The following is a 56,277-nucleotide window of genomic DNA, read 5'->3' on the forward strand; positions in this document are numbered from 1 at the left end:
CCAAGGCCCTGCCGCAGAAATGGCAGGAGCAGGTGATCATCGAGATGGAGTAAGGGGCGAGTTGTCTAGCGCCTGAACCGGCCCTTTCGCGGGTAAACCCGCTCCCACAGGTGCCGTGCTGACCTTGAGGACAGCATCACTTCCTGTGGGAGCAGGTTTACCCGCGAAGAAGGCAACGCGGTATATGACTGGAGCCACCATGCAACACAACGTCATCCTGGTCCTGCTCGACGGCCTCAACCACCAGGTCGCGCACCATGCCATGGGCCACCTGCACGCCTACGTCGAGGCCGACCGCGCCGCGCTGTACCGGCTTGAATGCGAACTGCCGTCACTGTCGCGACCGCTGTACGAATGCATCCTCACCGGCGTGCCGCCGATCGACAGCGGCATCGTGCACAACAACGTCAACCGCCTGTCCAACCAGCGCAGCGTGTTCCACTACGCCCGCGAGGCTGGCCTGGGCACTGCCGCCGCGGCCTATCACTGGATGAGCGAGCTGTACAACCGCTCGCCCTTCGACCCGCTGCGCGACCGCCATACCCACGCGCCGAAGCTGCCGATCCAGCACGGCCTGTTCTACTACGCCGACCATTACCCCGATTCGCACCTGCTGGCCGACGCCGAGTACCTGCGCCGCCGCCACGCCCCGAACTTCCTGCTGGTGCACCCGATGAACATCGACGACGCCGGCCACCGCCACGGCCTGGACAGCAGCCAATACCGCAATGCCGCGCGCAGCGCCGACATCCTCCTGGCCGACTACCTGCCACGCTGGCTCGAGGAGGGCTACCAGGTGCTGGTCACCGCCGACCACGGCATGAACAACGACCGCTCGCACAACGGCCTGCTGGCCGAGGAGCGCGAGGTGCCGCTGTTCGTGTTCGGCGAGGCGTTCAGCCTCGATCCCGCGGCCAAGCCGTTGCAGACCGAACTGTGCGGCACGATCTGCGAACTGCTTGGCGCCGCCCACGACAAACCGGTCTGCCGGGAGCTGCTCAAGTGAATGCAAGCCATCGCGGCCGCTACCTGGCCCTGCTCTGCCTGCTGCCGTTCGCCGTGTTCTTCATCATCTTCCAGGTCGCGCCGCTGGCCTGGGTCGCCCTCAACAGCCTGCAGAGCGAGAGCGGCTGGGGCCTGGCCAATTTCAGCAAGATCTTCGCCTCGAAGTTCTACCTGCAGGCGCTGCAACGCAGCCTGGAGATCAGCTTCTGGTCGAGCCTGTTCGGCATCGTCATCGCCACCCTGGGCGCCTATTCGCTGCGCCGGGTCGACTCGAAGCTGCGCGACTTCGTCAGCGCCTTCGCCAACATGACCAGCAACTTCGCCGGCGTGCCCCTGGCGTTCGCCTTCATCATCCTGCTCGGCTTTAACGGTGCACTGACGCTGCTGCTCAAGCAGATGGGCCTGCTCGGCGACTTCAGCATCTACTCCAAGACCGGCCTGATCCTGGTGTACACCTACTTCCAGATCCCCCTGGGCGTGTTGCTGCTCTACCCGGCCTTCGACGCCCTGCGCGAGGACTGGCGCGAATCCGCCGCACTGCTCGGCGCCAGCCACTGGCAGTTCTGGCGGCATATCGGCCTGCCGGTGCTGACCCCGGCGCTGCTCGGCACCTTCGTCATCCTGCTGGCCAACGCCCTGGGCGCCTACGCCACCGTCTACGCCCTGACCACCGGCAACTTCAACGTGCTGCCGATCCGCATCGCCGGGCTGGTGGCCGGCGACATCAGCCTCGACCCGAACCTGGCCAGCGCCCTGGCGATGGTGCTGGTGGGCCTGATGACGGTGGTCACGGTGGTCCATCAATGGCTGCTCAAGAGGAGCTACCATGCGCGCTGAGAACAACGCCGGCGGACTCTACCACCGCGTGGTGGTGTATCTGCTGTTCCTCATCCTGCTACTGCCGCTGGCCGGCACCCTGCTCTACTCGCTGGCCACCAGCTGGTCGGCGACCCTGCTGCCCAGCGGGCTGACCTTCAAGTGGTACCTGGCGCTGTGGAGCGAGCCGCGCTTTCTCGCCGCCTTCGGCCAGTCATTGCTGGTGTGCGTGGGTGCGCTGGTGCTTTCGGTGGTGCTGATCCTGCCGCTCCTGTTCGTGGTGCACTACCACTTCCCGAAACTCGACGCGCTGATGAACGTGCTGATCCTGCTGCCCTTCGCGGTGCCGCCGGTGGTGTCGGCGGTGGGCCTGCTGCAGCTGTATGGCAGCGGGCCGCTGGCCATGGTCGGCACGCCGTGGATCCTGATCGGCTGCTACTTCACCATCGCCCTGCCGTTCATGTACCGGGCGATCACCAACAACCTGCAAGCCATCAACCTGCGCGACCTGATGGACGCCGCCCAGTTGCTTGGCGCCAGCCCTCTGAAGGCGGCGCTGCTGGTGGTGCTGCCGAACCTGCGCAAGGGCCTGATGGTGGCGCTGCTGCTGTCGTTCTCGTTCCTGTTCGGCGAGTTCGTGTTCGCCAACCTGCTGGTGGGCACCCGCTACGAGACCCTGCAGGTGTACCTGAACAACATGCGCAACAGCAGCGGCCACTTCAACAGCGCGCTGGTCATCTCCTACTTCGCCTTCGTGCTGGTGCTGACCTGGGTTGCCAACCGCCTGAACAAGGACAAGACCTGACATGAGCTTCGTCAGCGTACAGAAACTGCAAAAGAGCTACGCCGGCAGCCCGGTGTTCGAGAACATCGACTGCCAGATCGAGCGCGGCGAGTTCGTCACCCTGCTCGGCCCTTCGGGCTGCGGCAAGTCCACGCTGCTGCGCTGCATCGCCGGCCTGACCCCGGTGGACAGCGGGCGAATCCTCCTCGACAGCCAGGACATCGTGCCAGTGAGCCCGCAGAAGCGCGGCATCGGCATGGTGTTCCAGAGCTACGCGCTGTTCCCCAACATGACCGTGGAACAGAACGTCGCCTTCGGCCTGCGCATGCAGAAGGTCAAGGCCGACGAAAGCCAGGCGCGGGTGCGCGAAGTACTCGATCTGGTCGAACTCGGCAGCTTCGCCGGGCGCTACCCGCACCAGCTGTCCGGTGGCCAGTGCCAGCGTGTGGCCCTGGCCCGCTCGCTGGTCACCCGCCCGCGCCTGCTGCTGCTCGACGAACCGCTGTCGGCGCTGGATGCGCGCATCCGCAAGCACCTGCGCGAACAGATTCGCGCCATCCAGCGCGAGCTGGGGCTGACCACCATCTTCGTCACCCACGATCAGGAAGAGGCGCTGACCATGTCGGACCGCATCGTCCTGATGAACCAGGGCCGCATCGTCCAGAGCGGCGATGCCGAGACCCTCTACACCGCGCCCGTGGACCTGTTCGCCGCAGGCTTCATCGGCAATTACAATCTGCTCGACGCCGACAGCGCCAGCCGCCTGCTGCAACGCCCGGTCAACGGTCGCCTGGCGATCCGCCCGGAGTCCATCACCCTGGGCCTGAACGGCGAACTGGACGGCGAGATCCGCAGCCACTGCCTGCTGGGCAACGTCATCCGCTACCGGGTACGGGTGCGCGACGTCGAGCTGGTGGTGGACGTGCTCAACCGCTGCGCGGCCGACCTGCACGCGGACGGGCAGCGGGTATCCTTGTCGATCGACCCCACGGCGCTACGGGAAGTGGCCTAAGGAGATACAACGCATGGCACTGGCAATCTTCGATCTTGACGAAACCCTGATCCACGGCGACTGCGCGTCGCTGTGGAGCGAGCAGATGGCCCGGCTGGGTTGGGTCGACGGCAAGGCTTTCCTCAAGCGCGATCATGAGCTGATGGAAGCCTACGGCAAGGGCCACCTGGCGATGGAGGACTATATGGCCTTCAGCCTGGAGCCCATCGCCGGGCGCACCCTGGAAGAGGTGGAGCACCTGGTCGAGCCCTGGGTGGAGGATGTGATCGAGCCGATCATTTTCGGTGACGCCTGCCGCTGCATCGCCGAGCACCGCAAGCGCGGTGACCGGATCCTGATCATCTCGGCCAGCGGCACCCACCTGGTCGGGCCGATCGCGGCAAGGCTGGGGGTGGACGAATACCTGGCCATCGAGCTGGAGGCGGTCAACGGTGTCTATACCGGCAAGACCCACGGCGTGCTCACCTACCGCGAGGGCAAGATCACCCGCCTGCTGGAGTGGCTGGACCAGGAACAGGAGAACCTGGAGGGGGCGAGTTTCTACTCCGATTCGCGCAACGACCTGCCGCTGCTGCTGAAGGTCGATCACCCGCACGTGGTGAATCCGGACTCGGTGCTGCGCGAGCATGCGCAGACCAATGGCTGGCCGATTCTGAGCTGGTCTTGAGCGGCCTGGTCCGGTCAGACCTTGACAGAGACTGTGCGGGCCCTTTCGCGGGTAAACCCGCTCCCACAGGTATCGCGCAGTTTCAAGGCTGTGGTGATCTTGTGGGAGAACCTGGAGGGGGCGAGTTTCTACTCGGATTCGCGCAACGACCGGCCATTGCTGCTGAAGGTGGATCACCCGCACGTGGTGAACCCGGACGCGGTGCTGCGCGAGCATGCGCAGACCAATGGCTGGCCGATTCTGAGCTGGTCTTAAGCGGCCTGGTCCGGTCAGACATTAATAGGGACTGTGCCGGCCCTTTCGCGGGTAAACCCGCTCCCACAGGTAACGCGCAGTTTCAAGGCTGTGATGATCCTGTGGGAGCGGGTTTACCCGCGAAGAGGCCGGCACAGGCACCATTGATCCGCCACGCTTGCCTCTCCTGCCACAAATGTGCAGTATAGTGCGCACTGTGAGGACGGCCTCACGACGCTGTGCGTGAACATACCGGGGACGGCCCCATCATTGAATCGATGGAGACTCACCATGTCCTGGATCATCCTGTTCTTCGCCGGCCTGTTCGAAGTCGGCTGGGCTGTCGGCCTCAAGTACACCGACGGCTTCACCCGCCCCATGCCCACCATCCTCACCGTCGGCGCCATGGTCATCAGCCTTGGCCTGCTGGGCCTGGCCATGAAGGAGCTGCCGCTGGGCACCGCCTATGCCATCTGGACCGGCGTCGGCGCGGTCGGCACGGTGATCGCCGGGATCATCCTGTTCGGCGAATCCATGGCGCTGATCCGCCTGGCCAGTGTCGCCCTGATCATCACCGGCCTGGTCGGCCTGAAGGTCAGCGCCAGCTGACCTCCCTGCGTTTCCCTTAGCGAACGTCGCCGCGCAGCAGGCTCACCTGCTCGCGCAGCGCCTCGGGCTGCGCCGCCTCCACCGGGATGGCGGCGCCGGCCACCAGGGTCACCCGCGACCACAGGCGCTTGAAGAAGCCCTTGTTCGGGTCACGACTGAAGAAACTGCCCCACAGCCCCTGCAACGCCAGCGGAATCACCGGCACCGGCGTCTCCTGCAGGATGCGGTTCACCCCGCCCTTGAACACATCGATCTCACCGTCCGAACTCAGCTTGCCTTCGGGGAAGATGCACACCAGCTCGCCGTCGGCCAGGTACTGGGCGATACGGGCGAAGGCACGCTCGTAGGTGGCCTCGTCCTCGCCGCGCCCGGCGATGGGAATGGCGCCGGCGGTACGGAACACGAAGTTGAGCACCGGCAGGTTGTAGATCTTGTAGTACATGACGAAACGGATCGGCCGGCGGATCGCCCCACCGATCAGCAGCGCATCGACGAACGACACATGGTTGCACACCAGCAGCGCCGCGCCTTCATCGGGAATACGCTGCAGCTCGCGGTGCTCAACCCGGTACATCGAGTGGCTGAGCAGCCAGATCAGGAAGCGCATGGTGAATTCCGGCACGATGCGGAAGATGTAGGCGTTGACGGCGATATTGAGCAGCGACACCACCAGGAACAGCTGCGGGATGCTCAGCTTGGCCAGGCTCAACAGGGCGATGGTGATGATCGCCGAGACCACCATGAACAGCGCGTTGAGGATGTTGTTGGCGGCGATCACCCGGGCCCGCTGGTCTTCCGGGGTGCGCGCCTGGATCAGCGCGTACAGTGGCACGATGTAGAAACCGCCGAAGATGCCCAGGCCGACGATCGACAGCATGATCCACCAGGCCTGGCTCATGCCCAGCAACGCCAGCCAGTCATGGGGCACGACGCCGACCGGCACATCGCCCGAATGCCACCACCAGAGCAGGCCGAACAAAGTCAGGCCGAACGAGCCGAACGGCACCAGGCCGATCTCCACCTTGCTCCCGCTCAGGCGCTCGCACAGCAGCGAACCCACCGCGATGCCCACCGAGAACAGGGTCAGCACCAGGGTGACCACGGTCTCGTCGCCGTGCAGCCAGTCCTTGGCATAGGCCGGAATCTGCGTGAGGTAGATGGCGCCGACGAACCAGAACCACGAGTTGCCGACGATCGAGCGCGACACCGCCGGGGTCTGGCCAAGGCCAAGGCGCAGGGTCAGCCAGGACTGCTTGAAGATGTTCCAGTCCAGTTTCATTTGCGGCGCGGCGGCGGCGGCGCGGGGGATCCAGCGGCTGGCCAGGTAGCCCAGCACCGCAGTGCCCACCACCCCGGCGGCGGCCAGCACCGCGTACTGGCTGGAGGACATCAGCATCCCGGCGCCGATGGTGCCGGCCAGGATCGCCAGGAAGGTACCCATCTCCACCAGGCCGTTGCCGCCTACAAGCTCCTCCTCACGCAGGGCCTGGGGCAGGATCGAGTACTTCACCGGGCCGAACAGCGCCGAGTGGGTACCCATGGCGAACAGCGCCACCAGCATCAGTTCCAGGTGATGGGTGACGAAACCGGTCGCGCCGATGGCCATGATGACGATCTCGGCCAGCTTGATCGCACGGATCAGCCGGTCCTTGGCGAACTTCTCGCCGAACTGCCCGGCCAGCGCCGAGAACAGGAAGAACGGCAGGATGAACAGCAAGGCGCAGAGGTTGACCCAGATCGAGCGGTCGCCTTCCAGGCTCAGCTTGTAGAGGATCGCCAGGATCAGCGACTGCTTGAACAGGTTGTCGTTGAAGGCGCCCAGCGACTGGGTAATGAAGAACGGCAGGAAGCGCCGCTTGCCGAGCAGGGTGAATTGCGAGGGGTGACTCATCGTCCTTGTACCTGGTTGGGCTTTGTCATTGGAGGCACGTACAGCGTGATAAGCCACAAATCTGCACGGGAATGCCTGGTCATGGCAACCTTGCCGGCACGCTGGAAAGACAGCCAGGGTGATGGCAGACTGCCAGGCACCGAAAACAGCCGCCCATCCAGGGCACATGAACGAGACCAGGCGCACCGAATGCCTCTCTGCAGGACGCCCCCCCAGGAAATGGACATCGAAATACCATGAATGAAGACAAGCGGTTGGCGGCGATGATCGACACCGCCACCGAAGCCACGAAATCGGCGAAAAACACCGCCGATCTCCTGACTATCGTGGGCAAATTCGTTGACTACAAGGGCAAGCTGCGGTTCGAGTACAAAGCCGACTGGCAAGCGATCCAAGCCTTCACGGTCCTGGCGATCGTCGCCCTGGCGGCCAACTACCTGGGGCCCTGGGCAATCCTGACCTGGTTGGCCGAGGCCTGGGGTTTCACACCGTCGACCTGCGCCTGGATCATCGCGGGGCCAAGCATCCTTTTCGTCACCGGCACGCTTTCCTACATCGCTCGCGGCCGCCACCTGCTGCCCGAACTGTCCAGGGCACTGGCGCTGCGCTCGAGCAGGTTCGCCAACGGCCTAGGGGAAATCGGCACGTCCCCCGAACAGTTGCTGGTCCGGTTGCAGCAATCCTTCCGTGATTACGCGCGAGGCAATCACCGTCGCCAGATACAACTCGCGTTGAAAGGCACGTTCAAAGGCCCTCTGCACACCCTCACTTACCACTATGTCGACCTGGAATACGTCGACAGGCATACACAGACCTATACCGAGACAAACAGCAAGGGTGAAACCGTGACACGGTCCCGAAACGTCTACGACCAGTATCGGCGCTACAGCCTGGTGGTGGATTTCCCGTGGGTGCAAGGTATCGCCGTGCGCAGCGACAAACAGACCAAGATCGATCTCGACCACACCTACGAAACCACCTCAAGCGCCTTCAACAGCACACTCACTCTCAGCGGCACGAGTGCGATGGCCTGCGCCCGGTTCGCCAAGCCCGTCACGGTACTGCACCTGCTGAGCATGACCGCGCGCCTGCGCAACCCCAATCTGGAATTCGCCGCCGACGGCGCCGGGCTCTGCCTCAGCTTCGACGATGACAACCTCATCGACTTCGAGATGCCGGGTGACTTGAACAACCCAGGGGCCTTTTACAAGGCCATCGAAGCTGGCATCGACTTGCCCGCGCTGACTACCTTGCTGGAAGCGATCCACGTGCTCGCCGAGCAGCATGACGACAATTTCGAATCACCCACCCCAACCGCCATTCAGAGGGAAAACTGACAATGGATCTACCCGTCATCATCGGCATTAGCGTCGCCGTTCTGGGCCTGCTGGCCGTGATCAGCTATTACAACGCGATCATCGGCGGCCACAACCGTGCGCAACGGGCCTGGGCCGACGTGCTGACCTACGAGCGGCAGAAGAGCAAGGTACTCGACGGCTTGCAGCCGCATGTCAGCCACTATCAGGACTACGAACACAACCTGATGAGCGAGATCACGCGCCTGCGCAGCGCCATTGCCGAGCTGCCGAGCGCGGCCAACGGCACTTCGTTGGTCGCCGCCGAGAGCGCCACTCGCTCGCTGCTCAATGGCCTGCGCGTTGCCGTCGAAGCTTATCCTGACCTCAAGGCGTCCGAGGTGCTCGGCAACTTCATGCGGGAAATCACCGAACAACAGGAAAACGTCGGTGCGGCGATCGTCATCTTCAACGGCGAGGTGGAGCGCTTCAACAACAGCATCCAGATGTTACCGGGCTCGATGGTCAATGACATGCTGAACCGCAAGGCACCGATCGCCCCGTTCACCGACGCAGAGGCCTCAGGCAGCTTCAACTACACGCCCAATCTCTGAATCCCCGCCGTTACTGCCGGGCGATGCAAGGCGAGACGAACAGCTCGCCACGCCACGCCCCACGCAGGGTACGGCTGGCCACCAGCAGCCAGAGCAGCGCCAGCGCTACCACCAGTGCCTGGCCAAACACACTGAAGAAACCCAGCTCAAGCCAGGCCGCCAGCTTCAGGGTGGCCAGGCAATACACACCCAGCGGGAACGTGAACCCCCACCAGCCGAGGTTGAACGGCATGCCCTGGCGCATGTAGCGCAGGGTGATCAGCACCGCCGTAAGCAACCACCACAGCCCCGCGCCCCAGAGCACGATGCCGGCCACCAGCCCCAGCCCACGGGCCACCTCGCCGAGGCCACCCAGGCCATTGGCGGCGAACACCACCGGAGCATCGCCGCCGAGCACCAGCATGCCCAGCGCGCCGGTACCGATCGGGCCCAGCGCCAGCCAGCTGGAGGCGGCCATGTTCGCTGGCGGCAGTTTATGCAGGGCCATGCGCAGCATGAGGATGGTGAGGATGCTGAACGCCACCGGCAACGACACCGCCCACATCACATAGCTGGTGATCACCACCAGAAACTGCCGGTGCGCATCCACCAGGTGCGGCGCCAGCAACCCGCCACTGGCGGCGGCGACTTCCGCCGCCACCACCGGCAGCAGCCACACCGCGGTCATCTGGTCGATGCTGTGCTCCTGGCGGGTGAACATCAGGTAGGGAATGGCCACGCCGCACAGCAGCGCCAGGCCCACGTCCAGCCACCAGAGCATTTCCACCCACGGCACCACCGACTCGCCCCAGCGCGCCAAGCCGAACACCAGGGCGCCGTTGAGGATGGTGGCCAGGCCCATGGGGATGGTGCCAAAGAACATCGACACGGTGGAGTGGGCGAAGATCCGCCGCGCCTCATCGAAGAACATCACCCAGCGGGCGCCATACAAGACGCAGAACAGGGTGAACAGGCCAATGGTCAGCCACCACAGGCCCTCGGCAAGGGTGTCCAGCAGTGGCACCTGCACCTGGTGCAACGCCAGGGCCAGTACGCCGGTGCCCATGGTCGCGGCGAACCAGTTGGGGGTGAACTGGCGAATCACTTCACGGGGATGGGCCAGATGGCTCAACGGGCGCCACGAGGGGGCGCGGGTCTGGGTGCATGGCATGGGATGTCTCCTGGCCTTGTGTAAGGTGGATTTATCTTATGCCCTCGAAGAATATCTATATAACGGGTAATTTCTCTATCTGTTATCTGTTTTGCAGATATAGCTAAAGGCATAGGCTCTGGAATATGCTTGGCGCGGTTTTCCTGATGACAATAATGACAAGGACCTGTCGATGCTCACCGCCCTCAAGCGCTACCCCAACCCGGTACGCCTGCTCCTGCTCACCACCTTCACCCTGACCATGGCCCGGGCGATCACCCTGCCCTACCTGGTGGTCTACCTGGCCGACAATTTCCAGCTCTCGGTCGGCCGTATCGGCCTGGTGATCGGCGGCGCGCTGATCGTCGCCTCGCTGCTGAGCCTGTACGGTGGGCACCTGGTCGACACCGTGCGCAACCATACCCTGGTGATCGCCAGCCTGCTGGTGTTCGCCCTGGCCTTCGTCGGCGCCATCGCCAGTCGCTCGGCCGCCCTGTTCTTCCTCTGCCTGGTGGTGATCAACCTGGCCCTGGCGCTGGTCGACATCGCCGCCAAGGCCGCCTTCTGTGCCCTGTTGCCGGTGGAGCAGCGCGCCGAGGTGTTCGCCATCAAGTACACCCTGAGCAACATCGCCTATGCCGTGGGGCCGATGCTCGGCGTGGCCCTGATCGAGGTGGACGGCCACCTGCCCTTTGTGGTCTCGGCGCTGATCGGCCTCGCCATGTGCCTGGCTTACCAGCGCCTGGGCGTTCGCGACCTGCAGCCTCAGGACCGGCCGCAGCCCGGCGCCGGCTTCGGCCAGGTGGCGCTGGGCCTGCTGCGCGACCGGCGGCTGGTATGCTTCACCTTGGGCGGCGTGCTCAGCGCGGTGGTGTTCGGCCAGTTCACCGCCTACCTGTCGCAGTACCTGGTGGTGACCCGCAACCCCGCCGAGGCGGCGCGGCTGGTCGGCTACCTGGTGACCACCAACGCGGTGACGGTAATCGCCTTGCAGTACCTGATCGGCAAGCGCATCGACCGGCGCCGGCTGATGCCCTGGCTGATGGCCGGCATGGGCCTGTTCGTCGCCGGGCTGCTGGGTTTTTCCCTGGCCGGCACGGCGCTGGCCTGGTGCCTGGCGATGCTGGTGTTCACCCTGGGCGAGATCATCGTGATTCCGGCCGAGTACATGTTCATCGACCTCATCGCCCCGGAGCACCTGCGCGGCATCTATTACGGCGCACAGAACCTGGGCAACCTGGGCGCGGCACTGGGGCCGGTGCTGGTGGGCGTCGCGCTCGGGCACCTGGTGCCGGTGGCGGTGTTCTATCTGCTGATCGGGTCGGTGATACTGGCCGGTGTGTTCTACTGGCTGGGGACGCGCCGAGCTGAGTGATGCCATCGCGGGGCAAGTCGCATCGGCGCACCGCCGCTCCCACGCCCAAGGGCAGCTCGACATTCGTGGGAGCGGCGGTGCGCCGATGCGACTTGCCCCGCGATGGTCCCTGCGACGTCCTGCCACTGCGACCATGGTCGGCGCTGACGAACCGCGCCCTGCGTGCCAGACTGATTGATCGTGACCGCGTTTCATTTTTTGCTCCGGAGTTTGCATGTCGTTGTCCAGCGGGCTGATCGCCGTGGTCGCCCTGGCCTACATGGCCATCATGTTCGCCATCGCCTTCTATGGCGACCGCCGCAGCACGCCGTTGCCGCCGCGCCTGCGCGCCTGGGTTTACAGCCTGTCGCTGGCGGTGTACTGCACCAGCTGGACCTTCTTCGGCGCGGTCGGCCAGGCCGCCGAACAATTGTGGGCGTTCCTGCCCATCTACCTGGGTCCGGTGCTGCTGCTGATCTTCGCGCCCTGGGTGCTGCAGAAGATGGTGCTGATCAGCAAGCAGCAGAACATCACCTCGATCGCCGACTTCATCGCCGCCCGCTACGGCAAGTCGCAGACCCTGGCGGTGGTGGTGGCGCTGATCTGCCTGGTCGGCGTGCTGCCTTACATCGCCCTGCAGCTCAAGGGCATCGTGCTGGGGGTGAACCTGTTGATCGGCGCCAACGCCGATGCCACCGGCAGCCGGGTGCAGGACACCGCGCTGGTGGTGTCGCTGGTGCTGGCGCTGTTCGCCATCGTCTTCGGCACCCGCAGCCTGGACGTCACCGAGCACCACCGCGGCATGGTCCTGGCGATCGCCTTCGAGTCGCTGGTCAAGCTGCTGGCCTTCCTCGCCGTGGGCGCCTTCGTGGTGTTCAACCTGTATGACGGCTTCGACGACCTGTTCACCCAGGCCCGGCAGTCGGTGCACCTGAACGATTATTGGGAAGAAACCATCAACTGGCCGTCGATGGTGGTGCAGACCGCCGTGGCGATGATGGCGATCATCTGCCTGCCGCGGCAGTTCCACGTCACCGTGGTGGAGAACATCGAGCCCCAGGACATGCGCCTGGCGCGCTGGGTGTTCCCGCTGTACCTGGCCCTGGCCGCGCTGTTCGTGGTGCCCATCGCTCTGGCCGGGCAGATGCTGCTGCCGGGCACGGTGATCTCCGACTCGTTCGTGATCAGCCTGCCACTGGCCGAGGCCCACCCGAGCCTGGCCCTGCTGGCGTTCATCGGCGGCGCCTCGGCGGCCACAGGCATGGTCATCGTCGAGGCCGTGGCGCTGTCGACCATGGTCTCCAACGACATGCTGCTGCCCTGGCTGCTGCGACGCAACAACGCCGAGCGGCCTTTCGAGGTGTTCCGCCACTGGATGCTCTCGGTGCGCCGGGTGACCATCGTGGTCATCCTGCTGCTGGCCTACGTCAGCTACCGCCTGCTCGGCTCCACCGCGAGCCTGGCGACCATCGGCCAGATCGCCTTCGCCGCGGTGACCCAGCTGACCCCGGCGATGCTCGGCGCGCTGTACTGGAAACAGGCCAACCGCCGCGGCGTGTTCGCCGGCCTGGCCGCCGGCATCTTCCTGTGGTTCTACACCCTGGTGCTGCCGATCGCCGCCCACAGCCTGGGCTGGTCGCTGCAGTTGTTCCCGGGGCTGGCCTGGTTGCACGGCAACCCGCTCAACCTGCCGATCACCCCGCTCACCCAGGGCGTGGTGCTGTCGCTGGCGGGCAACTTCACCCTGTTCGCCTGGGTCTCGATCCTCTCCCGTACACGGGTTTCCGAGCACTGGCAGGCCGGGCGCTTCATTGGCCAGCAGACCAGCGCCCGACCTTCCAGCAAACCCCTGCTGGCGGTGCAGATCGACGACCTGCTCAAGCTTGCCGCGCGCTTCGTCGGCGAGGAGCGCGCCCGGCAAAGCTTCATCCGCTTCGCCTACCGCCAGGGCAAGGGTTTCAACCCCAACCAGAACGCCGACGGCGACTGGATCGAGCACACCGAGCGGCTGCTGGCCGGCGTGCTCGGCACCTCCTCGACCCGCGCCGTGGTCAAGGCTGCCATCGAAGGCCGCGACATGCAGCTCGAGGACGTGGTGCGCATCGCCGACGAAGCCAGCGAGGTGCTGCAGTTCAACCGCGCGCTGCTGCAGGGCGCCATCGAGAACATCAACCAGGGCATCAGCGTGGTCGACCAGAACCTGCGCCTGGTGGCCTGGAACCGGCGTTACCTGGAGCTGTTCAACTACCCCGACGGGCTGATCAGCGTCGGCCGGCCGATTGCCGACATCATCCGCTACAACGCCGAGCGCGGCCTGTGCGGCCCGGGCGAGGCCCAGGTGCATGTGGCGCGGCGCCTGCACTGGATGCGCCAGGGCCGGGCCCACTCCTCCGAACGGCTGTTCCCCAATGGCCGGGTGATCGAGCTGATCGGCAACCCGATGCCCGGCGGCGGCTTCGTCATGAGCTTCACCGACATCACCCCGTTCCGCGAGGCCGAGCAAGCCCTGCGCGATTCCAACGAAGGCCTGGAACAACGCGTCGCCGAACGTACCCACGAACTGTCGCAGCTCAACCAGGCGCTGACCGAGGCCAAGAGCCGCGCCGAGGCGGTCAGCCAGTCCAAGACCCGCTTCCTCGCCGCCGTCAGCCACGACCTGATGCAACCGCTCAACGCCGCCCGGCTGTTCTCCGCCGCCTTGTCGCAACAGGCCGAGGCCATGAACGACGAGGCCCGGCAGCTGGTGCAGCACATGGACAGCTCGCTGCGCTCGGCCGAGGAGCTGATCAGCGACCTGCTCGACATCTCGCGCCTGGAGAACGGCAAGGTCACCCCCGACATCAAACCCTTCGCCCTCAACGAGCTGTTCGATACCCTCGGCGCCGAGTTCAAGGTGCTGGCCGCCGAAAAAGGCCTGGAGTTCCGCCTGCGCGGCAGCCGCCTGCGGGTGGACAGCGACATCAAGCTGCTGCGCCGGGTGCTGCAGAACTTCCTCACCAACGCCCTGCGCTACGGCAAGAGCCCGCTGCTGGGCGCACGGCGCCAGGGCGAACGCCTGTGGCTGGAGGTGTGGGACCGCGGCCCGGGCATCGCCGACGACAAGCTGCAGGTGATCTTTCAGGAGTTCAAGCGCCTGGACAGCCACCAGACCCGCGCCGAGAAAGGCCTGGGCCTGGGCCTGGCGATCGCCGACGGCCTGTGCCGGGTGCTCGGGCATTCGCTGGAGGTGCGCTCCTGGCCGGGCAAGGGCAGCGTGTTCCGCGTCAGCGTGCCCATCGCCCACAGCCCCGCGCCCGCGACGCCCGCCCCCGTGGAGCAGGCCGGGCAGCCGCTGGCCGGGCTGCAGGTGCTGTGCGTGGACAACGAGGACAGCATCCTGATCGGCATGAACAGCCTGCTCAGCCGTTGGGGTTGCCAGGTGTGGACGGCGCGTAACCAGGCCGAATGCGAGGCCCTGCTCGGCAAGGGCCTGCGCCCGCACCTGGCGCTGGTGGACTACCACCTGGATGACGGCGAGACCGGCACCGGGCTGATGGGCTGGCTACGGACGCGCCTGGGCGAGCCGGTGCCCGGGGTGGTGATCAGCGCTGACGGACGCAACGAGACCATCGCCCTGGTGCATGCCGCGGGCCTGGACTACCTGGCCAAGCCGGTCAAGCCGGCGGCCCTGCGCGCCCTGCTCAATCGGCATCTGAGCCTGGTTCAGTAAGCGCTTCGTCGGCCAGGGCGCGCTCGATCAGCTCGGCGGGCAGGCTCTTGCTGGCCCGGGCACCGAGCAGCTTGAGCTGCTCGCTGCGGCTGACCAGGTTGCCGCGCCCCTCGCACAACTTATTGCGCGCCGCGGCGTAGGCCTTGTCCACCTGGGCCAGGCGCGCGCCGAGCTCGTCCAGGTCCTGGATGAACAGCACGAACTTGTCGTACAGCCAGCCGGCGCGCTCGGCGATCTCCCGGGCGTTCTGCCCCTGGCGTTCCTGCTTCCACAGGCTGTCGATCACCCGCAGGGTGGCGAGCAGGGTGGTCGGGCTGACGATCACGATCTGCCGGTCGAAGGCCTCCTGGAACAGGTTGGGCTCGGCCTGCAGCGCCGCCGAGAAGGCCGCCTCGATGGGCACGAACAGCAGCACGAAATCGAGGCTGTGCAAGCCCTCGAGGCGGTTGTAGTCCTTGCTCGACAAGCCCTTGACGTGGTTGCGCAACGACTGCACATGCTGCTTGAGCGCGGCTTCGTCGTTGTTGCCGACGAACTGCTGGTAGGCCGTCAGGCTGACCTTGGCGTCCACCACCACCTGCTTGTCGCCCGGCAGCATGATCAGTACATCGGGCTGGAAGCGCTCGCCGTCGGCGCTGCGCAGGCTGACCTGGGTCTGGTACTCGCGGCCCTTCTCCAGGCCCGCGTGCTCCAGCACCCGCTCCAGGATCAGCTCGCCCCAGTTGCCCTGGGTCTTCTGGCCCTTGAGCGCCTGGGTGAGGTTGGTGGCCTCGTCGGACAGGCGCAGGTTGAGCTGCTGCAGGCGCTCGAGCTCCTTGCCCAGGGAGAAGCGTTCGCGGGCCTCCTGCTGGTAGCTTTCCTCGACGCGCTTCTCGAACGCCTGGATACGCTCCTTGAGCGGATCGAGCAATTGCCCCAGGTGCTGCTGGCTGGTCTGGGCGAAGCGTTGTTCGCGCTCGTCGAAGATCTTGGTGGCCAGGTCGGCGAACTGCGCGCGCAGGGTGTCGCGGGCCTCCTGCAGGTCCTCGAGGCGTTGCTGGTGGCTCTCCTGCTGTTCACGCAGCTCGGCCTCCAGGCGTGCGGTTTGGGCCTCGAGGCGACGCAGCTCGGCCTCGCGGTTGGCGCGCTCGAGGTGCCAGGCATGGGCGGCGTCACGGGCGTTGTCGCGGTCGATCTGCAGCAGTTCCAGTTCACGGCCCTGGGCGGCCAGTTGGGTCTGCTTGACGGTGTTGGCCTCGCTGAGGTCGCTGACCTCGTCGCGGCTGGCCTCCAACTGCGCCTGCAGGCCGGCCTGGGTCAACTGGGCGGCATTCAGGCGCTCCTCGAGCAAAGCCTGCTCGGCCTTGCGCGCGCCCTGGCCGCGCTGCACCTGCATGACCCAGCCCAGGCAGGGCACGGCGCCCGCCACCAAGCCCAGCAGAATGCTGGTCAGATCCACTGTCATGCTTACCCCGATCGAACATTGACGAATGCTGCGCAGCTTATCAGCCTGGTGGCAGGGCTGCCTGGTCAGTGCCCCCTGTAGGAGCGGCCTTGTGCCGCGAAAGGGCCGTGCAACGGCCCCGGGGATTCGGTGTTGACGCAAAGATCGCCGGGGCCGCTGTGCGGCCCTTTCGCGGCACAAGGCCGCTCCTACAGGGGGACGCGAGGATCGATACCCCTAACCACCGAACCACTGGCGCAACAACCGCCGCGCCTCCTGCGAGCCCTGCCCCGCCGCCAGCTCCAACCAGTAGCGGGCCTGCTCCGGCTCCTGGGACTGGCACAACCGGCCATATTCCAACTGGGCCCGCCGATCACCGGCACGGGCCGCCTGGCGCAGCAATTCATGGCCGATGCGCCGGTCGCGGGCATTGCCGCAATCGCGGCAGAGCATCTGCCCCAGGCGACTCTGGGCCACCACCACGCCCTGGCGCGCCGGCTGCTTGAGCATGCGCCCGGCCAGGTGCTTGACGCTGGGCTTGTCGCCCAGGCGTGGGCTGTCGAGCAGCCACAGGGCCACTTTCAGGGAAAAGCGCTTGGGGGAAGGCAGCGATGGCGAGGCATCAGGACTGGCGAGGTGTTTACCGCGAAGCTTCATGACCAACAGCAAGGGTGACTCGAGAGGCGCGCCACTCTACTCCATTTTTCGTGGTCTGGCCCGGGCGACCTTCGGCTGATCGACATTTTTTTCCATGATTTTTTCTTGACGTTTTCCCAGGGAAAATGCCCATGCCACCTCAATCCACCGATTGTCGAACAATCGATGAAACAGCTGGCACGCCCGTCCTAGAGCAAGCGCCCGGGACAATCCACAGAACCTGTGGATAACTCGGTGGACAACCCCTTGAGGCAGCCCGCAAACCCCTGTGAAATGGGGCTTTCGCTCAAACTGTCGATTTTTTCACCAGCAAAAATTAGTGTTTTTTTTCATTGACTTAAGCCCCCAGTCAAGTCATTGGCGAGCCGTCCACAGGATGTTGCAGGAGGGTTACAACTGTTCAGCCGAGTGTGTACAAGTGCACCAACAAACGGCAGCACGGTGCACGAAAACGGTACAGCCGGGCGATTGCCGGGGCATTTCCCCCTCTTCACAGCAGGCGCGATTGACGACATAATGATCGGCTTCCCGCCAGAATGCCAAAAGCTTGCCAACCCCGAAATGTTCGTGTAGGGTTGCGCCCTGTTAGTACCCAGCTGAAGTCATTCTGGCCACTCAGTCCCCGCAGCCCACCGCTCGACAACGAGCAGGCACTGCCCCATCGGGACCGGCCCATTCGATGATTCACTCGGCAGACCTTGCCCAGCACGAATCACGTTTCAGATTGATCAGGATCTTCCCCGACGCCCAGAACCCTGGTGTCGGTGTGCTGCCTGCCTTCTGTCGTACCTACCAGTCAGCCCAGCGCCCACCTATTGCATGCGCCCCTCTGGCTGCCCTGTTCCAGTCAGGTTCTGCGTCTCCTTAATAAAGACGTCACTGGAACGTTTCTATTGTGCACGGATCAAACACCGTGTCTTACGCAGGAACATCCAACAATATGAGTAACCATCAACAGATCCAGGCTGCCTTTGGCACCCTTTCCCAGGCCTTCGCCCCACTGAAGTGCCTTATCGTTGCCCCACGCAAGGGCAGCTTCAGCTTCACCCTGGTCGACGAGCATGGCATCGCCTGCCACAGCGAGCGGCTCTACCCGGAACAATACAACCGGGCCGAACCGCTGCAGGCAGTGATCGAGCGCACCCGCCAGTCGCTGACCGCATGAACGAATGGCGGGTGATTCACGCCATGAATACGCCATGCAAAACCCAGCCTGAAGGCAATTGGCCTAATCGCCAGCGGGCATATGCCCCGTGCCTTCGGGCTGCAATCGATTTAAAAACAGCCCTTTACACCACAGTTATCACACTACACTTCAACTCGAGCGGCTCCTGCCGCTTCCGGCGGGCCTGACCACTCACCAGCTGCCAAGCTCCAGCGCCCGTCGGCCCTTTCCAGCAGAGGGCATCCAGCAGAGGGCATCATGGGCATCGCTGCGAACGAGTTGAGTCGATATGTGATCCGGCCGACCCTGGTCTACCTGGGTCGTCACTGCGACAGCGCAGAAGCTTTGTTACTGGGCGTTGCCGCAAGCCAGTCTGCGCTGGGGGCCGCCCTGCATGACCGACGCGGCCATGGGCTCTACAGGATCGGTGGGAATCGTCACCGCTGCCTGTGGGACGAATACCTGGCCCGCGACCCCGAACTGGCCAGCCTGGTACGTGGCCTGGCCAGCCAGCACGCCTTCCTGGGCGGCCCGCACCTCGAGCTGACCGTCAACCTGCGCTACGCCACTGCCATCGCCTGGATGCTCATCGAAGAGCAGGCCATGCCGTTGCCGGCGGCCGACGATCTGCTGGGCCTGGCGCGGATCTGGCGGCAGACCTTCCAGCCCCAGGGGCGCCTGCGGGATTTCACTCAGGCCTGGCAACACTGTATCGAGCCAATGCTCACCCCAGCCTCCTGAGCCAACACGTCCTACAACCGGAATAAACGGAATTTTGGTCGGATTGTCCTACAAAACCGCTCTATCTCCTGTGTTTCAGCCTATGGCGCAGCGCGGCATTTGTTGGTAGCTTTTCGCCCCGGAGATCCCAAGGAGTTTTCTAATAATGAAAAAAGTTATGCTCAAAACCTCTCTCGGCATTGCCGTTGCCCTCGCTTCCAGCCAATTGCTCGCCAGCGGCTTTGCCCTGAACGAACAGAGCGTCAGCGGCATGGGGACAGGTTTCGCGGGTCGTTCTTCTTCTGCCGAAGATGCCAGCACCGTGTATGGCAACCCGGCGGGCATGGCCCGCCTGAAGCGCGACCAGATGACCGTCGGTGGTGCCGCAGTCATCGCCAAGTCCGATATTTCCGGACGCGGCAGTAACAAAGGGGGGGAAATGGACGGTGACATGGTGCCCGTGGTCGGCGTGCCGATGGGTTACTACGTCAAGTCCATCGATGACCACTGGAGCGTCGGTTTCGGCGTCTACGTGCCGTTCGGCCTGGTCACCGACTACGGTAGCGACGATGCCGCGCGCTACTGGGGCAAGAAGAGCCATGTCGAGGTCGTGACCTTCCAGCCGACCGTGAGCTATGCGTTCAACGACAAGGTCTCGATCGGCTTCGGCCCGACCATCAACCGCATCAAGGGCGAGCTGGGTTCGAACCTGGCCAGTATCTCGCCGCTGCGTCCGGCTGATGGCGAGGTGAAGATCAAGGGCGACGACACCGCCGTCGGCTACAACATCGGTGTCCTGGTGCAGGCCACCGACCGCACCCGCGTCGGCCTGACCTACCACTCGATGGTCGACTACAAGCTCGAAGGCAAGACCAAGGTCAGCTACCCGCTGCTCGGCCTGGACGGCAACAAGTTCGATGCCACCCTGAAGATCAAGACCCCCGAGTCGGTGGACTTCTCGGTCACCCACGAACTGGACGACCAGTGGACCCTGTACGCAGGCAGCACCTGGACCCGCTGGAGCCGCCTGGAAAACATCACGGTCAACAACGAAGTGCCGGCAGGCCCTGCCGGGCAGTTCAAGACCATCAACGAGGAACAGAACTGGCACGACACCTGGGCTCACGCCATCGGCGCCTCCTACAAGGTGAACAAGGAGTGGGTCCTGCGCACCGGTTTCTCGGTTGACCAGTCGCCGACCAACAACACCAACCGCTCCCCGCGCATCCCTACTGGTGATCGCAAGATTTTCAGCATCGGTGCCGGCTGGAGCTCGACCGACGACATGACCATCGACGTGGCCTACTCCTACCTGTGGGAAGAAGACACCAAGGTCAACAACCAGCCGCACAGCGCGACGGAAGCTGGCCTCAAGGGCAGCTACCAGGCCAAGTACGAAAACAGCGCCCACGGCGTTGGTGCTTCGCTGACCTACCGCTTCTGAGTGGCACCCGCTGCATGAAAAAACCGCCCTCGGGGCGGTTTTTTCATGCCTGCACCCGCCACTGCTCGCCCAGGTACTGCCGTCCATGCTTGCGATAATGGCCCTGCTGATGTGTTTCGTGATCACTACGGCCCGTGGTGATGCGCTGCGGCGCTGTCAGTACATTCCCTGTGAAATCGGCCAAGCACATTGATCAAACAGGATTGCCAAGCTGCCGGGGTATTTCACCCTCACGAAGCGGCTGCATCTCGACTGAAGGAACATCAGGCCCTTCTTTGTTCTCCACTTTTTGCCTACCAAACCCGGGGTAATAATCCTTGTTCACCTTGAATGCCGCAATATCCATCACCAGTGCGGCGCCATTAACCAACGCTACACCCCGGTCATACATGCCTTGTTGAGCCGTTTCTCTTTTATTGAATTCACTTCTAGGTTTGGCAGACTGGGGCGTCAACTCGAACAAACCTACCGCTGAGAAGCCTGTGGCCACGCCTCGCGATACAGTTGCTGCGGACTGCAAAAGGACTTGCTTGAACGTTGGAACAGGTCGTCCATCCGCACCATCTACACGCCATGTTCTGTACATCTGGCCGAGCGCCGCAGCGTCCACGCCCAACCAGGGAGTCATCATTCCACCTACGGTCTGCGAGAGTTTGCCGTGGAAGAGACTATTGTTGTATCGCCCATTACGATCCTCACGATTGATCGGATCCCCACTGCAATATGCATACGCATTGATGCCGCCATCTCCAAACGGACTCAGCCGATCAGGAGAGTGGAAACGTTTCAACTCAGGATCGTAGGTCCGGTGCCCATTCCCCGGAGAATAGTTACCCGTCAGCACCTCACAGGGCATCCCGCAGTAGGCCAATCGGGGGCCGGCAATCTGCGGCAACGCACCATAGGGTGTATAGCGCCTGCCCACCTGGCCATCACCAAGCACCGATTGCTGCCAGTCACACATTGCAAGATAGGTAGTCGGCATGTCAGACCCAACCGAGCGGTAGATGCCGACAACCTAACATCTGCTCGACCAGCGAATAACTGGCAAAAATGCCAGGTACCCCCTCAAGGCTGCGAAGCAATCGCCTTGTCGATCGCCGCCCTGAACGCCGGATCATCCGGCTTGGTCAGGCTGGAGAAGTTGCCGATCACCTTGCCCTTGCGGTCCACCACATACTTGTAGAAATTCCACTTCGGCGCGCTGCTCTGCCGGGCCAGCTCGACGAACAGCGGGATCGCGTCCTTGCCGCGCACCGGCTGGGCCTTGGTCATGGTGAAGGTCACGCCGTAGTTGGCGTAACAGACCTTGGCGGTCTTGTCGCTGTCGGCGTCTTCCTGCTTGAAGTCGTTGGACGGCACGCCGAGCATTTCCAGGCCCTGTTCGTGGTAGTCCTTGTAGGTCGCCTCGAGTCCTTCGAACTGCGGGGCGAAGCCGCAGTAGCTGGCGGTGTTGATCACCACCAGCGGCTTGCCGGCGAAGCGCTGGCACAGGTCGATCTGCTCCTTGCCACGCAGCTCCGGCAGGCTGCCCTGGAGCAGTGCCGGGCAGTCGGCTGCCCAGCTCGAAGTGGCGGCGGCCAGGGCCAGCAGGGGGAGGGTCAGCCAGCGGGCATGCATGATAGCGGTCTCCTGCACATGATTCCTTGAATGTGCAGGGTAGCGCTTAACACAGGCTCATGCCCAACTGCATCAACGCCAGCCCGCCCTTGTGCCAGCCCCACCACACCAACGCCAGCACCAGCACGGCGGCGACCAGCAGCAGGCCACGCCCGAGCAGGCGGTTCATGCGGCCTGGGCCTGCAGACGGGCGACCGGGCGTTCACGCACTGGCCAGTTGAGGGCCGCGGCCAGCAGGCTGAGCAGGATCGAGATCTGCCATACCAGGTCGTAGCTGCCGGTCTGGTCATAGACCACCCCGCCCAGCCAGCCACCCAGGAACGCGCCCAATTGGTGGAACAGGAACACAATGCCGCCGAGCATCGACAGGTTGCGCACGCCAAACAGCGTGGCCACGGTGCCATTGGTCAGCGGCACCGTGGACAGCCACAGCAGGCCCATGGCAATGCCGAACAGGTAGGCGCTGAACTGGGTCACCGGCGCCCAGAGGAACAGCACGATGACCACGGCGCGCAGCAGGTACAGGCCGGTCAGCAGGCGCGGCTTGGACATGCGCCCGCCGAGCCAGCCGGCGGTATAGGTGCCGACGATATTGAACAGGCCGACCAGCGCCAGCACGGTGGTGCCGGTGATCGCCGGCAGGTGCTGGTCGACCAGGTAGGCCGGCAGGTGCACGCCGATGAACACCACCTGGAAGCCGCAGACGAAAAAGCCCAGCGCCAACAGCCAGAAGCCGGAGTGCGAACAGGCCTCGCGCAGCGCCTGGCCGAGGCTCTGCTCGGCGCCATGGCTGGGCAGCGGTCGATCACGCAGCATACCTACGAACGGCACGATCAGCGCCACCATCAGGCTCAGCACCAGCAAGGCCGCCGACCAGCCCAGCCACTGGATCAGGCCGAGGGTGCCGGGGAGCATGGCGAACTGGCCGAAGGAGCCGGCGGCGCTGGCGATGCCCATGGCCATGCTGCGTTTCTCCGGCGGCACGGCGCGCCCGACCACGCCAAGGATCACCGAGAACGAAGTGCCGGACAGGCCGATGCCGATCAGCAGGCCGGCGCTCAGCGACAGCGACCAGGCCGAGTCGGCCATGCCCATCATCACCAGTCCGGCGGTGTAGAGGATGCCGCCGATCACCACCACCTTGGCCGCGCCCAGACGGTCGGCCAGGGCGCCGGTGAACGGCTGGGCCAGGCCCCAGATCAGGTTCTGCAGGGCGATGGCGAAGGCGAACACCTCACGACCCCAGCCGAATTCGGCACTCATCGGCGCCAGGAACAGGCCGAAACCATGTCGCACCCCCAGCGACAACGCCAGGATCAGCGCCGCCCCCACAAGTACCCAACCGCTGCTCCGCCAAAGGGAAGTCATTGTCGTTGTCTCCAGCCCATCGCAAGGTTGATGCGGGTATATACCCGCTTTCTATCGTAGTCGTTCAGGCAAGCTGCTCCAGCAAGCGCACCAACTCGTCACGCTGGCTTTCACCCAGTCGCTCCACCAACTGCCTCTGAGCCTGCTGCCAGGCCGGGTAGGCGGCGTCCAGGCGCGCCCTGCCCGCTTCGCTCAGCAGCACCACGCGGTTGCGCTGGTCGTCGCCGTCGGCAAGACGCACCAGGCCATCGGCCTCGAGCACCTTGAGGTTACGGCCCAGGGTGCTGCGCTCAAGGCCCATGGCCTCGGCCAGACAGGTGATGCTGGGGCGATCGAGGCGCTGCACATGGCGCAGCAGGGAAAACTGGGCGACATTGATGCCGAAGCCGGCAAGGGCCTCGTCGTAATGCCGGCTCACCCCACGGGCGGCGCGACGCAGATGGGTGCAGATGCATTCACTGGTCAGCATGGTTACGTGTATATACCCGCATTATGGATGTTGCAAGAAATTTCACGGTATCGGTTTAGGTAGCAGGCGCTGGCGGATCGGCTCGAACTCGGCCGTGGCCTTGCGCGGCAAAGGGTCCGGCGCGGCGTTTTCGATGGCTTGCCAATAACGCCACGGCACCTTGGCCGAACCCAGTTCGTAATCCATGCCATCCCAACTGTCCTCGCGGAAGCTGTAGAAGGCCCAATGCAATTGCTGGCGATCCAGCACCGCGAGCACATCCTCCAGGTATTGTCGGCACCCGGGCAACCGACGCATGCAGCCAAACTCCCCCACCACAAGGCGCGAACGCGGCAACTTGATCGAATCGGCCCAATCCACCGGCTGTTGCAGATAGCGGGCGACCTGCTCGGCATCCCACTGCCGGGTCTGCCCGGCAAACGGCACAGGCCCCAGATAGGCGAAAGGTTGCTCGCGAGCAAGATTAGGCGCACTGGTGGCGGCATAGGGTTCGTACATGTGCACGCTGTACAGCACACGCTCATCCGCCAACGCCTTGGGCCAGTAGCCGAAGGCATCGGCGGCGGCGTACCAGCCGGCATCGACCATGACCGGCGTCTTGCCGTCGACCTTGCGGATCGCCGCCAGCAACTGCCGATAGAGCGCCGGCAGGTCACGCGCCCCGCCCTGCTCGCGGGCGTACCACTGTTTCATCCGATCGAGGTCGGCGTGCTCGGCCAGGTTTCCCTGTTTCTCTGGAGCGGGCTCGTTGATGAGGTTGTACGCGGCAACAGCCGGGTGGTCCTTGAGGGCCTGGGCAACGTCTCGCCAGAAACGGGCGGACTGGGTCCAGTAACGCTTGTCCTGCCATAGCCGGTCGTCAAAGCGGTTCTGGTTGTTCTGCGCCCAGCGCATGCCGGGGAGCGACAGCGGCGTGATGACTACCTTGAGACCAGCGGCGTGGGCACGGTCGAGGACCTCGATGAGCTGCTTCAGGTCGGCGCTGGCCAGGCCCTGGTAATCGTCGGCGTTGCCCAGCAGGAAGTCGCGTTCGGCCGGGTGCCATTTATCGTAGGAGAGGCGCACCCAGCTGGCGCCGTAGCCTTTCAGGGCATCGAAGTAGGTTTGGTCCGGGGGCAGGCGGTTGAAGCTGTTGCCGCCGTGGCGGGGGGTGTTCCAGAAATCGATCAGGTCGGCGGCGGTGGCGGGTATGGCGGCAAGGGCCAGCAGGCTGGCGAGTATCCAGGGGTGCATGGCGGGGGTTCCTGGTGGTTTTGGGGAACGAACGAAGATAGACGCAATAGTTGCGGAAGGTTTCCGGGATCTATGTAAGACACGTCCCGTTGTAGGAGCGGCCTTGTGTCGCGAAAGGGGTGCGAAGCGCCCCCTAGATTCGTGCTTCAAGCTGATATCGCCGGGGCCGCTTTGCGGCCCTTTCCGACCGGTCCGACGCCTCGGCAAGGCCGCTCCTACAAGGGAACGTGTCGGCCTGAAGCTATGCGCGTAGTGCCAGAGTAACCACCACCGTCAATTCCAGTAGTTCCAACAGCGCCCCGGCCGTGTCCCCTGTGGTTCCACCCAAGCGACGGCACATCAGCTTACGCAGCCACACGAATACCACCAACGCCGCCAGCAGTGGCCACAGCACCGCCCAGCCTCCCAGCGCCAGTCCGGCCAGCGCAGAAACCAACAATACCCAGATCGCGCCGCGCCGGGGCAGGTGTTCGGCCAGGGCCGCACCCAACCCACCCGCACGCACGTAAGGCGTGCCGAGAAACAGCCCAAGCATCGCCGCCCTTCCCACCACCGGCGCCAGCACCAGCAGCCCCCCCGCTCCCCGCTCGACCAGCACCCACAGCGCGCAGAACTTCAGCAGCAATACCAGCACCAGCGTGACCACGGCAATCGGCCCGCTGCGCGGGTCCTTCATGATCTGCAAGGTGCGCTCGCGATCGCCGAAGCCCCCCAGCCACGCGTCGGCGCTGTCGGCCAGGCCGTCCAGGTGCAGCGCGCCGCTGAGCAGCACCCACAGCGCCAGCAGCAAGGCCGCGTGCAAGGGCGCCGCGGTGCCTTGCAGCAGATGGCTGGCCAGCCACAACAACAGGCCGAACAGCAGCCCCACCAGCGGATAGCACAGCAGCGAACGCCCCATCTCGCGAGGCTCCGGCATGCCCGGCAAGCGTACCGGCAAGCTACTGAGGAACTGCAGGGCGATCCAGAACGGCAGCATCTCAACCCACCTCGCGCATCTGGCCGTCGTTCTCCAGCATCAGGCGAGCCAGCATGCCATGCCCGACCTCGACCTGAAGCAATTGCTCACGCGGCAAGCCACGTGCCCGCGCCAGGAGAAGACGCATCACCCCGCCATGGGTGACCATCAGCACGCGCTTGCCTGCGTACGCACGGCGCATGCCCTCGACCGCCGCCAGCACCCGTTCGGCAAAGGCCAGCACCGGCTCGCCGCCCGGCGGGGTGAACGCATACGGGTCATTCCAGAACTGCCCCAGGGCATCGGCGTCAACCTGCATGATCTGCGCGGCGCTTTGCCCTTCCCACTCGCCGAAGTGCAGCTCGCGCACACCGGCCTCGCGCAGCACCGGCAAGTTCAGGCGCGCACCCAGCTCATCGGCGAACGCCGCACAGCGCTGCAACGGCGAACTGACCAGCACATCCCAAGGGCCGGCCTCGGCGACAGCCTGGCGCATCTGCGCCCAGCCAGTCTCGGTCAGGGCGTCGTCGAGGCTGCCGCGCAAGCCGCCACCCAGTTCCGTCTCGCCATGGCGCAGCAGTTCGAGGATCATGCCGGGCGATCCGCCACCGCCGCCTCGGCGAAGGTCGCCATCTGTCCGTGCAGGGCGCAGGCCAGGCGGATCAGCGGCACCGCCAGCGCCGCGCCGCTGCCCTCGCCCAGGCGCAGCCCCAGGACCAGCAGCGGCTCGGCCTCCAAGGCCGCCAGCAGGGCCTTGTGCCCCGGCTCGGCGCCCTGGTGGGCGAACAGCAACCACGGCAGGCACTGTGGATTGAGGCGTACCGCCACCAGGGCGGCGACACTGCAGATGAAGCCATCGACCAGCACTGCCACGCCATGCTGGGCGCACGCCAGGTAGGCACCGGCCAGGGCGGCGATCTCGAAGCCGCCGACACAGGCCAGCGCCTGCAGCGGCTGGTCGGCGCGCAGGCCGTGCAGCACCAGGGCACGTTCGATCACTTCGGCCTTGTGCCGCACGCCGGCGCTGTCCAGGCCGGTGCCCGGCCCGCTCAGCTCACGCGCCGGGCAGCCCAGCAACGTACTGGCCAGCGCCGCCGCTGCGGTGGTGTTGCCGATGCCCATTTCGCCGCCGATAAACAGCTGGGCGCCGTTATCGAGTGCGCGCAAGGCGCTGTCGCGACCGGCCTGCAACGCCGCAGCCAGTTGCGCGTCGGTCATCGCCGGCTGACGGGCGAAGTTGGCGGTGCCGGGCCCGAGGTTCAGGTGATGGACACCGGGCAGTTGCAGGGTCGGGTCGATGGTACCGAGGTCGACCACCTCCAGTTGAGCATCCAGTTGGCGCGCCAGCACGCTGATCGCCGCGCCACCGCCGACGAAGTTGCGCAGCATCTGCCCGGTCACCGCCTGTGGATAGGCGGAGATGCCCTCCTCCACCACGCCATGGTCACCGGCAAAGACCGTGATGGCGATGCGTTCCAGGCTGGGACGCTCGCGCCCTTGCAGGCCGGCCAGGCGGATTGCAAGGTCTTCGAGCTGGCCGAGGGAGCCGGCCGGCTTGGTCAGTTGCTGCTGACGGGCGCGGGCCTGGTCCATGGCGGCGGTGTCGAGGGGTTGGCAGGCATCACGCCACCACATCTGGGTCATAGGGCAGGTCCTTTGAGCATGAGAGGGAGGCCGGCCACGGTCAACACCACGCGCTGGCAGCGTTCGGCCACAGCCTGGTGCAGCGTGCCCGCCAGGTCGACGTAGCGACGGGTCAGTTCACCCATGGGCACCACGCCCAGGCCGGTTTCGTTGCTGACCAGGATGACAGTGCCCGGCAACTGCGCCAGGCACTCGAGCAGTGCGTCGCGCTCCTGCGCCAAGCGCAGGTCATCCTCGAGCATCAGCAGGTTGGTCAGCCACAGGGTCAGGCAGTCCACCAGCAGACAGCGTCCTTCGGCGGCTTCGGCACGCAGCACATCAGCCAGCGCCACGGGCTCCTCCACCAGCCCCCAATGGGCCGGACGGCGCTCGCGGTGCAGGCGCACGCGTTCATTCATCTCGCCATCCAGCGGCCGGCTGGTGGCGATGTAGGTCACCGACAGGCCGCTGGCCTCGGCCAGTTGCTCGGCCAGGCGGCTCTTGCCCGAACGGGCGCCGCCGAGGATCAGGTTGCGCATGTCAGACGACTCCACACAGTTGGCGCAGGCGCGCGGTGTCCAGGTGCTGCTCGACCAGGTCGGCCAGGCGCTCGATATCGCGTTCGCGCAGGGCCTCGTAGTCGATGGGCTGCACATCGGCCAAACCTGCCCAGCGCAGCAGCGCGGCGCACGACTGGCTGCCCTCGAACAGGCCATGCAGGTAGGTGGCGAGGATCTGTCCGTCGGCGCTTATGGCGCCGTCGGCACGGCCATCGGCCAGTTGCACCGCCGGACGCTCCAGCGCCGGCCCCTGAGTGACACCGGCATGGATCTCGTAACCCGACACCGGGCTCTGTTCGAGGTACAGCGTGCCTGTGACATTGCGCAGTTGCTTCTCGGCCTCCAGCACGGTGCTGTAGGCCAGCAGGCCGAGGCCCGCGCTGGAGCCGGCGGGCCCTTCCAGGCCCAGTGGGTCATGCACCTGCTCGCCGAGCATCTGCAGGCCGCCGCAAATGCCGATGAGCTTGCCGCCGTAGCGCAGGTGCCGGGCGATGGCGGTGTCCCAGCCACGCTCGCGCAGTTGCGCCAGGTCGCCGCGCACGCTCTTGGAGCCTGGCAGGATGATCAGGTCGGCGGGCGGGATCGGCTGGCCCGGGCCGATGAACTGCAGGTCCACCTGCGGATGCAGGCGCAGCGGGTCGAAGTCGGTGTGGTTGCTGATCCGCGGCAGCACCGGGACGATCACCTTGAGCACGCGCTCGCCCTTCGTCCCCTGGCGGGTATCGATACCGTCCTCGGCCTCCAGGTGCAGGTCGGTGACATAGGGCAGCACCCCCAGCACTGGCTTGCCGGTGCGCTGCTCCAGCCAGTCCAGGCCCGGTTGCAGCAAGGCGATGTCGCCACGGAAACGGTTGATGACAAAGCCCTTGACCCGCGCCTGTTCGCTTGCCGACAGCAGCTCCAGGGTGCCGACCAGGTGGGCGAACACGCCGCCCCGGTTGATATCGGCCACCAGGATCACCGGGCAGTCGACCGCCTCGGCGAAGCCCATGTTGGCGATGTCGCCGGCCCGCAGGTTGATCTCCGCCGGGGAGCCGGCACCTTCGACCATCACTACCGGATAGGCTGCGCTCAGGCGCTCGTGGGACGCCAGCACCGCCTGCATGGCGATGGCCTTGTAGTCGTGGTAGGCGACGGCGTTCATGCTGGTCACCGCGCGGCCATGGACGATCACCTGGGCACCAGTATCGCTGTTGGGCTTGAGCAGCACCGGGTTCATGTCGGTGTGCGGCGCCAGCCGGCAGGCCTGGGCCTGCACCGCCTGGGCGCGGCCGATCTCGCCGCCGTCGGCGGTCACGGCGCTGTTGAGGGCCATGTTCTGCGGCTTGAACGGCACCACGGCAACGCCCTGGCGCAGCAGCCAGCGGCACAGGGCGGTGACCAGCGTGCTCTTGCCGGCATCGGAGGTGGTGCCTTGCACCATGAGGGTGGTCATGCCGATTCCTTCTGGTAGTCCGCCAGGGCCTGGGCCAGACGTTGTTCGTCCGCCGCCGTGGCAGGCAGGCCGAAACGCAGCGCGGGCGGCTGCTCGAACAAGCGCACCAGGATGCCACGGCGGGCGAGAAATTCATGCAGGTGCGCGGCACGCTCATCACGCACGTACTGGAACAGGTCGCAGCCACCGCTGGGTGGCAGGCCTGCACCATCAAGCAAGGTGGCCATACGCTGGCTGGCCTGGGCGCAACGGGCAATTTGTGCCTGGTGCGCCGCGTCGTCGGCAAAACACGCCTGCCCCAGCACACGGGTCGGGCCGCTGACGGTCCAGGGCCCGAGTGCCTCGGCCAGGCGTCGCAGCACATCCACCTGGGCGACGACAAACCCCAGCCGCACGCCGGCCAGGCCGAAGAACTTGCCGAACGAGCGCAACACGATCAAGCCCGGTTGCCCAGCCTGATCGACCACACTGTGTTCGGGCGTGTTGTCCATGAAGGCTTCGTCCACCAGCAGCCAGCTACCGCGCTCGGCCAGGCGCGTATGCCAGGCCAGCAGGCGTTCGCGGGTCACCCGGCGGCCAGTGGGGTTGTTGGGGTTGACCAGCACCAGCACGTCGAGGCTGTCGAGCACGTCCTCGACCTCGGTCTCGTCCAGTTCGACCAGCGTGTGCCCTGCCCGTGCCCAGGCATGCGGATGCTCGGCATAGCACGGCGACAGGACCCCGACCCGCCCGACCGGGCGCAAGTACGGCAAGGCCTGGATCGCCGCCTGGGAACCGGCCACCGCCAGCAACGGCTGCGCGCCGTAGTACTGCCGCGCCGCCGCCTCCAGGCCATCCTCGGTCTCCGGCAGGCGGGCCCAGGCCTCCAGCGGAATCGGCGGTATCGGGTAAGGCCATGGCGCGATACCGCTGGACAGGTCGAGCCACTGCTCCCGAGGGATGGCGTACTGTTTCACCGCCCGCAGCAGGCGGCCACCGTGTTCAAGCATTCAGATAGGCTCCCACGCAGATCAACAGCACCCACAGCCACACGCCGCGCTGCACCAGGCTCCAGCCGCGCTCGATGGCATCGGCGTCGGCCATTGACCCTTCACCCAGGCGCGGCCGTTCGTGCAACTCGCCGTGATACACCGCCGGGCCGCCCAGCTCCACGCCCAACGCACCGGCCCCCGCCGCCATCACCGGGCCGGCGTTCGGGCTGTCCCACAGCGGCGCCTGGCTGCGCCAGCAGGCCAGGGCCAGGCGGGTCTTGCCCAGCAGCGCATAGGTCAGCGCCACCAGCCTGGCGGGAATATAGTTCAGGCCATCGTCGATGCGCGCCGCGCACCAGCCAAAGCGCTCGAAGCGCTCGTTACGATAGCCCCACATCGCGTCCAGGGTATTGCTCAGGCGATACAGCACCACCCCCGGCGCGCCGGCCACGACGAACCAGAACAGCGCGGCGAACACCGCGTCGCTGCCGTTCTCCAACACCGACTCGGTAGCCGCCCGGGCCACGGCGGGCTCGTCCAGCTCGCGGGTCTCGCGGCTGACCAGGTAACCGACGCGCCGCCGCGCCTCGGCCAGGTCGCCCTGGCGCAGCGCCTGGGCCACCGGCAGCACATGCTCGCCCAGGCTGCGCAGGCCCAGGGCGCAGTACAGCGCCAGCACATCCACCAGCCAGTCGATATACGGTAGCCACGACAGGATCAGCGCCAGCAGAGTCAGCGGCACCACGGCCAGGAACCACGCGGTAACGCCATGGCTGCGCCAGCCGCGCCCGCCGGCGTTGAAGCGTTGTTCCAGGCGCGAGGCGAAGTTGCCGAAACCCACCAGCGGATGACGTCGACGCGGCTCGCCCAGCAGCGCATCCAGGGCCACGCCCGCCACGGTCAGCAAGGCCACGCTCATGGACGCTCTCCCCAATGGTTTTCGTACAGCATCTCGCTCAACGGTCGTTGCTCGGCCCAGTCTTCCAGTACCAGCATCGGTGCCGGATAGAACTCGGTCACCGGCCCCAGGCACAGCACCGCCATGGGCTTGGCGCCGGCGGGCATGCCCAGCAGCTCGGCCAGGGCCTGGGGGTCGAACAGCGACACCCAGCCCATGCCCAGCCCTTCGGCACGCGCCGCCAGCCACAGGTTCTGGATGGCGCAGGCCAGCGAGGCCAGGTCCATCTCGGGCAAGGTGCGGCGACCGAAGACGTGCGCCTCGCGCTTGTCCATCAACGCCGCCACCAGCACTTCGGCGCAGTCGTTGATGCCTTCGACCTTGAGCTTCATGAATTCATCGGAGCGCTCGCCCAGGGCCTCGGCGGTGCGTACCCGCTCCTGCTCCACCAGCGCCTGGATCCGCTCGCGCAATGCACGCTGGCTGATACGGATGAAGCGCCACGGCTGCATCAGGCCCACGCTGGGTGCCTGATGGGCGGCGGCGAGCAGGCGCCCGAGCAACTCGGGGGCCACCTCGCCCCCGGCGAAATGGCGCATGTCGCGGCGTTCGCCAATGGCCCGGTAGATGGCCTGGCGTTCGGCTTCGCTGTAGGCGTGTCGGCTCATGGTCGCAGCAGCGCCGCCGCCGCATCGGGGTTGGAGGGGAAATAGAAGTGCACGTAGGAGGCGGTCAGGCGCCCCAGGCGATAGACCGCCTCGTTGCCCCGCCCACCGTTGGGGCTCAGGCCACGGGCGATCGGCGCCAGCTCGGTGCTGGTCAGCGAATGGTGGTAGGTGTGGCCACGCAGGGTGCCTTCAGGCAGTTCGACCGCCTGCAGGGCCAGGGCCGCCAGGCGCTTCTGCATGGTTGCCTCGCCCGGCAGCAGGCCCAGCAGCGCGGCGCGCTCGCCCGCCACGTCGGTCAGTGCGTCGAGCAGGTAGAGCATGCCACCGCACTCGGCCAGCAGCGGCTTGCCGGCGGCATGATGGGCGCGGATCGCCTCCAGCATCGGCGCGTTGGCGGCCAGGGCCTGGTGATGCAGCTCAGGGTAGCCGCCGGGCAGGTAGAGGCTGTCCACCACGGGAAGCTCGCGATCATGCACCGGCGAGAAGAACTCCAGCTGCGCACCGAGGCCGCGCAGCAGGTCGAGGTTGGCACCGTAGGTGAACGCAAAGGCTTCGTCGCGGGCCACGCCGATGCGCACCCCGGTCAGCGACGAGGTCACGCTCACCGGCTCAGGCCCGGCAAAACTGACCGGTGGCGGCAACGCGGCATCGCAGCTGGCACCGAGCGCTTCGGCGGCAGCGTCCAGTCGAGCATCCAGATCGTTCAACTCGCTGGCCTGGACCAGGCCGAGGTGGCGGCTGGGCAGCTCGATGCCGCGCTCGCGGGACAACCCGCCGTACCAGCGCAGGCCTTCGGTCAGGCTGCCTTCGAGCAGTTGCGCATGGCGCAGGCTGCCGACCCGGTTGGCCAGCACCCCGGCGAACGGCAGGTCGGGCTGGTAGCGCGCCAGGCCCAGGGCCAGGGCGCCGAAGGTCTGGGCCATGGCCGTGCCGTCGATCACCGCCAGCACCGGCACGCCGAAGTGGCGTGCCAGGTCGGCGCTTGACGGGGTACCGTCGAACAGGCCCATCACGCCTTCGATCAGGATCAGGTCGGCCTCGCCCGCCGCTTCCCACAACAGGCGACGACTTTCCTCGGCGCCAATCATCCACAGGTCGAGCTGGTAGACCGGCGCGCCGCTGGCGCGCTCCAGGATCATCGGATCGAGAAAGTCAGGCCCGCACTTGAACACCCGCACCTTACGCCCGAGGTTGCGGTGCAGGCGAGCCAGGGCGGCGGTGACCGTGGTCTTGCCTTGGCCCGAGGCCGGGGCCGCGATCAGCACGGCGGGACACTGGCGCGACTCACTCACAGTTCGACGCCCTTCTGCGCGCGGATACCTGCCTGGAAGGCGTGCTTGAGCATGCCCATCTCGGTGACGGTGTCGGCCAGTTCGATCATTTCCGGCTTGGCGGCGCGACCGGTGACGATCACATGCTGCATCGGTGGACGGGCCTGGATATCCGAAAGCACCTGATCGAGGTCCAGGTAGCCATGTTTGAGGGCGATATTCAGCTCATCGAGCACGACGAACTGGATCGACGGGTCCTGCAGCAACTGCCGCGACACCGCCCAGGCGGCTTCGGCGGCGGCGATGTCACGCTGACGGTCCTGGGTTTCCCAGGTAAAGCCCTCGCCCATCACGTGGTAGCGCACCTGCTCGGGGAAACGACGGAAGAACAGCTCCTCGCCGGTACTGTTGCGGCCCTTGATGAACTGCACCACGCCGCATTGCATGCCGTGGCCCAGGGCGCGGGCGAGCATGCCGAAGGCCGAGCTGCTCTTGCCCTTGCCATTGCCGGTCAGCACCAGCAGCAGGCCGCATTCGTTGGGGGAATTGGCGATGCGCTCGTCGATGATCGCCTTCTTGCGCTGCATGCGCGCCAGGTGACGTTCGTCGCGTTCGATGGATTCGCTCATCAGGGGTCTCCGCAGGCTGTCGCGGCGGCGGCGACAGATAAAAGGCAGGCAGACGAGGAGCGCGCAGGGGGCATGGCAACGGCCACATCGCACCGCGCATCACCCTCCGTGATGCCGTTTGGCAGTGACAGGCCGGTCTCCGGGCTCATGAGCGGGCGCAGGCCCTGGCCACGCGCCTTCCCGGACTTGGAAATCCAGTGGCCTTGCGTAACCGTCGACTCATCTACCGTTGCGGGGGCAGCGCCGGGCTCGCGCCTGCTGGCGCCCACCGGCTTCCCAGTTTCACCCTGCCGAACCGCGGCTCGCAGGGCACCTGAAACACGCCGCGAAGGTTAGAGGGTTGAATCGGGAGCGTCAATCGAACGAGGGCCGATCTGGCCTGGATCAATGGCCGATCCGCCAGCTTGTGCCACACTCAAAGCAGTGATATCACATAGCCACCACTTTATCGGCTGACCTCGATCACAATGACAAGGAGAGCGCAGCATGCAAGGCCTGATCATCAACAACCCGCGCCTGGAGTTCCTGCGCCCGGCCCTGGAACGCTGGGTCGACTGCATCGACCGCTTCAACCAGCTGCAGGGCGACAACGAGGCACCCTACTGGCACGGCACCGCCGCCAACGTCGGCCTGCTCGCCGCGGCCGCCTGGCAGGGTGAGCTGGTGGCGTTGGAACGGCACATGAGCAAGAAGCAGCGCGACGAGGGCGAGCGCGATGGGCGCTGCGACCTGTCGATCAGCAGCGCCGAGGAGTCGCTGTACCTGCACGCCGGCCAGCGCTGGCCGCGTATCGCCCGCCTCGACCTGACGGCGGCCCTGCAGGAAACCGCCGCCCTGGCCAAGCCGATAGCCTATGGCAGCCAGCTCAAGGCCGGGGCGTTGTTCGTCACCCCGTGGAAGGCCGGCCAGCATGCCAGCCCCGAGGAATTGCAGGACCTGGTGGACGACCTGCAAAAGCACACGGCCTGCGCGATAGCCTGGTACTTCCCATATGCCTACCGCAAGCTGCATAACGAACTGGGACAGTACTATCCCGGGGTGGCATTGCTGCTCAAGCAGGCTTGATCGGCGCCGCCTCAGTTGGCAGCGGCAGCCGGCGGGTCGACGGGAAAGAAACGCTCTGCCAGCCCAGGCGTCCTGAATCGCACCTTGTAGGCCTGTTCGTCGAACAACAGGCCTGTGCGCAGATCGTAGACAGGCCCGACAGCAGGCTTGGGCACCTGCTGGAGCGTGACATGGACGAAGCGATAGTGCTCACCGTAGACCTGCTCCAGGTTGTCGATCCGGAAGTAGTGGCCCGGCAGGAACAGGGTCTCCCCTTCGTCCCAGTAAAGCGAGAATGCGCTGATCGGCGTGCCCTCCTGGTAACGCCCTAGGGGCAGCTCGAACACCACCGACGTGTCGTCGAACACCCCCGGCAGGTGACCGGGTGCATTGACCGAAGGTTGCGAGGCGAACTCGGCGACCTTGTAGGGATTCTCGGTAAACGAGGTCAGGTCGGTATTGACCAGCACATCGCCAACCCGTATCCGGCCATTGCGATAGTGTTCGCCACTGGTGCCACGCGAAGCATGCCCGCCACGATACAGGCTCACCTCACTGCTCTCGGGCAGTTGCTCCAGGGTATCGGCCAGCTTGGCGATGTAGTCATCCTCGTCGCCATAGCGGTACGTGCCTGAGCGGAACACATCGTTCACCCTCGACTCGTCGCTGGTGTAGTACTCGATCAACGAATTGAAGTACTCGCGATCGTAACGGTAGGAATACTGGACAACGCCCTCCCTCCGCACGCAATCCAGGCCATGCTCGTCCAGCTCGGGAACCTGGTCGCGCGCCAGGCGTGGAATAGGCTGGGGCTCCAGCAATGCCTTCTGGCGGTGCAAGGCATTGGCGGAAAACGCCTTGGCCCGCGCGTCATCCACCACCACGTGGCGGTTCCAGAAGCGCGAGGTGGCGCTGGGCATGCCTTCGACGACGGGAGGCGCGCCACCGGCCAGCCGCGGCGGCACCAGCAGCTCCCATTCGTTACTGTCGCTCAGACGTACCGGATACAGGGGGCCGAAGGCAAAGGGATTGTGCGCGGGCACCACCTGCCAGACCCGCAGTTCATGGTTGTAGCGCACCCGGTAGGACAGGCCGTTGAGCACGATCCAGCAGCTGCCGTGCGCATCGACCCTGATACCCCGCAAGCGCCCGCTGCCTTGCAGCTCCCCCCTCGGCAACACGTTGCTCTCTCGTCCTTCCACCGGCAGCGTGGCGGTCTGCGCCACCTGCCAGCGCTCCAGGTGCACATCCATCTCGCCGGCCGGCGTTTCATAGGCCAGTGAGGCAAAGCTCGACTGAAACCCCAGATCGACCATGTTCAAGGCGGCGAACAGGCTGTCGAGCATGGCATCGCGCAGGGCGCTCTTGCGGCTCTGCTCATCCGCGGCATGCAACGCCGCATCGATGTCCAGGCCCACCTTGCCCAGGCTTGCCCCCAGCAGCATCAGGGTCATTGGCCAACCGAGCGGGGCAAAGCCGCCGAACACCTTGATGAATACCGACAGGTAACCGCTCCACATCGCCTTGCGCAGGTCGGCATTGCCAAGCATCGCCGCGGCGTTGTCATTCATCTCGTCGGTGGCCTGGCTGGCCAGGTAGGTGAAGATATCGTCGCTGATCGGCCTTTTCAGGTAACCGAGCAACACCCGAGCCGCTTGCTCGCTCGCACTGTTGGCGATGCTTAGCAGGTGGGTCCTCACCGAGTGGGCGCGCGCGGGATCGCGGGCATCGGTGTGCGCCGCCTTGACGTAGCTGGCCAGGGTGTCGGCATCCTGCAACTGTTCACGCAGCCAGCCCGCCATGGCCTGCTCGGAGTCGAAGCTCTTGAAAGCGTCGCTCGCCCAAGGGCGGTACAGCAGCGTCCGCCCCGTGTCGGTCGCAAAGCTGTAGAGGCAACCACGATCGCCGCGATCGAGCACGTAGCGACAGGCCGAAAACGGGTGCGTGGTGCTGGCCTGTTTCAGCTTGTCCAGGGTCGGCAGCACGCCGCCCTGCAGGCCGTCGGCGACCATCGACCGCAGCAGCGCCCAGTCGCTTCGACTGATACGTCCGGCCCTCACCGCGCCCGCCCCCTGCCCCAGCAGGTTTACCTTGGCCAGTACGCGAAAATGCTGCGAGTAGGTGTTCCAGAAGCGGCTGATCGCGCCGCGGTAGGCAACGGCGAAGTCCAACGCCCAGAGATCCTCCTGGACCTTGCTGGCAAGCATTGGCACTTCATTGCGTTCGTCGAAACAATCGGCTTGCCGACCCTGGCGGTAGAAACCACCGTACAGGTCGAGTTCGTCGGTCGCTTCCTGGAAATGCGCATCGAAGCGCTTGATCACCAGCTCGACCAGGTGCATCGACTTCAGCGGCGGGCCGCTGTGCTGCCAGCCGGTGAAACTGCGGTGACTGGAACTGGCGGTGGCGAACTGGTGCCACCAGATGAACCGTGGATCGATCGGCTTGCCCGTGTGCTTGAGCACGATGCGTTGCGCATGCTGGGAGGCCAGCACATAGGGGTCGGGGTATTCGCGAATGATCTCGTCGACCAGGCGTACCAGCGGCCGCCCCGCGTCCAACGCCTCGAGACTGCGCTCCACACGCTCCTTGATACTGCTCATGATCCACTCCCGGGATGTCGTTGTCGGACGGACATCCTGGCTCGACGGGAAATGGCAGACGCGGTAGAAGATTGTCGCAGCACCCGCGAAGGCGGTGGATCCTATGACGCGATTGCGGGTAAATCCGCTCCCACAGGCTTAATGAAGCGCCATCAAGGATTCTGCGCCAGGTGGCCCGGCGGCAGTACGCGCTTGGCCTGGAGGTAGGCCTTGGCCCAGTAGCTGTTGGACAGGTAGTCCAGGCGCACGGTCCCGCCCGTCGACGGCGCGTGCACGAAGCGCCCTTCACCGACGTAGATGCCGGCGTGGCTGACCTGCGAACCGCCGCTGGTGGCGAAGAACACCAGATCGCCCGACTGCAGCGCATTGATATCCACGTTCGGCGCGCGCATGACGATCATCTCGCGGGTCGAGCGCGGCAGGCTGATACCCGCCGCGTCACGGTAGACGTAGCCGATCAGGCCGCTGCAATCGAACCCGGCATCCGGCGTGTTGCCCCCCCAGCGATACGGGGTGCCCACCAGGCCGATGGCGCGGAACAGTACATCGTCCGCCGCCGGCGATGAAGGCGCCTGATTGAACACCATCGGCTGTTTGGGCATGGGCGCCGGCGCAGGTGCACGGCTGGAACAGGCCGCGAGCAGGGCCAGCAGGGAGAGGAATGCGAAGCGCGCCAACATCGCCATGATGCGAACGTCCTGTCAGGAACCCTGCGGCCACGGCCGAAGGTCGAAAAGAGTTGAGAATTTAGATTAGACGCTTTCTGTAAATGCGCACGGCGGCGAGCTTTTCAGCTACGCCGCCGTGCGAGGTTACAGCATTTTGATATCAAATCAATTGCGCGAGATCGTGGTCGGCGCCATGGCGAGCGCGCGTTTGGCCTCGATGAAGGTCTTGCTCCAGTAGCGATCGCCCAGGCTGTCGATGCGCACGCCACCGCTGCGGCGGCTGCTGGAGTGGATGAACTGGTTGTCACCCAGGTAGATGCCGGCGTGGCTGACGCGGCCACGGCCGTTGGTGCTGAAGAACAGCAGGTCGCCGGGCTTGAGCTTGTTGCGGGCGACCTTGGGCGCGTCGACGTTGATCATCTCGCGGGTCGAGCGTGGCAGGTTCATGCCCGCCTCTTCGCGGAACAGGTAGCCGATGAAGCCGCTGCAATCGAAGCCGGACTTCTCGGAGGTGCCGCCGAAGCGGTAGCGGGTACCGATCAGGGCCATGCCGCGCTCGAGAATGCTGTCGGCCAGCACAGGCAGCTGGTACGGCTTGCTGTTGCTGGAGAAGGCCTCGAGGTCGTCTTCGCTGGCCAGTTCTTCCTCGGTGAATACGGAAGAGGCGGAAGCCTTGGCCTTGACCGATTGCTCGGCGGCCACGCGGTGATCCTGCGAGGGTGCGACCGGGCCGGTGGAGGCGCAGCCGTAAAGTAGGGTGACAAGTGCAAGTGGCACGAGGGGTGCGAAGCGCTTCAGCATGGGCACGACCGTGTCTGTAGTCCTTTAGAAGGGGGAAACTATGCCTTCTATCGGACCCATTTGCAAATTTTATCGAAAAAGATGTGACTTTTCCGTTTTGACGCTCTGGCACCGTGTTCCCAAGGTCACCAGCCTAGGGTTTCCTTGAGGAACGGGATGGTCAGTTTGCGCTGGGCCTGCAGGGAAGCCTGGTCGAGGCGCTCGAGCAGGTCGAACAGCGCGCTCATGCTGCGCGTGCCGCGGGTGAGGATGAAGTGACCGACCTCGTCGGTCAGGTGCAGCCCGCGGCGCGAGGCACGCAGTTGCAGGGCACGCAGTTTGTCCTCGTCGGACATCCCGCGCATCTGGAAGATCAGTGCCAGGGTCAGCCGCGATTTCAAGTCTGCCAGCTTGATCGGCAGCTCCCGTGGCGAACTGGACGCTGCCAGCAGCAAGCGCCGGCCGCTGTCGCGCAGACGGTTGAACAGGTGGAACATGGCCTCTTCCCAGTCCGCCTTGCCGGCAATCACATGCAGGTCGTCGATGCACACCAGTTCGTACTGTTCAAGGCGGTCAAGCAGTTCGACGCCGCGATCGAGCAGTTGCGCCAGGGGCAGGTAGACGGCGGGCTCACCCAACTGCTGGAAACGGTGGGTGGCGGCCTGCAACAGATGGGTACGGCCCACGCCCTGTTTGCCCCACAGGTAGATGAGGCTCTCGGTCCAGCCGGCGTCGGCTTCGCACAGCCGCTCGACATAGCCCAGTGCCGCGGCATTGGCGCCGGGGTAGTAGTTGATGAAGGTGGCGTCGTCGCGCAGACGCACACCCAGGGGCAACTGGATCGGTTTCATGCTCGCGGGCGGTCGCGGGGACCACAGGGGGCCTTTGATGAACAGTGTGCAAAGTCTATACCCGCAGCGCGGACGGCACAATCGGCGAGGGGAATAGCGCAAGTAAAATCAATTAGTTGCACTACTTTTAAAGCTTCGCGGGGCAAGCCCGCTCCCACGCTGGTACCCCTCACAGGTCGGCGTGGGAGCGGGCTTGCCCCGCGATGGGTCATAGCTCCGGGTCGATCTCCCCGGCATACATGTCCGATTCCTTATACAGGTCATGCACATGCCGCAGCAGCACCATGATCACCGCCGCCACCGGCAACGCCAGCAACACCCCGGTGAAACCAAACAGCTCACCGCCGGCCAGGATCGCGAAGATCACCGCCACCGGGTGCAGGCCGATGCGGTCGCCTACCAGCAGCGGCGTCAGCACCATGCCTTCGAGGGCCTGCCCGACCATGAACACCGCAACGATGCCCAGCATCGGGTAAAGCTCGCCGCCGAACTGGAACAACCCGGCGACCAGCGCCGCGCCGATGCCGATGATGAAGCCCATGTACGGCACGATCGCCGCCAGCCCCGCGAGCATGCCGATCAGCAGGCCCAGCTCCAGACCCACCAGCATCAGGCCGCTGGAATAGATGACGCCCAGCGCCAGCATCACCAGCAACTGCCCACGCACGAACGCCCCCAGCACCTCGTGGCACTCGCCGGCCAACCCCACTACCTGCGGCTCGCGCTGGCGCGGCAGCAGGCTGCGCAGCTTGGCCATCATCAGGTCCCAGTCGCGCAGCAGGTAGAAGCCCACCACCGGGATCAGCACCAGGTTGGCCAGCCAGCCGATCAGCGCCAGGCTCGAGGCGGTGGCCTGGGACAGCAGCACGCCGACGATGTCGGTGGTCTGGCCCATGTGCTCGCCGATGGCGGCCTTGATCTTGTCGAACTTCCAGAAGCCATCGGCCAGGCCCAGGCGGCTCTGCACCCAGGGCAGCGCCACGTGCTGCAACCAGTCGAGCATCTGCGGCGCCAGCTCGTACAGGCGTAGCAGCTGCTTGGCCAGAATCGGTACCAGCACCAGCAGCAGGGCCAGGAAGATCAGGGTGAACAGGCTGAACACCACCACCACGCCCCAGGTGCGCGACAGGCCGAGCCGCTCCAGGCGGTCGACCAACGGGTCGGCCAGGTAGGCCAGCAGGATGCCCACCAGGAACGGCGAGAGGATGTTGTGCAAAAAGTACAGCAGCCCGGCGACCACAAAAGCCGCGCCCAGCCAGATCCAGCGACGCATATCAATCATTCAAGTATTCCTTACCAGCGAAAACGCAGGCCGTCGAACGGCTTGGCGGCGGTGGCCGGCGGCGTTGCGCCGGCCGGGTCCTGCGCGCTTGGCACAGGTGTGGCGGGAGCAGGCTCGGCGGGCAGCTCCTGGAGCTTGGCCAGGCTCAACTGCGCGCGCAGCTGTTCGCGATTGCCGCTGACGCGGTAGGTCAGGGTGCCACCATCGGCCATCTGCAGCCGCGCGCCATAAGGCTCGAGCACCCGGCTCAGCTCGGCGTAGCGTTGCAGGTTCATGCCCTGGACCTGCACCTGCAGGTCGCTGCTGGCGCCGGGACGGGTGACGTAACGCGGCGCCAGGCGATTGCTCACCGCCAGCAACACGGCATCGGCCAGGGCCGACTGGTCGGCGCCCTCGGCGCTGCCCTGCTCGCGCTGATCGCCCAGCCACAGCTGCCACTTGCCCTGCCACTTGCCGTCGGCCTCATGGGCGTGTACCGCCAGCAGCGCATCGGCGCCATAGCGTTCGGAGGCCTCGCGCAGCGGTGCCGGGTCGTTGCCTTCGAGCAACTTGGCATTGGCCACCAGTTGCTCCTGCAGGTCGGCCAACGGCAGGCGCAGGGGCAAGCCACGGTGCTGGGCGGCCCGACGCAGGGGTTCGGCGACGGCCTGGCCATCGCCGACCAGGTTGCTGCCCTCGACGCTGTCGTTGAGCCACCAGCCAAGGATCGACGGCCGGTTGCTGCCCCACAGCGCCAGGCCAGCCTGGCGCAGGGCGCGCTCGGTGCTGCCGGGGTCGAATTCGACCAGCACCGACTCCGGCGGCCCGGCTTCGGTGCCGACCTGGTTGATGATCTGCTGCGGGTCCTTGCGCAGCGCGGCCAGTGCCGGGTTCTGCGCCGCCTTGGGATCGCCGGTCAGGCGCAGCACCAGGGTATCCAGGGCCTTGCCGGTGGCCTGGGCGCGGGCTTCGCTGCCCTGCCCTTCGACCGGTTCGCGCACCTGATACAAGCCGGAGACGGTTTCGGCCTGGGCGACGGTGCCGGCCACAGCCAGGCAGGCGCCCGCGAGGAAATTGAGAAGACGCATTGAGGATTCCTGTCCAGATGACCTTGGGGCGACACGCCCTTGCCTGTCGGCTGTGACCGCGCAACCACGGAAAATGCTCCGCGTTGCCGGCCCGTTACGTGGGTCGCCATGCCTATACCTTATACAGGCACCGGCGCGGCAACCAGTCGCACGGGGTGAAACACGGTTTTTTGCCCAGATTTCCCGCCTGCCCGTCGGCCTGAGGATGGCCGCCTTGGGGCAACCCTGATAAAATCGCGCGCCTTCGCAGACCAGTGACGTACAGGCAGCCGCCGTTTCTGAAACCGGCCTTGGCCGTCCCGGTCGTTTTTCTGAATCCCTCCCTCCTAAAGGCCTGGATCAATGAGCAAGCAACCCTCCCTGAGCTACAAAGACGCCGGTGTAGACATCGACGCCGGCGAAGCACTGGTCGAACGCATCAAGGGCGTCGCCAAGCGCACCGCACGTCCTGAAGTCATGGGTGGCCTGGGCGGCTTCGGCGCCCTCTGCGAGATCCCGGCCGGCTACAAGCAGCCGGTGCTGGTCTCCGGCACCGACGGCGTCGGCACCAAGCTGCGCCTGGCGCTGAACCTGAACAAGCACGACAGCATCGGCCAGGACCTGGTCGCCATGTGCGTCAACGACCTGGTGGTGTGCGGCGCCGAGCCGCTGTTCTTCCTTGACTACTACGCCACCGGCAAGCTCAACGTCGACGTGGCCGCCACCGTGGTCACCGGCATCGGCGCCGGTTGCGAACTGGCCGGTTGCTCGCTGGTCGGTGGTGAAACCGCCGAGATGCCCGGCATGTACGAAGGCGAAGACTACGACCTGGCTGGCTTCTGCGTCGGCGTGGTGGAAAAGGCCGAGATCATCGACGGCTCGAAAGTGGTCACCGGCGACGCCCTGATCGCCCTGCCGTCCTCCGGCCCGCACTCCAACGGCTACTCGCTGATCCGCAAGATCCTCGAGGTTTCCGGCACCGACATCGACAACACCCAGCTCGACGGCAAGCCGCTGGCCGACCTGCTGATGGCGCCGACCCGCATCTACGTCAAGCCGCTGCTGCAACTGATCAAGCAGACCGGCGCGGTCAAGGCCATGGCCCACATCACCGGCGGCGGCCTGCTGGACAACATCCCGCGCGTGCTGCCAAAAGGCGCCCAGGCCGTGGTCAACGTGGCCAGCTGGCAGCGCCCGGCGGTGTTCGACTTCCTGCAGGAAAAAGGCAACGTCGACGAGCATGAAATGCACCGCGTGCTGAACTGCGGCGTGGGCATGGTCATCTGCGTGGCCCAGGATCAGGTCGACAGCGCCCTGAACGTGCTGCGCGCCGAAGGCGAGCAACCGTGGGTGATCGGCCGTATCGACGTGGCCGCCGAAGGCGCCGCCCAGGTCGAGCTGCAGAACCTCAAGGCACACTGATGCCCTGCAATGTAGTCGTGTTGCTGTCGGGTTCCGGCAGCAACCTGCAGGCACTGATCGACAGCAACAGCGCCAGCGACAGCCCGGCACGCATCCGCGCGGTCATCTCGAACCGTGCCGACGCCTATGGCCTCGAGCGCGCCAAGGGCGCCGGCATCGAAACCGCCGTGTTGTCGCACATCGGGTTCGACGGGCGCGAAGCCTTCGACGCGGCGCTGATGGCGCTGATCGATGGCTTCCAGCCCGACCTGGTGGTGCTGGCCGGTTTCATGCGCATCCTCAGTGGCGATTTCGTGCGCCACTACCAGGGCCGCCTGCTGAACATCCATCCGTCACTGTTGCCGAAGTACAAAGGCCTGCACACCCACCAGCGCGCGCTGGAAGCGGGTGACGCCGAGCACGGCTGCAGCGTGCACTTCGTCACCGAGGAACTCGATGGCGGGCCTCTGGTCGTACAGGCTGTGGTACCCGTGGCAACGGATGACACCGCGCAGACGCTCGCCCAGCGCGTGCACCTGCAGGAACACCAGATCTACCCGCTGGCGGTGCGCTGGTTCGCCGAAGGACGCTTGCGTCTGGGCGAACAGGGTGCATTACTGGATGGCCAGCCGCTGGCGGCCAGCGGTCACTTGATTCGATCCTAGGAGAATTTATGCGTCGCGCCCTGCTCTTGGCTCTCGCCGTGCTCGCCCTGCCCCTCCAGGCAGCTGATCTGAAGCCTTTCGCGGCGAGCTACACCGCCGACTGGAAACAGCTGCCGATGAGCGGCACCGCCGCGCGCAGCCTGGAAAAGAACGCCAACGGTACCTGGAGCCTGAACTTCAAGGCTTCGATGATGATCGCCAGCCTGACCGAGCAAAGCACCCTCAAGTTCGAGAACGACACCCTGCTGCCGCAGCAGTATCACTTCGAACGCGGCGGCCTGGGCAAGGCGAAGAAGGTCGACCTGAACTTCGACTGGGCCGGCAAGAAGATCACCGGCAGCGACCGTGGCGACGCCATCAACCTGCCGCTCAACCGCGGCGTGCTGGACAAGTCGTCCTACCAGCTGGCCCTGCAGCATGACGTGGCCGCCGGCAAGAAAAGCATGACCTATCAGGTGGTCGACGGTGACGAGATCGACACCTACGACTTCCGCGTGCTGGGCACCGAAAAAGTGACCACCAAGACCGGCCAGGTCGACGCGATCAAGGTCGAGCGCGTGCGCGACCCGAGCCAGAGCAAGCGCATCACCGAGCTGTGGTTCGCCAAGGACTGGGACTATCTGCTGGTCCAGCTGCGCCAGGTCGAGACCGATGGCAAGGAGTACGTGATCGTGCTGCAGGATGGCACGGTCGATGGCAAGGCGGTCAAGGGTAACTGATCGTCAAGCCTGCAATGCCCGAAGCCCCGCCCTGTGCGGGGCTTTTTTTTGCTGCTGTCCGCCCTCCCCTGTGTAGGAGCGGCCTTGTGCCGCGAAAGGGCCGCAAAGCGGCCCCGGCAATTTCTGCGTCGGTGCTGACATCCTGGGGCTGCTGCGCAGCCCTTTCGCGGCACAAGGCCGCTCCTACATGAAACTTGTTTCATCGCCGTTTTATTTACTTAGCCTGCTAACAAACTCTATAAAGGAGGCCTGCGACACAGTGCCGCAGCCAACCCAAGCAGTGGAGTTTGACGATGACAGTCCAGGTAACCGAACGCGACGAATCGAAAATGTCCCACGAAGGCCAGGCCGCTGGCCTGCGGATCTGGGACGTGCATCAGCAAGGCCAGCTGGTCGGCATGTTCCATGACGAGCAACAGGCTCACCAGTACCGCATGGAGCTGGAATGCCTCGAGCGCCAACGCCCGGCGCAGTGACCCGGCCCTGCAATAAAAACCCCGCCAAGGCGGGGTTTTTCGTGCTTACCACATCAGATCGTCTGGGATCTTGTAGGCCGCGTAAGGATCGTCCTCGTCCGCTTCCTCGACATGGGTGTTGAGCAGCAGGATACGGTTGGGGTCGCGCTCCTGGATCTTCACTGCCGCCTCGCGCGGGATCACTTCGTAGCCGCCACCATGGGCGACGATGGCCAGCGCGCCATTGCTCAGCTTGCTGCGCATCAGGGCGTTGACGGCGATGCGCTTGACCTTCTTGTCATCGACGAAGTTGTAGTAATCCTCGGTGGTCAGCTTGGGCAGCCGGGTCGCTTCGATCAGTTGCTTGACCTGCGCGGCACGGGCCTTCTGCTCGGCCTTTTCCTGGACCTGGCGGTTCAGCTCCTGGTCCTTCTTGGCCTTCTCGGCCTGGGCTTCCCTGGCCAGGCGCTGCTGGCTGTCGTCCACCTCGACCTGGCCCTTGTGTTCCAGGCGTTTCTGTTTCTTCTCGGCTTTGTTGGTCTGCGAGACCTGTTTCTGGTTGACCAGGCCGGCTTTGAGCAATTGGTCGCGAAGGGAAAGGCTCATGGGGGTTCACTCACTTATGCATCGGCTCAGCCGCAGCTGGGCAGGTTCTTTTCCTGACGCTTGGCCTCGCCCCATAAGGCGTCCAGCTCGTCGAGGGTACGATCTTGAATGTTCAGGCCCTGCTCGCGCAATGCCTGTTCGATAAAACGGAAACGGCGCTCGAATTTACGGTTGGCGCGGCGCAAGGCGTTTTCCGGGTCGTGCTTGAGGTGCCGGGCCAGGTTGACGGTGGCGAACAGCAGGTCGCCCAGCTCGTCCTCCAGCGCCTCGCTGTCTCCATCGGCCATGGCCTGCAGCACTTCGTCGAGCTCCTCGCGGACCTTGTCCAGCACCGGCAACGCCTCGGGCCAGTCGAAGCCGACCGTGGCGGCGCGCTTCTGCAGTTTGGCGGCGCGAGACAGCGCGGGCAAGGCCGCGGGCACGTCGTCGAGCAGCGACAACTGCTCGGGCTCGCTCTTTTCGGCACGCTCCTCGGCCTTGATCTCCTCCCAGCGCGACTTGACCTGGGCCTCGTCGAGCTTGGGTGTGTCCAACGGTGCGTACAGCTCGCCGGTGGGGAATACATGGGGATGGCGGCGGATCAGCTTGTGGGTGATCGAATCGACCACGCCATCGAACTCGAAGCGCCCTTCCTCGCGGGCCAGCTGGCTGTAGTAGACCACCTGGAACAGCAGATCGCCCAGCTCGCCCTGAAGGTGCTCGAAGTCGCCGCGCTCGATGGTATCGGCGACTTCGTAGGCTTCCTCGAGGGTGTGCGGGACGATACTGGCGTAGTCCTGCTTGAGGTCCCAGGGGCAGCCATATTGCGGATCGCGCAGGCGGGCCATGAGGTGCAGCAGGTCTTCAAGGGTGTAGGTCATGGGTTGCCCCGCGATGGCAGTCTCAAGGGGTACGGTTACGCCGCGTCTCGATGATGTTGGGCAACTGCGAGATCCGCCCCAGCAAGCGCCCGAGGGCGTCCAGGCCTGGGATCTCGATGGTCAGCGACATCAGCGCGGTGTTGTCTTCCTTGTTCGAGCGGGTGTTCACCGCCAGCACGTTGATCTTCTCGTTGAGCAGCACCTGCGACACGTCGCGCAGCAGCCCCGGGCGGTCGTAGGCACGGATGACGATGTCGACCGGATAGGTCTGCACCGGGATCGGTCCCCAGCTGACCTGGATCATGCGCTCCGGCTCCTTGCCCGCCAGTTGCAGCACCGAGGCACAATCCTGGCGGTGAATGCTCACGCCACGGCCCTGGGTGATATAGCCGACGATGGCGTCGCCCGGCAGCGGCTGGCAGCACCCGGCCATCTGCGTAAGCAGGTTGCCGACACCCTGGATCTGGATGTCGCTGCGCTTGCCCGCGCGGATGCCCCGGGCCTGGCGCGGGATCAGCTCGACCGGCTCCAGGCGCTCGGGTTCGAGCAACTGCTGCGCGGCGTTGACCATGTGCGCCAGGCGCAGGTCGCCGGCGCCAAGGGCGGCGAACATGTCCTCGGCAGTCTTGACGTTGGCCTTTTCCGCCAGGCGTTCGAAATCCACCTGGGGCAGGCCCAGGCGGCTCAGTTCGCGCTCGATCAGGGTCTTGCCGGCGGCCACGTTCTGGTCGCGGGCCTGCAACTTGAACCAGTGGACGATCTTGGCCCGGGCCCGCGAGGTGGTCACGTAGCCCAGGTTGGAGTTCAGCCAGTCGCGGCTCGGGTTGCCGTGCTTGCTGGTGATGATCTCCACCTGCTCGCCGGTCTGCAGGCTGTAGTTCAGCGGCACGATACGGCCGTTGATCTTGGCGCCCCGGCAGTTGTGGCCGATCTCGGTGTGCACCCGATAGGCGAAGTCCAGCGGCGTGGCGCCCTTGGGCAGGTCGATGGCGTGGCCGTCGGGGGTGAACACGTAGACCCGGTCCGGCTCGATATCGACGCGCAGCTGTTCGGCCAGGCCGCCGATGTCGCCCAGCTCTTCGTGCCACTCGAGCACCTGGCGCAGCCAGGAGATCTTCTCTTCGTAGTGGTTGGAGCTGGGCTTGACGTCGGTGCCCTTGTAGCGCCAGTGCGCACACACGCCCAGCTCGGCTTCCTCATGCATGGCGTGGGTGCGGATCTGCACCTCCAGCACCTTGCCCTCGGGGCCGATCACTGCGGTGTGCAGGGAGCGGTAGCCGTTTTCCTTGGGGTTGGCGATGTAGTCGTCGAACTCCTTCGGAATGTGCCGCCACAAGGTGTGCACGATGCCCAGCGCGGTATAGCAGTCGCGTACTTCCGGCACCAGCACGCGCACCGCGCGCACGTCGTAGATCTGGCTGAACTCCAGGCCCTTGCGCTGCATCTTGCGCCAGATCGAATAGATGTGTTTCGCCCGGCCACTGATGTCGGCGTTGACGCCGGTGGCCAGCAGCTCGTTCTGCAGCTGGTTCATCACGTCGCTGATGAAGCGCTCGCGGTCCAGCCGGCGCTCGTGCAGCAGCTTGGCGATCTGCTTGTACTGATCGGGCTCGAGGTAGCGGAACGACAGGTCCTCGAGTTCCCATTTGATATGGCCGATACCCAGCCGGTGCGCCAGCGGCGCATAGATGTCGAATACCTCGCGGGCCACGCGCAGGCGCTTCTCGTCATCGGCGGCCTTGACCGCACGGATAGCGCAGGTACGTTCGGCGAGCTTGATCAGCGCCACGCGCACGTCGTCGACCATGGCCACCAGCATCTTGCGCAGGTTCTCGACCTGCGCCTGGGAACCGAGCACCAGCGACTGACGCGGGCTGAGGCTGGCACTGATGGCCGCCATGCGCAGCACGCCGTCGATCAGCTTGGACACCACCGGGCCGAAACGCTGGCCGACCTCGGCCAGGGTCACCTTGCCTTCGCGCACCGAACGGTAGATGACCGCCGCCACCAGCGAATCCTGGTCGAGCTTGAGGTCGGCGAGGATTTCGGCGATCTCCAGCCCCGCCTGGAAACTGGAGGTGCCGTCGGCCCAGGAATGCTTGGCCGGATTGCCTTTCTTCTCGACTTCATGGGCGAACTCGCAGGCCTCTTTCAGCCCCGGGCGATCGAGCTGCGAATCGACGCTCACCACATGATCGAGCCATGCTTCGAGATTGATACTGCCGTCGTGGTTGACCGGCTGGTGCACTCTCACCTGTACCATCTTTGTTCTACCTTTCCATACAGCGCACCACGCGGGTGCACTGGCTATCACCTGTGCGTCCCTCACTCCCTGAAGGGCGCACCAAGAGGGCCAGCCCGGCTAGCCCGCTTCGAATAACGCCATGGCCTCGACATGCGCCGTCTGAGGAAACATGTCGAGAATCCCGGCCCTTTTTAACCGGTACCCCTGCCCGACCAGCACCTGCGCGTCTCGCGCCAGCGTGGCCGGGTTGCACGATACGTAGACCAGCCGCTTCGCACCCAGCCGGGCGATGCCTTGCACCACCTCGAAAGCCCCGTCGCGCGGTGGATCCAAGAGTACCGCAGAAAAGCCCTCGGCGACCCATCCGGCGCCTGCCAAAGGCTGCGATAAATCGGCCTGAAAAAACCGAGCGTTATGCACATTGTTACTGTCGGCGTTGGCCGCGGCGCGCTCGACCATGGCCTGCACGCCCTCCACTGCCACCACCTCGCGCGCCTGGCGAGCCAGGGGCAAGGCGAAGTTGCCCAGGCCACAGAACAGGTCCAAGACCCGCTCGTGCGCCTCGGGCGCCAGCCAGGCCAGGGCCTGCTGGATCATCAAGGTGTTGACCTGGGCATTGACCTGGACGAAGTCTCCCGGCCGCCAGGCCAGTTCCAGGCCCCAGGGCTCCAGGGCAAAGCCCAGTTGCGCCGCAGCATCCACCGGCGCTGGCTCGCCATCGCCCTGCAGCCACAGCTGGGCGCCGGCTTCGCGGCAGAACGCCTCGAGCCGTGCCAGGTCTTCACTGGGCAATGGCGCTACATGCCGCACCAGCACCGCCTCGGCGGTACCGCTGAACAGCTCCACGTGCCCCAGTGCCTGTGGCTTGCCCAGGCTGCGCAACACGGTCGGCAGGTGGCGCATGATCGTTTGCAAGGGTTGTACCAGCACCGCGCATTCGTCGATGCCGACGATGTCCTGGCTGGCCTCGGCGCGGAACCCAACGTCCAGTTGGCGCGCCTTGGTGTCCCAGCGTACCGCGACCCGCGCCCGGCGGCGGTAGCCGAATTCCGGTCCGCTCAGGGGAACAGCCCACTCCTCGGGCTGCACGCCAGCCACCCGCTGCAGCTGCTCGGCGAGCAGGCGCTGCTTGAGTGCCAGCTGGCCGTCATGGGGCAGGTGCTGGAGGTTGCAGCCACCGCAGCGGGCGTAGTGCCGGCAAGGTGCTTCGCGGCGCTCGGGGCTGGCCTGGAACACGCGCTCCAGGCGCGCCTCGACCACCTTGCCACGGGCGGCGAGCACCCGCGCCTCGACATCCTCGCCGGCCAGCGCGCCGCTGACGAACCAGGTACGTCCTTCGATGAAGGCGATGCCGCGACCGTCACCGGCCACGCGCTCGATCGACAGACGCTGCTTCTTGCCCACGGGCACCTGTGCGGCACGGTTACCGCCGGCCGGCTGAAAACGCAGGCCGGTGTTGCTTTTCTTTCTGGACATCAGGTCGGATCGAACAGGCCGGTGGAGAGATAACGGTCGCCGCGGTCGCAGATGATGGCGACCATCACCGCGTTCTCGACTTCACGGGACAGGCGCAGCATCGCCGCCACCGCACCGCCGGAGGATACGCCACAGAAAATGCCCTCTTCGCGGGCCAGGCGACGGGTGGTTTCCTCCGCCTCCTGCTGGGACATGTCGACCACGCGATCGACGCGGGTGGCGTCGAAGATCTTCGGCAGGTACTCGTGGGGCCAGCGGCGGATGCCGGGGATGGCCGAGCCTTCCATCGGCTGCAGGCCGACGATCTGCACCGCCGGGTTCTGCTCCTTGAGGTACTGCGAGCAGCCCATGATGGTGCCGGTGGTGCCCATGGAGCTGACGAAATGGGTGATGGTGCCCTGGGTCTGCTGCCAGATTTCCGGGCCGGTGCTGTTGTAATGGGCGATCGGGTTGTCGCCGTTGGCGAACTGGTCAAGGACCAGGCCGCGGCCTTCGGCCTGCATCTTCTCGGCGAGGTCGCGCGCGCCCTCCATGCCCTCTTCCTTGGTCACCAGGATCAGCTCGGCGCCATAAGCGGTCATCGCCGCCTTGCGTTCGGCGGTGGAGTTGTCCGGCATGATCAGGATCATCTTGTAGCCTTTGATCGCCGCGGCCATGGCCAGGGCGATACCGGTGTTGCCGGAGGTGGCTTCGATGAGGGTGTCGCCGGGCTTGATCTGGCCACGCAGCTCGGCGCGAGTGATCATCGACAGCGCCGGGCGGTCCTTGACCGAACCTGCCGGATTGTTGCCTTCGAGCTTGAGCAGCAAGGTGTTGCTGGTGTCCCCGGCGATGCGCTGCAGGCGAACCAGTGGCGTATGGCCGATGCAATCGGCGATGGTTGGGTACTGCAGGGTCATGGGCGTTTTCGCAATCCGGACGGCAGGGGCGTCTATCATACCGGCAAACCCAGCGCGGCCATATCACGCAATTGCTGGATGTTATAGCTGCTGGCTATAAGCGCATGGGCCTGGCACCCGCTTTGCGGGTGTTCGCGGGGCAAGCCCGCTCCCACGGAACAAACCGTAACTCATAGATTTAGGTGGACCCGCTCCCACAGGAGGACAGTTCCCAGCGCGGCAACGCAAGTTTCCTACAGGGTGTGCGAAGCCTTTGTGGGTGCGGGTTTGTCCCGCGATGAGCTCGACTCCCCCGCAGCCAGGCGCATGCACAAGCGCAGGCCAAGCTCGCCATTGACCGCCCACACGCTCCCACCCTGGCGGCGGATCGCATTGCGGGCGATGCTCAAGCCCAAGCCGAAACCACCGTCCCCAGGCCGTGAACCCTCCAGCCGGGAAAACGGCGCGAAGATCCGCTCCAGGTCTTCCTCGGCCACGCCACCGCCCTCGTCCTCCAGGTCGATACGCCAATACCCGCCCTCACGCCAGCCGCTCAGGCGCACCACACCCCCCTCCGGGGAATGACGGATAGCGTTGCGCAACATGTTCTCCAATGCCTGGGCCAGGTCATTGAGGCTGCCCTGTACCCAGCAGTCGGCCGGCAACTCGCAACGCAGCCGTCGCGGCGCCCAGCCGCTTTCATAGCAGGCATTCTCACTGAGCAGGTCCCACAGCGCCGCCACCTGGATCGGCTCGAGGTTCACCGGCGCGCGCTCGGCGTCCTGCCAGGCCAGTTGCAAGGTGTCCTCAACCAGCTGCTGCATGCCATCCACCTCGCGGTGCAGACGCTCGCGCAGGCGCTGCAGGTCGGTCTCGCCATCGCAGGCCACGCGCAGGCGGCTGAGCGGCGTGCGCATCTCGTGGGACAGGTCGCGCAGCAACTGCTGCTGCAGGGCCACGGTACCCTGCAGGCGCTCGGCCATCTGGTCGAAGGCGCGGGCCAGCTCGCCCAGTTCGTCCTTGCGCCGGGTGGTGCGCGCGTCCAGGCGCGCCGCCAGCTGGTCGGCCCGCCAGGCATTGGCCTGCTCGCGCAACTGGTTGAGCGGCACGATCAGCATGCGGTACAGGCCGACGCACAGCAGCAAGGTGAACAGCCCGGGGATGATGCCGTTGGTGACGACGCGCCAGAACAACCGGTACTGACCAGGGTTGAAACGCTCCGGCAGTTCGATCACCAGCATGCCCTGCTCCGGCGCGCCGGGGAACGGCAGGCGCAACCAGGGCTGGCCGATGGTGCGTCGGCTCATGGGCCAGTCGACGCCACGCAGGCGGGTCAGGCGCTGGGCTTGGCCGGCGGTCAGGTCGGCGCTGCCCAGCGGCTGCAGATCGCCATCGAGCACGCCCACCCAGCCCCGCTCGCGCTCGCGCATGGTGGCCAGCCAGGCATCCACGCCCTCGCGGTCGCCGCTGCGCCAGGCCTGCTCGGCCTCCGCCGCATAGCCGCGCAGCACTTGCCGTGCCGGCTCGGAGAGGAAAGCATCCTGGGTTTCCATGTGCCGGCCCCAGCTGTAGCTCAAGCCGATCATCAGCAGGCAGAAGCCCACCAGCAGGACGGTCAGTTTCCAGAACAGCGAGTGACGGTCGAGCACGGTTCAGTCGGCCTCGCCCGCGCCGAACACATAGCCCTTGCCCCACACGGTACGCACCTGCCGCTCGTGGTAGCCGATGGCCTTGAGCTTGCGGCGGATCTGGCTGACGTGCATGTCCAGGCTGCGGTCATGCCGCGAGTAGCCACGCTGCAGCACCTGCTGGTAGAGGAAGGGCTTGCTCAGCACCTCGTCCTGGCTGCGGTGCAGGGTGTCGAGCAGGCGATATTCACTGGGGGTAAGCCCGGCCCAGGCGCCGGCGAGGCTGACATCGGTGGCCTGCTCGTCGAAATGCAATTGCCCGGCCTCCACCCCACGCGGCGCCCGAGCGCGCCGCTCGAAGGCCACCCGGCGCAGGATCGCCTCGATGCGCACCCGCAGCTCGGCAAAGCTGAACGGCTTGGGCAGGTAGTCGTCCGCGCCGCGCTCGAAGCCGCTGATGCGGTCGGCCTCGGCGCCCAGCGCCGACATCAGGATCACTGGCGTGGCGCTGCGTCGACGCAGGCTGGCCAGTGCGTCCAGGCCGTTGAGCCCGGGCAGCAGGATGTCCATCAGCACCAGGTCGAACACCTGCCGGCCCGCCGCCTCCAGGCCTTCCAGGCCATTGCGGCACCAGGTCACCTGGAAGCCGCCGCGCTGCAGCTCGTCATGCAGGTAGGCGCCCAGCACGGGATCGTCCTCGATGGCGAGGATGTTGGTCGCGTGAATCGCTTCAGGATGCATTGGCAACTGCCATCAATTCTCAATTACGCGATTATTGGACAAGCGGTCCGAACAAGGCAACCTCCGTCCGACTGGCGTGACATTGAAGTGCCCGCACCGGCAACGCCAGCCGAGAAAAGCAAAAACCATTACAAATCCTGTGCATTACCCCTCAGCGCAGAGTAACGTTCCCGCTGATGCGCGAACCGCGCCTTTAACAGCACATGACAGGAGACAGGTGTGCTCGACCGTTTGGGAATCCGCAGCCGCGTCCTGCTGCTGGCCTTGCTGCCCGCCAGCCTGATGGCCCTGGTGCTGGGCAGTTACTTCACCTGGCTGCAACAAAGCGACCTGCGCACGCAACTGCTGCAACGCGGCAAGATGATCGCCGAGCAGTTGGCACCACTGGCGGCACCGGCCCTCGCCCGCCAGGCTCCGGCGCAACTGGAGCGCATCGCCGCCCAGGCCCTGGAGCAGGCTGATGTGCGCGCCGTGGCGTTCCTTGCCGCCGACCGCACGCGCCTGGCCCATGCCGGCCCCAGCATGCTCAACCAGCCGCCCAGCGGCGGCACCGGCACGCAGCTGCTGCAGCGCACGGGCAACGACGCCACCCGCTACCTGATGCCGGTGTTCGGCCATCACCGCGACCTGGCCACCGACGCCGTGCCGGCCGAGGCCGAGCGCCTGCTCGGCTGGGTGGAGATCGAACTGTCCCACGACGGCACCCTGCTGCGCGGCTACCGCAACCTGTTCACCAGCCTGCTGTTGATCCTCGCCTGCCTGAGCCTGACCGCGCTGCTGGCCCTGCGCATGAGCCGCACCATCAACAACCCGATCAACCGCATCAAGCACGCGGTCAACCAGCTCAAGGACGGCCACCTGGACGAGCGCCTGCCGGCCATGGGCAGCCACGAGCTCGACGAGCTGGCCGCCGGCATCAACCGCATGGCCGAAACCCTGCACAGCGCCCACGAAGAGCTGCAGCACAGCATCGACCAGGCCACCGAGGACGTGCGCCAAAACCTGGAGACCATCGAGATCCAGAACATCGAGCTGGACATGGCGCGCAAGGAGGCCCTGGAGGCCAGCCGCATCAAGTCTGAGTTCCTCGCCAACATGAGCCACGAGATCCGCACCCCGCTCAACGGCATCCTCGGCTTCACCCACTTGTTGCAGAAGAGCGAGCTGACCCCGCGCCAGCTCGACTACCTCGGCACCATAGAGAAGTCCGCTGACAACCTGCTGGGGATCATCAACGAGATCCTCGACTTCTCCAAGATCGAGGCCGGCAAGCTGGTGCTCGACAGCATCCCGCTGAACCTGCGCGACCTGATCCAGGACACCCTGACCATCCTCGCCCCGGCCGCCCACGCCAAGCAGCTGGAACTGCTCAGCCTGGTCTACCGCGACACGCCGCTGTCGCTGGTCGGCGACCCACTGCGGCTCAAGCAGATCCTCACCAACCTGGTGAGCAACGCCATCAAGTTCACCCGCGAAGGCACCATCGTCGTGCGCGCCATGCTCGAGGACGAGCAGGAAGACAGCGTGCAACTGCGCATCAGCGTGCAGGACACCGGCATCGGCCTCTCGCCCCAGGATGTGCGCACCCTGTTCCAGGCGTTCAGCCAGGCCGACAACTCGCTGTCGCGCCAGCCCGGCGGCACCGGCCTGGGGCTGGTGATCTCCAAGCGCCTGATCGAGCAGATGGGCGGCGAGATCGGCGTCGACAGCACCCCTGGCGAGGGCTCGCAGTTCTGGATCAGCCTCAACCTGCCCAAGGCCCACGACGACGCCGAGGAACAACCCGCCCAGGCCCTGCTCGGCCGCCGCGTGGCCATCGTCGACGGCCACGACCTGGCGCGTCAGGCACTGGAGCACCAACTGGAGGACTGCGGCCTGGCGGTCAGCGTGTTCGCCTCCTGCGACCAGCTGCTGCAAGGCGTGCAGGCCGCCAGCCAGGCCGGGCAGCCGTTCGAGTTCGCCGTGCTCGGGGTCAACCTGGGCAGCCTGGCCCCAGAACAGCTGGGCCAGTACCACCAGCAACTCGAACGCCTCGGCTGCCAGTGCGTGGTGCTCTGCCCGACCACCGAGCAGCCGCTCTACCACCCTTACCTGCCCAATG

General features: G+C 65.5%; 53 protein-coding genes, 1 pseudogene and 1 riboswitch (2 of these 55 only partly in view). Of the genes and pseudogenes, 21 read left to right on the forward strand and 33 right to left on the reverse strand.

Annotated features, from left to right (window positions below; genetic code table 11):
* The 8 genes and pseudogenes from ACZ899_RS12410 to sugE all read left to right on the forward strand — a co-directional run.
* Positions 1-53, forward strand: partial view of an ABC transporter substrate-binding protein gene (locus ACZ899_RS12410; RefSeq protein WP_234560823.1) — the 3' end only. It extends 1,006 nt beyond the left edge of the window; 53 of the gene's 1,059 nt are visible here — the last part of the coding sequence; its start codon lies beyond the left edge, outside the window; it ends in the stop codon at positions 51-53.
* A gap of 146 nt (positions 54-199) precedes the next feature.
* Positions 200-1,006, forward strand: coding sequence for an alkaline phosphatase family protein (locus ACZ899_RS12415; RefSeq protein WP_186712771.1), 807 nt, complete (start codon positions 200-202; stop codon positions 1,004-1,006).
* Positions 1,003-1,842, forward strand: a complete 840-nt coding sequence (locus tag ACZ899_RS12420; RefSeq protein ID WP_011532723.1) for an ABC transporter permease — start codon at positions 1,003-1,005, stop codon at positions 1,840-1,842. The genes ACZ899_RS12415 and ACZ899_RS12420 overlap by 4 nt, the downstream gene beginning before the upstream one ends.
* Complete coding sequence (locus tag ACZ899_RS12425; RefSeq protein WP_203647660.1) at positions 1,832-2,626, forward strand: ABC transporter permease; 795 nt, start codon at positions 1,832-1,834, stop codon at positions 2,624-2,626. Before ACZ899_RS12420 ends, ACZ899_RS12425 begins: the two co-directional genes overlap by 11 nt.
* A 1-nt stretch (position 2,627) precedes the next feature.
* Positions 2,628-3,617, forward strand: a complete 990-nt coding sequence (locus ACZ899_RS12430) for an ABC transporter ATP-binding protein (protein ID WP_234560824.1) — start codon at positions 2,628-2,630, stop codon at positions 3,615-3,617.
* 13 nt (positions 3,618-3,630) lie between these two features.
* Entirely contained in the window at positions 3,631-4,284 is a 654-nt protein-coding gene (locus ACZ899_RS12435; RefSeq protein WP_232856726.1) for an HAD family hydrolase, read from the forward strand.
* A gap of 105 nt (positions 4,285-4,389) precedes the next feature.
* Positions 4,390-4,539 (forward strand): annotated as a pseudogene (locus ACZ899_RS12440) (HAD family hydrolase); the annotation flags it as partial.
* A 270-nt stretch (positions 4,540-4,809) separates the two neighbouring features.
* On the forward strand, positions 4,810-5,127 hold the full coding sequence (gene sugE / locus ACZ899_RS12445) for a quaternary ammonium compound efflux SMR transporter SugE (protein ID WP_050704569.1): 318 nt from the start codon (positions 4,810-4,812) through the stop codon (positions 5,125-5,127).
* 16 nt (positions 5,128-5,143) lie between these two features.
* Here sugE and ACZ899_RS12450 read toward each other — a convergent pair whose 3' ends face one another.
* Complete coding sequence (locus tag ACZ899_RS12450) at positions 5,144-7,018, reverse strand: MFS transporter (protein WP_234560825.1); 1,875 nt, start codon at positions 7,016-7,018, stop codon at positions 5,144-5,146.
* Between the two features lie 236 nt (positions 7,019-7,254).
* On the opposite strand from ACZ899_RS12450, the gene ACZ899_RS12455 reads away from it, so the two are divergent.
* Both ACZ899_RS12455 and ACZ899_RS12460 read left to right on the forward strand, forming a co-directional pair.
* Positions 7,255-8,355 carry a hypothetical protein gene (locus tag ACZ899_RS12455; protein WP_234560826.1) on the forward strand — a complete coding sequence of 367 codons (1,101 nt, stop codon included), beginning with the start codon at positions 7,255-7,257 and terminating at the stop codon, positions 8,353-8,355.
* A gap of 2 nt (positions 8,356-8,357) precedes the next feature.
* On the forward strand, positions 8,358-8,927 hold the full coding sequence (locus ACZ899_RS12460; protein ID WP_203647666.1) for a LemA family protein: 570 nt from the start codon (positions 8,358-8,360) through the stop codon (positions 8,925-8,927).
* Between the two features lie 10 nt (positions 8,928-8,937).
* On the opposite strand, the gene ACZ899_RS12465 is transcribed toward ACZ899_RS12460, so the two are convergent.
* On the reverse strand, positions 8,938-10,077 hold the full coding sequence (locus tag ACZ899_RS12465) for a TDT family transporter (RefSeq protein ID WP_234560827.1): 1,140 nt from the start codon (positions 10,075-10,077) through the stop codon (positions 8,938-8,940).
* A gap of 172 nt (positions 10,078-10,249) precedes the next feature.
* Between ACZ899_RS12465 and ACZ899_RS12470 the strand changes: the two genes are divergently transcribed.
* Positions 10,250-11,431 (forward strand): MFS transporter, encoded by a 1,182-nt coding sequence (locus ACZ899_RS12470; protein ID WP_203647668.1) that lies wholly within the window; start codon positions 10,250-10,252, stop codon positions 11,429-11,431.
* A gap of 214 nt (positions 11,432-11,645) precedes the next feature.
* On the forward strand, positions 11,646-15,119 hold the full coding sequence (locus tag ACZ899_RS12475) for a hybrid sensor histidine kinase/response regulator (protein ID WP_234560828.1): 3,474 nt from the start codon (positions 11,646-11,648) through the stop codon (positions 15,117-15,119).
* Here the strand turns inward: ACZ899_RS12475 and ACZ899_RS12480 are convergent.
* Both ACZ899_RS12480 and ACZ899_RS12485 read right to left on the reverse strand, forming a co-directional pair.
* A complete protein-coding gene (locus ACZ899_RS12480; protein ID WP_232856738.1) occupies positions 15,091-16,449 on the reverse strand; it encodes a DNA recombination protein RmuC in 1,359 nt (452 codons plus the stop codon). The genes ACZ899_RS12475 and ACZ899_RS12480 overlap by 29 nt on opposite strands.
* 330 nt (positions 16,450-16,779) lie before the next feature.
* A complete protein-coding gene (locus ACZ899_RS12485) occupies positions 16,780-17,199 on the reverse strand; it encodes a tetratricopeptide repeat protein (protein ID WP_203647670.1) in 420 nt (139 codons plus the stop codon).
* Between the two features lie 940 nt (positions 17,200-18,139).
* Here ACZ899_RS12485 and ACZ899_RS12490 point away from each other — a divergent pair.
* The 3 genes from ACZ899_RS12490 to ACZ899_RS12500 all read left to right on the forward strand — a co-directional run bounded on the left by ACZ899_RS12490 (position 18,140) and on the right by ACZ899_RS12500 (position 20,528).
* The gene (locus ACZ899_RS12490; protein WP_050704563.1) at positions 18,140-18,364 is read left to right on the forward strand and encodes a hypothetical protein; all 225 of its coding nucleotides are present in this window, start codon (positions 18,140-18,142) and stop codon (positions 18,362-18,364) included.
* A 258-nt stretch (positions 18,365-18,622) separates the two neighbouring features.
* On the forward strand, positions 18,623-19,105 hold the full coding sequence (locus ACZ899_RS12495) for a hypothetical protein (protein ID WP_232856723.1): 483 nt from the start codon (positions 18,623-18,625) through the stop codon (positions 19,103-19,105).
* Positions 19,106-19,250: 145 nt separating this feature from the next.
* On the forward strand, positions 19,251-20,528 hold the full coding sequence (locus tag ACZ899_RS12500) for an OmpP1/FadL family transporter (protein ID WP_234560829.1): 1,278 nt from the start codon (positions 19,251-19,253) through the stop codon (positions 20,526-20,528).
* Positions 20,529-20,721: 193 nt separating this feature from the next.
* Here ACZ899_RS12500 and ACZ899_RS12505 read toward each other — a convergent pair whose 3' ends face one another.
* From ACZ899_RS12505 to cobO, 16 genes are all read right to left on the reverse strand, one after another.
* Complete coding sequence (locus tag ACZ899_RS12505) at positions 20,722-21,513, reverse strand: RHS repeat-associated core domain-containing protein (RefSeq protein ID WP_234560830.1); 792 nt, start codon at positions 21,511-21,513, stop codon at positions 20,722-20,724.
* 83 nt (positions 21,514-21,596) lie between these two features.
* A complete protein-coding gene (locus tag ACZ899_RS12510; RefSeq protein WP_186712762.1) occupies positions 21,597-22,148 on the reverse strand; it encodes a glutathione peroxidase in 552 nt (183 codons plus the stop codon).
* Between the two features lie 46 nt (positions 22,149-22,194).
* Entirely contained in the window at positions 22,195-22,317 is a 123-nt protein-coding gene (locus tag ACZ899_RS12515) for a hypothetical protein (RefSeq protein ID WP_256205968.1), read from the reverse strand.
* Positions 22,314-23,516 carry an MFS transporter gene (locus ACZ899_RS12520; RefSeq protein ID WP_234560831.1) on the reverse strand — a complete coding sequence of 401 codons (1,203 nt, stop codon included), beginning with the start codon at positions 23,514-23,516 and terminating at the stop codon, positions 22,314-22,316. The genes ACZ899_RS12515 and ACZ899_RS12520 overlap by 4 nt, the downstream gene beginning before the upstream one ends.
* Before the next feature lie 64 nt (positions 23,517-23,580).
* The gene (locus ACZ899_RS12525; RefSeq protein WP_203647674.1) at positions 23,581-23,985 is read right to left on the reverse strand and encodes a MarR family winged helix-turn-helix transcriptional regulator; all 405 of its coding nucleotides are present in this window, start codon (positions 23,983-23,985) and stop codon (positions 23,581-23,583) included.
* 42 nt (positions 23,986-24,027) lie between these two features.
* Positions 24,028-25,218, reverse strand: a complete 1,191-nt coding sequence (locus tag ACZ899_RS12530; protein ID WP_234560832.1) for a glycoside hydrolase family 5 protein — start codon at positions 25,216-25,218, stop codon at positions 24,028-24,030.
* A 241-nt stretch (positions 25,219-25,459) separates the two neighbouring features.
* Complete coding sequence (locus ACZ899_RS12535) at positions 25,460-26,194, reverse strand: adenosylcobinamide-GDP ribazoletransferase (RefSeq protein WP_234560833.1); 735 nt, start codon at positions 26,192-26,194, stop codon at positions 25,460-25,462.
* A gap of 1 nt (position 26,195) precedes the next feature.
* Positions 26,196-26,765 carry an alpha-ribazole phosphatase family protein gene (gene cobC / locus ACZ899_RS12540; protein WP_232856718.1) on the reverse strand — a complete coding sequence of 190 codons (570 nt, stop codon included), beginning with the start codon at positions 26,763-26,765 and terminating at the stop codon, positions 26,196-26,198.
* Complete coding sequence (cobT, locus tag ACZ899_RS12545) at positions 26,762-27,817, reverse strand: nicotinate-nucleotide--dimethylbenzimidazole phosphoribosyltransferase (RefSeq protein ID WP_234560834.1); 1,056 nt, start codon at positions 27,815-27,817, stop codon at positions 26,762-26,764. The genes cobC and cobT overlap by 4 nt, the downstream gene beginning before the upstream one ends.
* On the reverse strand, positions 27,814-28,335 hold the full coding sequence (gene cobU, locus ACZ899_RS12550; RefSeq protein WP_232856716.1) for a bifunctional adenosylcobinamide kinase/adenosylcobinamide-phosphate guanylyltransferase: 522 nt from the start codon (positions 28,333-28,335) through the stop codon (positions 27,814-27,816). Before cobU ends, cobT begins: the two co-directional genes overlap by 4 nt.
* A 1-nt stretch (position 28,336) precedes the next feature.
* The gene (locus tag ACZ899_RS12555) at positions 28,337-29,791 is read right to left on the reverse strand and encodes a cobyric acid synthase (protein ID WP_234560835.1); all 1,455 of its coding nucleotides are present in this window, start codon (positions 29,789-29,791) and stop codon (positions 28,337-28,339) included.
* Positions 29,788-30,780, reverse strand: coding sequence for a threonine-phosphate decarboxylase CobD (gene cobD, locus ACZ899_RS12560; protein ID WP_234560836.1), 993 nt, complete (start codon positions 30,778-30,780; stop codon positions 29,788-29,790). Before cobD ends, ACZ899_RS12555 begins: the two co-directional genes overlap by 4 nt.
* On the reverse strand, positions 30,773-31,681 hold the full coding sequence (cbiB, locus tag ACZ899_RS12565) for an adenosylcobinamide-phosphate synthase CbiB (protein WP_234560837.1): 909 nt from the start codon (positions 31,679-31,681) through the stop codon (positions 30,773-30,775). The genes cobD and cbiB overlap by 8 nt, the downstream gene beginning before the upstream one ends.
* The gene (bluB, locus tag ACZ899_RS12570) at positions 31,678-32,328 is read right to left on the reverse strand and encodes a 5,6-dimethylbenzimidazole synthase (RefSeq protein WP_234560838.1); all 651 of its coding nucleotides are present in this window, start codon (positions 32,326-32,328) and stop codon (positions 31,678-31,680) included. Before bluB ends, cbiB begins: the two co-directional genes overlap by 4 nt.
* Positions 32,325-33,620 (reverse strand): cobyrinic acid a,c-diamide synthase CobB, encoded by a 1,296-nt coding sequence (locus ACZ899_RS12575; RefSeq protein WP_203647682.1) that lies wholly within the window; start codon positions 33,618-33,620, stop codon positions 32,325-32,327. Before ACZ899_RS12575 ends, bluB begins: the two co-directional genes overlap by 4 nt.
* Complete coding sequence (gene cobO, locus ACZ899_RS12580; protein WP_028690903.1) at positions 33,617-34,228, reverse strand: cob(I)yrinic acid a,c-diamide adenosyltransferase; 612 nt, start codon at positions 34,226-34,228, stop codon at positions 33,617-33,619. Before cobO ends, ACZ899_RS12575 begins: the two co-directional genes overlap by 4 nt.
* 113 nt (positions 34,229-34,341) lie before the next feature.
* A riboswitch (cobalamin riboswitch) is annotated at positions 34,342-34,560 on the reverse strand.
* Positions 34,561-34,714: 154 nt separating this feature from the next.
* On the opposite strand from cobO, the gene ACZ899_RS12585 reads away from it, so the two are divergent.
* Positions 34,715-35,293: a hypothetical protein gene (locus ACZ899_RS12585; RefSeq protein ID WP_203647683.1), complete on the forward strand. Its 579-nt coding sequence runs from the start codon at positions 34,715-34,717 to the stop codon at positions 35,291-35,293.
* 11 nt (positions 35,294-35,304) lie between these two features.
* Here ACZ899_RS12585 and ACZ899_RS12590 read toward each other — a convergent pair whose 3' ends face one another.
* The 6 genes from ACZ899_RS12590 to ACZ899_RS12615 form a co-directional block, all read right to left on the reverse strand.
* Positions 35,305-37,875, reverse strand: a complete 2,571-nt coding sequence (locus tag ACZ899_RS12590) for a dermonecrotic toxin domain-containing protein (RefSeq protein WP_234560839.1) — start codon at positions 37,873-37,875, stop codon at positions 35,305-35,307.
* 152 nt (positions 37,876-38,027) lie between these two features.
* Positions 38,028-38,561 carry a C40 family peptidase gene (locus tag ACZ899_RS12595; protein ID WP_232856710.1) on the reverse strand — a complete coding sequence of 178 codons (534 nt, stop codon included), beginning with the start codon at positions 38,559-38,561 and terminating at the stop codon, positions 38,028-38,030.
* Between the two features lie 147 nt (positions 38,562-38,708).
* A complete protein-coding gene (locus tag ACZ899_RS12600) occupies positions 38,709-39,344 on the reverse strand; it encodes a C40 family peptidase (RefSeq protein ID WP_110736398.1) in 636 nt (211 codons plus the stop codon).
* A 125-nt stretch (positions 39,345-39,469) separates the two neighbouring features.
* Positions 39,470-40,174: a DnaA regulatory inactivator Hda gene (hda, locus tag ACZ899_RS12605; RefSeq protein ID WP_203647685.1), complete on the reverse strand. Its 705-nt coding sequence runs from the start codon at positions 40,172-40,174 to the stop codon at positions 39,470-39,472.
* Positions 40,175-40,382: 208 nt separating this feature from the next.
* Complete coding sequence (locus ACZ899_RS12610) at positions 40,383-41,456, reverse strand: AI-2E family transporter (protein ID WP_234560840.1); 1,074 nt, start codon at positions 41,454-41,456, stop codon at positions 40,383-40,385.
* 11 nt (positions 41,457-41,467) lie between these two features.
* Positions 41,468-42,523, reverse strand: coding sequence for a DUF2066 domain-containing protein (locus ACZ899_RS12615; RefSeq protein WP_234560841.1), 1,056 nt, complete (start codon positions 42,521-42,523; stop codon positions 41,468-41,470).
* A gap of 342 nt (positions 42,524-42,865) precedes the next feature.
* On the opposite strand from ACZ899_RS12615, the gene purM reads away from it, so the two are divergent.
* The 4 genes from purM (at position 42,866) to ACZ899_RS12635 (ending at position 45,763) form a co-directional block, all read left to right on the forward strand.
* Positions 42,866-43,924: a phosphoribosylformylglycinamidine cyclo-ligase gene (gene purM / locus ACZ899_RS12620; RefSeq protein WP_232856706.1), complete on the forward strand. Its 1,059-nt coding sequence runs from the start codon at positions 42,866-42,868 to the stop codon at positions 43,922-43,924.
* Entirely contained in the window at positions 43,924-44,568 is a 645-nt protein-coding gene (gene purN, locus ACZ899_RS12625; RefSeq protein ID WP_234560842.1) for a phosphoribosylglycinamide formyltransferase, read from the forward strand. The genes purM and purN overlap by 1 nt, the downstream gene beginning before the upstream one ends.
* An 8-nt stretch (positions 44,569-44,576) precedes the next feature.
* Entirely contained in the window at positions 44,577-45,287 is a 711-nt protein-coding gene (locus ACZ899_RS12630; protein WP_050704538.1) for a DUF3108 domain-containing protein, read from the forward strand.
* A gap of 293 nt (positions 45,288-45,580) precedes the next feature.
* The gene (locus tag ACZ899_RS12635) at positions 45,581-45,763 is read left to right on the forward strand and encodes a hypothetical protein (protein WP_203647690.1); all 183 of its coding nucleotides are present in this window, start codon (positions 45,581-45,583) and stop codon (positions 45,761-45,763) included.
* 45 nt (positions 45,764-45,808) lie between these two features.
* Here the strand turns inward: ACZ899_RS12635 and ACZ899_RS12640 are convergent, their stop codons facing one another.
* From ACZ899_RS12640 to ACZ899_RS12670, 7 genes are all read right to left on the reverse strand, one after another.
* Positions 45,809-46,348 (reverse strand): DUF2058 domain-containing protein, encoded by a 540-nt coding sequence (locus ACZ899_RS12640; RefSeq protein WP_203647691.1) that lies wholly within the window; start codon positions 46,346-46,348, stop codon positions 45,809-45,811.
* A gap of 26 nt (positions 46,349-46,374) precedes the next feature.
* Positions 46,375-47,208 carry a nucleoside triphosphate pyrophosphohydrolase gene (mazG, locus tag ACZ899_RS12645; RefSeq protein WP_234560843.1) on the reverse strand — a complete coding sequence of 278 codons (834 nt, stop codon included), beginning with the start codon at positions 47,206-47,208 and terminating at the stop codon, positions 46,375-46,377.
* A gap of 22 nt (positions 47,209-47,230) precedes the next feature.
* A complete protein-coding gene (gene relA, locus ACZ899_RS12650) occupies positions 47,231-49,471 on the reverse strand; it encodes a GTP diphosphokinase (protein ID WP_186712742.1) in 2,241 nt (746 codons plus the stop codon).
* A 99-nt stretch (positions 49,472-49,570) separates the two neighbouring features.
* Positions 49,571-50,929, reverse strand: coding sequence for a 23S rRNA (uracil(1939)-C(5))-methyltransferase RlmD (gene rlmD / locus ACZ899_RS12655; protein ID WP_234560844.1), 1,359 nt, complete (start codon positions 50,927-50,929; stop codon positions 49,571-49,573).
* The gene (cysM, locus tag ACZ899_RS12660; protein WP_050704532.1) at positions 50,929-51,828 is read right to left on the reverse strand and encodes a cysteine synthase CysM; all 900 of its coding nucleotides are present in this window, start codon (positions 51,826-51,828) and stop codon (positions 50,929-50,931) included. Before cysM ends, rlmD begins: the two co-directional genes overlap by 1 nt.
* 233 nt (positions 51,829-52,061) lie before the next feature.
* Positions 52,062-53,456, reverse strand: coding sequence for a HAMP domain-containing sensor histidine kinase (locus ACZ899_RS12665; RefSeq protein ID WP_234560845.1), 1,395 nt, complete (start codon positions 53,454-53,456; stop codon positions 52,062-52,064).
* 3 nt (positions 53,457-53,459) lie between these two features.
* Positions 53,460-54,176 (reverse strand): response regulator transcription factor, encoded by a 717-nt coding sequence (locus ACZ899_RS12670; RefSeq protein WP_203647697.1) that lies wholly within the window; start codon positions 54,174-54,176, stop codon positions 53,460-53,462.
* Positions 54,177-54,395: 219 nt separating this feature from the next.
* Here ACZ899_RS12670 and ACZ899_RS12675 point away from each other — a divergent pair, with 219 nt between their 5' ends.
* On the forward strand, positions 54,396-56,277 hold the 5' portion of the coding sequence (locus ACZ899_RS12675) for a response regulator (protein ID WP_203647698.1). The gene runs 875 nt beyond the window's last position; the window shows 1,882 of its 2,757 coding nt (coding positions 1-1,882); it begins with the start codon at positions 54,396-54,398; its stop codon lies beyond the right edge, outside the window.

This window comes from Pseudomonas sp. TE31087 (genome assembly GCF_057284075.1).

Coding starts and splice junctions, on each gene's coding strand:
- ACZ899_RS12530 (WP_234560832.1), bottom strand. CDS start 25,218: ATGCACCCCTGGATACTCGCCAGCCTGCTGGCCCTTGCCGCCATACCC.
- cobC (WP_232856718.1), bottom strand. CDS start 26,765: ATGATCCTCGAACTGCTGCGCCATGGCGAGACGGAACTGGGTGGCGGC.
- purN (WP_234560842.1), top strand. CDS start 43,924: ATGCCCTGCAATGTAGTCGTGTTGCTGTCGGGTTCCGGCAGCAACCTG.
- cysM (WP_050704532.1), bottom strand. CDS start 51,828: ATGACCCTGCAGTACCCAACCATCGCCGATTGCATCGGCCATACGCCA.
- ACZ899_RS12520 (WP_234560831.1), bottom strand. CDS start 23,516: ATGACTTCCCTTTGGCGGAGCAGCGGTTGGGTACTTGTGGGGGCGGCG.
- cbiB (WP_234560837.1), bottom strand. CDS start 31,681: ATGAGCGTGGCCTTGCTGACCGTGGCGGGCGTGGCCCTGGATGCGCTG.
- hda (WP_203647685.1), bottom strand. CDS start 40,174: ATGAAACCGATCCAGTTGCCCCTGGGTGTGCGTCTGCGCGACGACGCC.
- ACZ899_RS12555 (WP_234560835.1), bottom strand. CDS start 29,791: ATGACCACCCTCATGGTGCAAGGCACCACCTCCGATGCCGGCAAGAGC.
- ACZ899_RS12515 (WP_256205968.1), bottom strand. CDS start 22,317: ATGAACCGCCTGCTCGGGCGTGGCCTGCTGCTGGTCGCCGCCGTGCTG.
- ACZ899_RS12600 (WP_110736398.1), bottom strand. CDS start 39,344: ATGCTGAAGCGCTTCGCACCCCTCGTGCCACTTGCACTTGTCACCCTA.
- ACZ899_RS12455 (WP_234560826.1), top strand. CDS start 7,255: ATGAATGAAGACAAGCGGTTGGCGGCGATGATCGACACCGCCACCGAA.
- mazG (WP_234560843.1), bottom strand. CDS start 47,208: ATGACCTACACCCTTGAAGACCTGCTGCACCTCATGGCCCGCCTGCGC.
- rlmD (WP_234560844.1), bottom strand. CDS start 50,929: ATGTCCAGAAAGAAAAGCAACACCGGCCTGCGTTTTCAGCCGGCCGGC.
- ACZ899_RS12435 (WP_232856726.1), top strand. CDS start 3,631: ATGGCACTGGCAATCTTCGATCTTGACGAAACCCTGATCCACGGCGAC.
- cobO (WP_028690903.1), bottom strand. CDS start 34,228: ATGAGCGAATCCATCGAACGCGACGAACGTCACCTGGCGCGCATGCAG.
- cobD (WP_234560836.1), bottom strand. CDS start 30,780: ATGCTTGAACACGGTGGCCGCCTGCTGCGGGCGGTGAAACAGTACGCC.
- purM (WP_232856706.1), top strand. CDS start 42,866: ATGAGCAAGCAACCCTCCCTGAGCTACAAAGACGCCGGTGTAGACATC.
- sugE (WP_050704569.1), top strand. CDS start 4,810: ATGTCCTGGATCATCCTGTTCTTCGCCGGCCTGTTCGAAGTCGGCTGG.
- ACZ899_RS12460 (WP_203647666.1), top strand. CDS start 8,358: ATGGATCTACCCGTCATCATCGGCATTAGCGTCGCCGTTCTGGGCCTG.
- ACZ899_RS12430 (WP_234560824.1), top strand. CDS start 2,628: ATGAGCTTCGTCAGCGTACAGAAACTGCAAAAGAGCTACGCCGGCAGC.
- ACZ899_RS12525 (WP_203647674.1), bottom strand. CDS start 23,985: ATGCTGACCAGTGAATGCATCTGCACCCATCTGCGTCGCGCCGCCCGT.
- ACZ899_RS12635 (WP_203647690.1), top strand. CDS start 45,581: ATGACAGTCCAGGTAACCGAACGCGACGAATCGAAAATGTCCCACGAA.
- ACZ899_RS12505 (WP_234560830.1), bottom strand. CDS start 21,513: ATGCCGACTACCTATCTTGCAATGTGTGACTGGCAGCAATCGGTGCTT.
- ACZ899_RS12670 (WP_203647697.1), bottom strand. CDS start 54,176: ATGCATCCTGAAGCGATTCACGCGACCAACATCCTCGCCATCGAGGAC.
- ACZ899_RS12535 (WP_234560833.1), bottom strand. CDS start 26,194: ATGCTGCCGTTCTGGATCGCCCTGCAGTTCCTCAGTAGCTTGCCGGTA.
- ACZ899_RS12470 (WP_203647668.1), top strand. CDS start 10,250: ATGCTCACCGCCCTCAAGCGCTACCCCAACCCGGTACGCCTGCTCCTG.
- ACZ899_RS12465 (WP_234560827.1), bottom strand. CDS start 10,077: ATGCCATGCACCCAGACCCGCGCCCCCTCGTGGCGCCCGTTGAGCCAT.
- ACZ899_RS12490 (WP_050704563.1), top strand. CDS start 18,140: ATGAGTAACCATCAACAGATCCAGGCTGCCTTTGGCACCCTTTCCCAG.
- ACZ899_RS12425 (WP_203647660.1), top strand. CDS start 1,832: ATGCGCGCTGAGAACAACGCCGGCGGACTCTACCACCGCGTGGTGGTG.
- ACZ899_RS12640 (WP_203647691.1), bottom strand. CDS start 46,348: ATGAGCCTTTCCCTTCGCGACCAATTGCTCAAAGCCGGCCTGGTCAAC.
- ACZ899_RS12615 (WP_234560841.1), bottom strand. CDS start 42,523: ATGCGTCTTCTCAATTTCCTCGCGGGCGCCTGCCTGGCTGTGGCCGGC.
- ACZ899_RS12495 (WP_232856723.1), top strand. CDS start 18,623: ATGGGCATCGCTGCGAACGAGTTGAGTCGATATGTGATCCGGCCGACC.
- cobT (WP_234560834.1), bottom strand. CDS start 27,817: ATGACCCAGATGTGGTGGCGTGATGCCTGCCAACCCCTCGACACCGCC.
- ACZ899_RS12500 (WP_234560829.1), top strand. CDS start 19,251: ATGAAAAAAGTTATGCTCAAAACCTCTCTCGGCATTGCCGTTGCCCTC.
- ACZ899_RS12450 (WP_234560825.1), bottom strand. CDS start 7,018: ATGAGTCACCCCTCGCAATTCACCCTGCTCGGCAAGCGGCGCTTCCTG.
- ACZ899_RS12475 (WP_234560828.1), top strand. CDS start 11,646: ATGTCGTTGTCCAGCGGGCTGATCGCCGTGGTCGCCCTGGCCTACATG.
- ACZ899_RS12610 (WP_234560840.1), bottom strand. CDS start 41,456: ATGATTGATATGCGTCGCTGGATCTGGCTGGGCGCGGCTTTTGTGGTC.
- ACZ899_RS12630 (WP_050704538.1), top strand. CDS start 44,577: ATGCGTCGCGCCCTGCTCTTGGCTCTCGCCGTGCTCGCCCTGCCCCTC.
- ACZ899_RS12590 (WP_234560839.1), bottom strand. CDS start 37,875: ATGAGCAGTATCAAGGAGCGTGTGGAGCGCAGTCTCGAGGCGTTGGAC.
- ACZ899_RS12595 (WP_232856710.1), bottom strand. CDS start 38,561: ATGGCGATGTTGGCGCGCTTCGCATTCCTCTCCCTGCTGGCCCTGCTC.
- ACZ899_RS12485 (WP_203647670.1), bottom strand. CDS start 17,199: ATGAAGCTTCGCGGTAAACACCTCGCCAGTCCTGATGCCTCGCCATCG.
- ACZ899_RS12585 (WP_203647683.1), top strand. CDS start 34,715: ATGCAAGGCCTGATCATCAACAACCCGCGCCTGGAGTTCCTGCGCCCG.
- ACZ899_RS12510 (WP_186712762.1), bottom strand. CDS start 22,148: ATGCATGCCCGCTGGCTGACCCTCCCCCTGCTGGCCCTGGCCGCCGCC.
- bluB (WP_234560838.1), bottom strand. CDS start 32,328: ATGAGCCGACACGCCTACAGCGAAGCCGAACGCCAGGCCATCTACCGG.
- ACZ899_RS12415 (WP_186712771.1), top strand. CDS start 200: ATGCAACACAACGTCATCCTGGTCCTGCTCGACGGCCTCAACCACCAG.
- cobU (WP_232856716.1), bottom strand. CDS start 28,335: ATGCGCAACCTGATCCTCGGCGGCGCCCGTTCGGGCAAGAGCCGCCTG.
- relA (WP_186712742.1), bottom strand. CDS start 49,471: ATGGTACAGGTGAGAGTGCACCAGCCGGTCAACCACGACGGCAGTATC.